Here is a 57671-nt window from a genome sequence, read left to right as displayed (position 1 = left end):
CGGCGCCTTCGATTTTCGGCGTATATAAATCATCTTTAATCGGCTTGATGTCATCAACTAAAGAAGCAACCTTTTGGGTATTGGTGACTACGATCTCCTTCGCTTTTTCTTCACCTAAGAAAGAAAAAGCTTCAAGCATTTCGTCTGTCGTTCTAAAATGCACTTTCGGCAGTTCATGCCTATTCAGCGGATTTGCCCCGCCTTGTGAGGATATTAAAATCTTTCTGTAGATTTTATCCTCATCATTCAAATAATGAACATTTCCCGTAGCAACAACCGGTTTATTAAGCTTTTCCCCCAGCTTCGTGATATTCGCAATAATTTCTTTCAGCGCTTTTTCATCACGGACCAGTTCAAGCTCCAGCAAGTGACGATACACTTCAGGCGGCTGAACCTCAAGGTAATCATAGAATGACGCGATATCTTCCACCTCTTCAGGCGATTTTTGCATCATTCCCTCAAAAACCTCTCCCCTGTCACAGGCAGAACCGATCAGCAGCCCTTCCCTGTATTTCTCAAGCTGAGATCTCGGAATACGCGGCACTCTGTAAAAATAATGAATATGAGAAAGTGACACAAGCTTAAATAAATTTTTAAGTCCCGTGCTGTTCACGGCAAGTAATGTTGCATGATACGGTCTTGATCTTTGATAAGCATTGGACTGACCCATATTTTCATTCAACTCATCATGGTACTGAATGCCTTTTTCAGCTGCGTCTTTCAGCATTTTCAGAAGCAAATAAGCGGTTGCCTCAGTATCATAGATCGCACGGTGATGCTGTGTGAGTTCGATATCAAACTTTTTACAAAGTGTGTTCAACCGGTGGTTCTTAAATTCCGGATAGAGAAAACGTCCAAGTTCAAGCGTATCAATGACTGGGTTTTTAGCTTTATCGACTTCAAGAAGCTTTTTATAGGCTACATTTAAGAATCCCATATCAAAGCTTGCATTATGAGCGACAAGGATATCATCGCCAATCCATTCTCTGAAATCTCTTATTACATCTACGACATCCGGAGCGTCTTGTAGCATATCATCAGTGATCCCTGTCAGCTCTATGATTGTGGCGGAAAGCGGACGATGCGGGTTCGCAAACGCCTCAAATTTATCAATAATTTCTCCGCCTTTTACTTTTACTGCAGCCAGCTCAATAATGGTATCGTATACAGCAGACAATCCTGTCGTCTCAACGTCAAAAACAACATATGTTTCTTCTTCGAGCAGACGATGTGCGGCATTATAAGCAATTGGCACGCCATCATCCACGAGATTCGCTTCCATCCCGTAAATCATTTTAATTCCATGCTTTTTGGCCGCAGAATACGCATCAGGGAAGGATTGAACGACAGCATGGTCGGTCAAAGCGATGGCCTCATGCCCCCATTTTTTCGCTTGTTCGACAAGCTTTCCGATACCCGTAACAGCATCCATTTGGCTCATTGGGGAATGAAGATGCAATTCCACTCTTTTTTCTCCTTCAGGTGCTGAATCTTCACGGGTTTTTGCTTTTATTTCGTTTACGTCATTTGCGATCATGACAAGGTCTCTGACAAATGTATCATTTTGAATGCTTCCGCGTGCTTTTACCCACATTCCTTTTTTCAGAGACTTCATCAGTGCCGCATCTTCTTTTTCACGTGCAAACATTTTGATCAAAATACTATTTGTATAGTCTGTAATTTTGAAGATACACAGCGTGCGCCCGCTCTTCAGCTCGCGCGTCTCCACATCAAACACATAACCTTGGACCGTAATTCTCCGTTCTTCGTCCATGATGCTGTCAAGTGTCCGGATTTCCTCGTTATCTTTAATTTGATAACCGATAACAAGAGGACCAGATGGTGCTTGGTCTTCATCACTTTCTTTATCTTTCTTCTCCATTTCAATCAAGGCCTGCATCGCCCGCTCTTGGTCTTCCGCAAGCTTTTGTTCCCGAAACTTTTGAACTTCCTGCTCGGATACAAATATTTCAGCATCAAGCTGAAGATCCGGAAAGCCAAATTGACGGTAGCCTGCTTGAATCATAGAACTGTATTTGTTTTTTAGCGCAGCCGCTTCTGTATCCGTTTTGGTTTTGACAATCAGTTTATTGCCCTTCAGCTTCGGTTTTTGCTGGTTTAAAAGACTGATAATCGGCGGCGAAATGCCCTGCAGTTCTTCAATGCAGCGTGACCAGTAGTCTTGAACGATACTTTCACTGACCTCGGCATCCTGAACTTCAATTGAAGATGTCACTTTTGCTATGTGGGCAAACGATTGCGTCAGCCTCGTTGTTAATGTGTCATATATTTGAAAAGGCAGCAAAGATTTAAATTGAAAATGAAAATGCCAAGACTTAGAAGCTTTGTGAATTGTCAGCTTTTTAATCTCGCCATGTTCAAAGTATGTCATGAAGGTATCATCTGTCATATTAATCTGCTGCAGAAGAATTTGAAACTGCCTTCTGTTTACTGATAACTGTTCCATTAAGACAGTATCCCTCCCTAAAAACATCATAAGTGAAGGTACCTCAGGCAATGAGGTACCTTCTATTATTTCTATTTTAACATGTTTTTTGATAAATCGTTATGGTGATTACTGCTTGCTGATAAACGCAGATAATTCGTCTACTGAAATCTCAGTTGACTCACCAGTTTGACGAATTTTCACTTCGACGATTCCTTCGTCAGCTCGTTTTCCGACAGTGATGCGGATTGGAAGGCCGATTAAATCTGAATCAGCGAATTTTACGCCGGCACGCTCAGCACGGTCATCATAGAGCACTTCATAGCCTTCCGCTTTTAAATCGGCATACAGCTTTTCAGCAAGCTCTCTTTGCCCATCGTTTTTCATGTTCAAAGCAAGAATATGAAGATCGTACGGCGCAACGCTTTTTGGCCATATTAAGCCTTTTTCGTCGTGATGCTGTTCAGCAATAGCAGAAAGCGTTCTTGACACACCGATTCCGTAACAGCCCATCAGCATTGGCTGCGCGCGTCCGTTTTCATCTAAATATGTCGCATTCATCGCTTCTGAATAGCGTGTTCCGAGCTTAAAGACTTGTCCGACTTCGATTCCCTCAGCAAAACGGATCGTTCCCTTGCCGTCTGGTGAAGGATCACCTTCTTTAATAAAACGAAGATCAGCAAATTCTTTAATTTGCGCGTCACGATTCACATTGACATTTTTATAATGATGATCTCCTTCATTTGCCCCGGCAACAGCATTAACCATTGCTTTCACAGCTTGATCGGCATATACTTCCACATCCTGATGAATACCGACAGGGCCTACAAAGCCTGGCTCTGTTCCGAGCTGCTGAATGACCTCTTCATGTGTAGCAAGCTCTACAACTTCTGCATGAAGCAAGTTTTTCACTTTAATATCGTTAACTTCATGATCCCCTCTTACAAGCACTAAGACAAAACGGTCATCAGCTTTAAACAATACTGACTTAATGCACGCTTCAGCCGAAACCTGTAAGAACGCAGTCAGTTCTTCGATTGTTTTCACGTTAGGCGTATGAACCTTCTCTAGAGCTTTAGGCTCTTCATCTGAAGGAACTTCCTGGTGAAGAACTTCAGCCATCTCGATATTAGCCGCGTACTGTGATTCATCAGAATACGCAATCGTATCCTCTCCGATCGCAGAAAGTGCCATAAATTCGTGCGTATCCTTTCCTCCCATTGCGCCTGAATCAGCGATAACAGGTCTTACATTAATGCCGCAGCGGGCAAAAATATTAGAATAGGCCTCGTACATTTTTTGATACGTTTCATCCAGGCTCTCTGCAGATGCATGGAAAGAGTACGCATCCTTCATAATAAATTCGCGGCCTCTTAACAAACCGAAGCGAGGACGTTTTTCATCTCTGAACTTAGACTGAATTTGATAAAGAGTCAGAGGGAGACGCTTATAAGATTTAACCTCATCGCGAACAAGCGAAGTGATAACCTCTTCATGCGTTGCCCCTAAAGCAAATTCACGGCCATGACGGTCTTTTAGTCTCATCAGTTCGGGACCATACGTATACCATCTGCCTGATTCCTGCCATGTCTCTGCCTGCTGCAATGCGGGCATGAGCATTTCTACGGCATCAATTTTCTCCATTTCCTCTCGAACAATCTGCTGAATGTTTTGAATCACCTTATACGCAAGAGGCATATAGCTGTATACCCCGCTCGTATTCTGTCTGATAAATCCTGCTCTCAGAAGAAGCTGATGACTTTTTGCTTCGGCATCAGCTGGAACTTCACGGAGCGTAGGAATAAGCGTCAAGCTTTGTCTCATTTCTTCGCACCTCTGATTGATTTACTTTTCGTTTACAAAAACAGCCGCTGGATATCGTTCCATGTGACAACCAGCATAAGAAGCATTAAGAAAGCTACGCCGATAAACACAACAAATGCTTCTTTTTCCCTGTTAATCGGTTTGCCCCGAATCGCTTCAATAAATAGAAACAACAGTCTTCCTCCGTCAAGTGCCGGAATCGGAAGCAGGTTGACAATCCCAAGGTTAATGCTTAAAAACGCCGCAAACTGAAATAAGTTCACTATCCCTGTTTTCGCCACTTGGTCTGTCATGTCATATATGCCGACAGGACCTGACAGCATATCGAGTTTAAATTGGCCTGTTACTAATTTGCTCAGATTGGTTAAAATGGCTTTGGTGACATCAACTGTTGATGTCGCGCCGTAAGCAACCGCTGAGAGTACGCCTTTTTCAGTCGGCGCATAGGAACCGAAACGTCCGATTGTTTTTTTGTTCTCATCTTTAACAGCTTCCGGAGTCACCGAAATATGAAGCGTTTTGTTATCTCTTTTTACTGCAACGTCCATTTCTTTCTCCGGGTTTTCTTTTACAGCGGAGACAATGTCAGTCCAAGATCTCATTTTCTCTCCGTTAATGCTTTGGATATAATCCCCTTCTTTTAGCCCTGCTTCAGCCGCCCGTCCATTGTCTGTCAGCTGCCCGAGCATAGGTTCATTTGACGGTACGCCTTGAATCAGCCCAAGCATCACTAAAATGACGTAAGCTAAAATAAAGTTCATAATCGGCCCTGCAGCAATTGCTTTAATCCGCTGCCACACAGGTTTGGAACCAAATTGGCGATTATACGGCGCAATCTGCACTTCTTCTCCGTCTACAATAAAAAAGGATGTTTCGCTGACAGTAAAGCTGGAAAGTTCGTCCTCTTTCCCCTGTTCATAACCGGTGATCTTCATGTCATGCTCTAGATCCGCTGTTTCCACTTCAATGACTAATGCATCCGGATATTTTTCCTTTTGATTGATGATGACTTTCTCAACTTGATCTTCCTTATTAAACAGAAGCCCGACCGTGTATCCGGGTTTCACCTCAATCATTTCCGGATCTTCGCCGGCCATACGAACAAATCCGCCGACCGGAAGCAGCCTGATCGTATAAACTGTTTCATTTTTTTTGAAAGAAAAAATCTTTGGACCGAAGCCGATCGCAAATTCACGGCAGAGAATTCCCGCTCTTTGGGCTAGCAATAAATGGCCCAGTTCATGGAAGAAAACGAGCGTTCCGAAAATAATGATAAACGCTATAACTGTATTCACGAACATACCACCTTATGTGAGTATTGAATTGACGTATCCCCGGGTATCTTTGTCCACTTCTTGAATGTCCGCCAGGCTCGGTTTTTTCAGTAATTGATGGCGGGTTAGTGCCTTTTCGATACAGTCTTCAATAGCCAAAAACGGTATCTTGCCAGCTAAAAAGGCAGCGACAGCTACTTCGTTTGCCGCATTTAGCACTGTCGGCATTGTTCCTCCTATTTTACCTGATTCAAAAGCAAATTGTAAGCATCGGAACCTGTCAAAATCAGCTTTCTCAAAATGAAGGCTGCCGATTTCCCATAATTCAAGCCTTTTCGCATCTGGTAATGGCAATCGGTCAGGATAAGTGAGCGCATATTGAATGGGGACTCTCATATCCGGAGTTCCGAGCTGTGCGATCACACTTTTATCATGGAACTCAACCATTGAATGGATGATGCTCTCCTTATGTAAAACCACATCAATTTGTTCATAAGGTATATCGAAAAGCCAGTGTGCCTCGATCACCTCTAATCCCTTATTCATCATTGTAGCCGAATCAATTGTAATTTTTGCACCCATTGACCAGTTTGGATGTTTTAATGCATCTTCAACTGTTACTGATTCGAGCTCCTCCCGCGTCTTGTCCCGAAAACTTCCGCCGGATGCCGTAATGATGAGGCGTTCAATGTTTTTAGCCTGTTCGCCTTGAAGAGCTTGAAAAATGGCTGAATGCTCACTGTCAACAGGCAGCAGCGGAACATCATATTTCTTAGCATGTTCTTTTACTATATGCCCTGCAGTGACAAGAGTTTCCTTATTTGCAAGCGCAATTGTTTTTTTCTGTTCAATTGCCTTTAATGTCGGGATAAGACCGACGCTTCCAAGCAAAGCGTTGACAACAATGTCAACCTCCTCCATCACTGCTGCTTCTATCAGTCCTTCTTCTCCCAGCCCGATTTGGCATTCAAAAGAAAAAGACATTTGTTTTAATTTATGATATGTATCCAGATCACCGACAGAGACAAACTTCGGCTGAAAGACCTCAATCATTGGAACGGCCTTATCAATATTTCTGCCAAACGACATAGATACCAGCTGAAATTGGTCTTGATGTGCACGCAGTACATCAAGAGTCTGTTCGCCGATTGATCCTGTTGCTCCTAAAAGACAAATATTTTTCAAAGTTGCCACTACTCCTATTCTTATTGCTGCATGATCAGTCTCATATTCATATTAGACTTTTTTATGAAAAAAGGGCAAGCAGAAAGTACAAGAAAGGCATGACAAACAAGAAACTGTCAAAACGGTCTAATATACCGCCATGCCCGGGAAGAATATTCCCAGAATCCTTTACATCGTAATGTCTTTTCAAGGCGGATTCCACTAAATCTCCCAGTTGTCCAAAAACAGACAAAAACAGCGTGATCAACAGCAGATAGATATACGGGATCGGAAGTTGTGCAACAAGCTGAAAAATCGTCGCCAATACAAGTGCGATGACAATTCCGCCTGCAAACCCTTCCACTGTTTTATTCGGACTGATTTCAGGCCACAGTTTCCGCTTCCCAAGCGATTTACCGACAAAATAGGCACCGGAATCGGTGGACCAAATGACAACACACGCATAAAAAATGTATGTTAATCCGTATTGGTCAAGATTTCTGATTTCGATAAAATAATGAAAACACATTCCGATGTAAATTGCTGCAAGCGTAATAAACCCGACTTCATCAAAAGTAAAGGTGTTCTTGACCAACACTGTGTAAGTCAGCAATAGCAGTACCGCAAATAAAGCTATTTCCATTTTGGAAATCCCGTCCGCTTCAAAAAACGAATACTGGCTTGGCAATAAGAACATCCACAATAATAAAAGACCGATCAAACCAGGCAGTGAAACCAGCTTCAGCTTTTTCATCCGTAAAAGTTCAAAAAGCGCCACACTGCTCATAGCATAAATTAATATGGTGAACGGCAATTTCCCGACAATAACCAAAAATAAAAATACAATTGCTGCCAGAACACCTGTCAAAATTCTTTGTTTCATGTCCACCATCCTCTAAATTCCGCCAAACCTCCGGCCTCTCTGCTGAAACTCTCCTAACGCCTGCAAGAAGTGATCTTCTTTAAAGTCAGGCCACAAGACGTCAGTAAAGACAAATTCACTGTAGGCAACCTGCCATAGCATAAAATTACTCAGCCTTATCTCGCCGCTCGTTCGAATTAAAAGTTCAGGATCCTGCAAAGATTCAGTCATCAAATAAGTAGAAAAAAGCGATTCATCAATGTCTTCAATATTCAAAGAGCCTTCCTTCACTTTTTCCGCGAGTGATTTTGCAGCACTGACAATTTCAGTACGGCCTCCATAGTTAAGAGCAAAATTAAGGATCATTCCGTCGTTTTGCGCCGTGTCCTGTACAGCTTTTTCAATCGCACGTAATGTGTGCGCCGGCAAAGCCGTTTCATCCCCAATGATCCGAACCTGTACATTTTCCTCAACAAGCTCTGGAAGATACGTATTCAAAAATTCTTCCGGAAGCTTCATTAAAAAATCGACCTCCATTTTCGGTCTTTTCCAGTTTTCTGTTGAAAATGCATACAATGTCAGTACTTTGACACCTAATTCGTTTGCGAGCTTCGTGGTCCTTTTTACCACCTTCATCCCTTCATGGTGGCCTGCAATTCTGGGAAGAGAGCGTTTTTTAGCCCAACGGCCATTTCCATCCATGATAATGGCGATGTGTTCGGGAATTTCTCCCTTAAGTATGTCTTCTTTTGTATAACGTTCTAAGTTGGAAGCCGCAGTTTGCTGATTCTTCCAATTTTTGAGTATGTTGAGCATGAGATTCCTCCGTCACCCAAAAAGGTTACATTCCCTGCTGATAATCAATGTAATCAACAGTATTAACAAAAAAACCCCCTGTAAACATGAGAGGGTCTTTTCACTATTATCTATTGTACATAGTTTTTCATTAAACTTCCATGATTTCTTTTTCTTTGTCTTTTGTGACACTGTCAATTTTTGACACATATTCATCTGTCAGTTTTTGAACGTCTTCAGTGGAAGCACGCAGTTCATCCTCAGTAATGTCTCCGTTTTTCTCAAGTTTTTTGAGATCATCGTTAGCATCACGGCGAACGTTACGAACAGCTACTTTTGCTTCTTCAGCATATTTTTTTACAACTTTCACTAATTCTTTCCGTCTCTCTTCTGTTAGTGCCGGAATTGCAATTCGAATCATATTGCCGTCACTTGTTGGTGTAAGACCTAAATCAGCTTTTAAAATCGCTTTTTCGATATCGCCGATTGCTGTTTTATCGTATGGCGTGATAACGAGCATACGAGCTTCAGGCACGTTAATAGAAGACAACTGATTTAAAGGTGTCTGCGCTCCGTAATATTCAACCGTTACTTTATCTAATAATGATGGATTTGCACGGCCTGCGCGTACAGTAGCCAATTCGCGCTGATAAGCAGCAATTGCTTTTTCCATTTTTTCTTTTGTTTGAGTTAATACTTCTTTTGACACGTTATTTCCCCCTCACAATCGTTCCGATTGATTCACCGATAACGGCACGTTTGATATTTCCTTCTTCCATAATAGAAAAGACGATAAGCGGAATGTCATTGTCCATGCATAAAGAGGAAGCTGTTGAATCCATGACTTCCAGGCCGTCTTTAAGAACGTCAAGATAAGAAAGTGATTCATACTTAACAGCTGATTCATCTTTTCTAGGATCAGCATTATACACACCGTCAACGTTATTTTTAGCCATTAAAATAACGTCTGCCTCAATTTCAGCAGCCCGCAGTGCAGCTGTCGTATCAGTTGAGAAATATGGGTTTCCTGTGCCCGCAGCGAAAATAACGACACGTTTTTTCTCTAAGTGGCGTATCGCTTTTCTTCTTATGTACGGTTCAGCAACTTGTCTCATTTCAATGGATGTTTGCACTCTGGACTGGATTCCGAGTGTTTCCAAGCTGTCTTGAAGAGCAAGCGAATTCATTACTGTCGCCAGCATTCCCATATAGTCAGCAGTCGCGCGGTCCATGCCCAGGTCACTTCCTGTTTTTCCGCGCCATAAGTTGCCGCCGCCTACAACAACAGCCACTTCGACTTCAAGCTCAGCGATTTCCTTCACTTGCTTTGCAATGGATTGAATGACAGTCGGGTTAATTCCATTTCCCTGTTCTCCTGCCAATGCTTCCCCGCTAAGCTTTAATACGATACGTTTGTATTTTGGTTTTTCCATGATAACCTCCAAGTGTAAACATTGCCGTTTTCTATTATGCAAGAGAAAAAAAGGTTTGTAAATATAGTTTTAAAAATAGGGAACACAAAATGTGTCCCCTATACTGCCTGAAAAGACGCGACTTAGCCGCGAAATCTTTTCACCATTATTTTTTCACTTGGTTCATTACTTCTTCAGCAAAGTTTTCTTGACGTTTTTCGATGCCTTCTCCAACTTCATAGCGGACAAAAGTTTGAACAGTAGCGTTTTTCGCTGCAATAACTTGTTTCACTTTTTCATCTGGGTTTTTAACGAACGCTTGGTCTAATAGACAAATTTCTTCGAAGAATTTGTTCAGACGGCCTTCAACCATTTTCGCTACGATGTTTTCAGGTTTGCCTTCTTGGAGGGCTTGCTGAGTTAAGATTTGACGCTCATGATTTGTTTCTTCTTCAGATACTTGATCACGAGAAATGTAACGAGGGTTAACTGCAGCAACGTGCATTGCGATATCTTTCGCAGTTTCTTCATCAGTTGTACCGTTGAGAACAGTTAATACACCGATGCGGCCGCCCATGTGAAGGTACGCACCGAATGCAGAGCTGTCGTCTTTTGTAAGAACTGTAAAGCGGCGAAGAGTGATTTTCTCACCGATTTTAGCAACTGCGCTTGTGATGTACTCTTCAACAGTTGAGCCATTTTCCATTTTTTGGCCCATTGCTTCTTCAACATCAGCTGGCGTGTTTGCAAGAAGGTGGTCAGCTAAAGTGTTAAGAAGCTCTTTAAAACCTTCGTTTTTCGCAACGAAATCAGTTTCAGAGTTTACTTCTAGGATAACGCCTTTGTTGCCGTCAGTTTTAATAAGAGTAGAACCTTCTGCTGCGATACGGTCAGCTTTTTTCGCTGCTTTTGCAATTCCTTTTTCTCTTAAAAGGTCAATTGCTTTGTCCATATCTCCGTCAGTTTCAGTTAACGCTTTTTTACAATCCATCATGCCCGCGCCAGTTTTTTCACGCAGTTCTTTTACTTGCTGTGCAGTAATTGCCATTTGTATTCCTCCTTATATGTTTAAACAAGAGTATGTATATTACACATTTTTCTTGAAAAAAGGTGATAAAAGGCAGTCCCTCTTATCACCTTTTGAATAGGTTACGCAGTTGTTGTTTCTGTTTCTGGTGCAGTTTCTTCAGCAACTTCCGCTTCTTCTTCGCCTTGCTTCGCTTCTAAGATTGCATCTGCCATTTTAGAAGTTAGAAGTTTAACAGCGCGGATAGCGTCATCGTTCGCTGGGATAACAACATCGATTTCATCTGGATCACAGTTAGTATCTACGATACCGATGATAGGGATGTTTAATTTGCGAGCTTCCGCAACAGCGATGCGCTCTTTGCGAGGATCGATGATGAATAATGCATCAGGAAGATCCTTCATATCTTTAATTCCGCCTAGGAATTTTTCAAGACGCTCTAATTCTTTTTTCAATTGAACGACTTCTTTTTTAGGAAGTACATCAAACGTACCGTTTTCTTGCATTTTTTCAATGTCTTTAAGACGTTTAATACGTTTTTGGATTGTTTCAAAGTTTGTTAATGTACCGCCCAACCAGCGTTGGTTGACATAGTACATGCCAGAGCGTTGAGCTTCTTCTTTAACAGAATCTTGAGCTTGTTTTTTTGTTCCGACGAAAAGGATTTTTCCGCCTTCAGCAGCAAGATTTTTAGTGAAGTTGTAAGCTTCCTCTACTTTTTTGACTGTTTTTTGAAGGTCAATGATGTAGATTCCGTTACGCTCCGTGAAAATGTAACGCTTCATTTTTGGGTTCCAGCGGCGTGTTTGGTGACCGAAGTGAACACCAGCTTCAAGCAATTGCTTCATAGAAATGACTGACATGTTATTTCCTCCTAATATAATGGTTTTTTTCCTCCGCTTAGGTCATTTTTGTGCAGAACTGCCGCCTGCAGCACCCTCTGCATAAATCGTTAAGCGTGTGTATTTAACACCAAGACATAATATAACACAGCTTTATCCGACAATCAAGAATCCTTTACACCTTTGGAGCGAAATTTTAAAAATAGCTCGATTTCTGTCTTTCCGCTCTTCATTTTCTGGGCAATTTGACTTGCCGAATATCCCTGTTCATATAATTCTATGACCTGGTCTTCAAATGATTGGACCTCACTGTTTACGATCTCTTCCCGACGGTCAACCTCTGTAATCAGACCTTCAATATGTTCAGGAAGATTCTCTGCCTCTTGAACTGGATCCCGCTCTTGATATGTTTCAGAGGGCTGAAGGCCTGGCTTTTGGGATTCTTCATCTGATTGACTTGCAGATGAAGCTTTATTTTCTATCAGTTTCTCATTTTCTTCTTTTAATTCAAGCAGAAATGCCGCCAAGGTGTTTTCCGTCTCTTCAAGTATCTGTTTTTGCTGTTTTTCTGTTTCTTTCACTGCAGCGAGCCTCGTATACAGGATAATGACAGCGTACAGAAGAACGCCGTGGAGCGTAAAGCTTAAAAGCCATAATAGTGTTGACATGTTTTTCACTCGCTAACCATGAAATTCATTATTGTATCACTTTTTCCAGCAGATTCTTTAATTTAAATAATGCCTTTGAATGGATCTGAGATATGCGGGACGTAGAAAGATTTAATACTTGTCCGATTTCTGTCAGTGTCAACTCCTCTTTGTAGAACAAACTCACAACCAGCTGTTCTTTTTCAGAGAGTTCGTGAATTTTTTCCGCAAGCTGTGCAATCAGTTCATCCTTCATAATCTTTTCTTCAGGCGGAACATTTTTGTCATCTCTGATCATGACTTGAATGTTTTCCCCATCGTCTTGATCATGGAGCTTTTCATCAATTGACAGCAGATTTGCAAAAAAACCTTCATTCATTGTTGACACGACATCCTGTACCGTCATTCCGAGTTCCTCTGCAATTTCCGCGGGCGATACATTCCGAAGATACCGCTGTTCAAGCTTTTCAATTGCTGCTTCAACCTTTTTTGTTTTTTCGCGCGAGGTTCTGGGCAGCCAATCTTCTTTACGAAGCCCGTCTATGATTGCGCCGCGAATTCTAAACGAGGCGTAGGTATCAAATTTTAAGTCCCGGCTGGGATCAAATTTTTCAAGGGCATCATATAAACCAAGCATACCAAGGCTCATAAGATCGTCTTTATGCACTGATTTCGGCAGTCCGACAGAAATTCTGCCTACATGATATGTGACAAGCGGCATGTAACGGCGCATTAAGTCGTCACCGGCTTTAGGATCTTTCCACTCTTTCCAGCGCGTCCAAAGCACCTGATCTTCATAATTCAAGGATTGCATTGTTATCCCCCTAATACCTTAATTAAATCGTTTTTTCACCTTGTTTAACAGTTCGAATATGCAGCATGCAGGACTTCGGTTCAAATTCTATCGTCCGGCCGCTTGAGCCGCCCGTATCTTCACTAATAATAGGAATATTAAATAAAGACAGCTGTTCTTTTATCGCTAATACATTTCTCGGTCCGATCTTCATCAAATCATTTGTCGATTTAAATTTAAACATCTCTGATCCGCCGGCCAGCTTTGCTTTTAATGCAAATTTCCGGCATCCCGCTTCTATCAGCATATCAATCGTGGTCTTTACGGCGGTGTCAGCGTACTTAGCCCGGTTGAGCTCGGCAGTTTTCGATAACGTCGAATCCGGAAGCATGACATGAACAAGACCCGCCGTTTGCTTTTCTTTATCATAAAGCACCAGCCCCACACATGAGCCCAAACCAGAGGTCCGGATGGTATCCGGGAAGCGGGCGATCTTCACGTCAGCAATCCCAACCTTTATAACAACAGCCTCAGTTGTACTCATAATGATGCACCTAAGGCGACAAAGAGCTTTTCAAATGAATCATAGTCCGGCAGCATAAACATATGCGCTTTCAGCTCCTGCTGATGGCTTTGGTCAAAAATTGACGTGTCGACAACAATGGCGTGTTCTCCAACCTGACTGAGCTCCATCAGCCCTTCGCTGATCACAGCTCCGAACATGTCCAATGAGACTTCAGGAACACTTGGATAGAGCTGGAGTTTCGTCAAATCCGCCAAAGCTGTTAAATATGACCCCGCTAAAATATTGCCCAGTTCATGCAAAGCGGATGAGCTCATGTGGTCTTCACCTAAGTCCTCTATGTCAAAATCGGGGTTTCCAATCAGCTCTCTGATAAACTGCTCCGCCTGAAAAAAAGGCATTATAAAGAACATTGAACCCGTTAAATCGCCTTCCATTCTTAAAAAGATGCTGGCAACCGGGACATCGGCGCCGCCGAAAAAATCAACAAGCTCATCAAAAGACAGCAGCTTTGCAAATGGGACTTCCATATCTATCTTTCTATTTAACAGCTGGGCCATTGCAGAGGCGGAGTGGCCGGCGCCTATATTGCCGACTTCCCGCAAAATGTCCATCTGCTCTTCTTTGATTCCATTAAAAATACTCATGTCATAACCCCTTTAAGATTAAGCTTGATCGGGCACAGCGGACTGAGATGATTCTTTATCCAAAACCGCGTTCGCATCAATAATATTTAAGAGTCTGTTCTCTTGTTTCACAATCTGTTCGATCGACACATCCGTATCTTTCTGAACGCCTTCTGGAGCAGATTCTATTTCACTTTCGTGTACGGTAATCACATCATTCGCTTCATCCACAATCCAGCCGACTTCAATATCACGATAAGCAATAATGATAATTCGTGTTTCATCGGTAATTTCATACTCTGGCAAATTCAGGCGTTTTCTTAAATCAATAACCGGAGTCACCACCCCGCGTAAATTGATTACCCCACAAATATATGGTTCAACGCCAGGTACCCTCGTTGGCTTTTGCCATTTTTCAATTGATTTCACCTGAGTGACGGAAATGGCATATTCTTTGCCATTTACCATAAAGACTATCATTTTTTCGCCTGTTTTAATTTCTGCAGTCATGTGAGACACCTCCTCGAATGGTTAAATAATCAGTGCATTACAATCAATAATGAGCGCTACTTCTCCGTCTCCTAAAATAGTAGCTCCGGAAATTGCAAAGACGTTTGTTAAATAATCTCCGAGTGATTTCAGCACAACTTCCTGCTGGCCAATAAAGGAGTCCACCACAAATGCAGTAGGTTTATCGCCTTTTTTCACGACAATGATATGGAGCTGTTCCGCATCTTTTCTTGTATCTTCTATTTTAAACTCTTCTTTTAAATAAACGACAGGGACAATATGCCCTCTAAAGTCAATCACTTCACGGTCATGCGTTTGCAAAATGTCTTTTCTGTCAATAACTGCTGTTTCAATGATTGAAGAAATCGGAATGGCAAATGTCTCTTCTTCCAACTTAATCAGCAGAACTGAAATAATAGACAAGGTAAGCGGCAGCTGGATGCTGAATAGAGAGCCTTGACCCTCGGCTGATTTTACACTGACTGAACCGCCAAGAGACTCCAGTTTGTTTTTTACAACGTCAAGTCCGACACCGCGGCCGGAAATATCAGAAATTTGGTCAGCAGTTGAGAACCCCGGAGCAAAAATCAATTCGTAAATTTGGTTGTCTTCTAAGGTTTCAGCTTCTTTTTCCGTTATGACCCCGCGCTCAAGCGCTTTTTCCAGAATTTTTTTGCGATTAAGGCCTGCGCCGTCATCCTCTACTTCGATAAAGACATGGTTGCCGCTGTGATAAGCTTTAAGCACAACTTTTCCTGATTCCGGTTTTCCCTTTTGCAAACGTGTTTCCGGCGCCTCGATACCATGGTCAATACTGTTTCTGATCAAGTGAACGAGTGGATCTCCGATTTCATCAATTACTGTACGATCCAGTTCAGTTTCCGCACCGATGATCGAGAGTTCAATTTTTTTATTCAGCTCTTTCTGAAGCTGGCGAATCATTCTCGGGAATCTGTTAAAAACGGTTTCAACCGGGACCATTCTCATATTCAGAATAATCGATTGCAAATCTCCGGAAATTCTCGTCATTCGTTCAACCGTTTCAGTCAGTTCATTGTGCTCAAGCTCTTTCGCAATCTGCTCGAGACGCCCGCGGTCAATGACAAGCTCTTCAAATAAGTTCATTAAAGAATCAAGCCTCTCAATGTTGACACGAATTGTTTTAGATCCGCTGGCTGAATGCTTCGCCTGTTCATCGTTTTTAGCAGGCTGTTTTTGTTTCTCCTGCTTCGCAGGTACAGCTGCTGCTGGTGAATCCTCTTGCTTAGATTCTTCAGGCTTTTCAGCTGATGTTAAAGGAGCCCCATGAATGACTTCAACATGCTCAATTTCCGACACACCATTGATTAATTGTTCAATGTCTTCCGCTGATTGATGTGTTAAGAAACAAACTTGAAAGTCAGTTCCAAAATCTTCTGTTTCAAGCACTTCAGCACTTGGAATTGTTTTGGCTACTTCTCCGACTTCATTTAGTTTTTCAAACACCATATAGACACGAACTGCTTTTAACATACAGTTTTCGTTCAGAGAAATCTTGATTTCATATCGTTTGAAGCCTTGCTCCTCCGCTTCTTGTATAACTGTGCGTTCAAATTCATCATATTCCCAATCAGATGCTGAACTCTGTGCTTCTGCAGGTTCCGCGGAGGCAGCGGATTCAGCGTGCGCACCATTCACATCAAGCTTGGCACTCACTTCTGAGATATCTCTTTTACCATCCCCGCCATCAATAATAGACTGAACCATTGCTTCCAGGTGATCCAGAGCTTCAAACAAAATATCCAGCCAGTCTGAGGTGACTTCCATGTCTCCGTTTCGGATTGCATCCAGCACGTTTTCAAGCAGATGGGTAAGATGTGCTAAATCCGTGTAGCCCATCGTTGCGCTCATTCCTTTTAATGTATGGGCAGCCCTGAATATATCATGTACGAGCTGAAGATCAGTCGGGTCTTTCTCTAAAAGAAGAAGCTTTTCATTACATGTTTGTAAATGTTCTTTACTCTCATCAATAAAGACATCTAAATACTGATTCATATCCATTTGAATCACACCCTCTCTTTTTTCACACAGCTTGTGATGGATGCTGCGATATCTTCCACATGTTTAATCTCATGAATGAGACCCGCTTTAACAGCAGCTTTTGGCATCCCGTATACGACACAAGATTCTTCAGACTCCGCAATGGCTTTCACATTGCCGGCTGTTAGCATGTCCTTTAGCCCAGCAGTGCCGTCACTGCCCATTCCGGTCATGATAACCGCTACTTTTTCATAATCTGTCAGTTTCCCGACAGAACGGAATAAATAATCAGCAGATGGTTTATGACGGCTTGGTGTGTCATGGTTATCAAGCACAATCTGGAGTCCTTCGCTGTTTTTAATAACGGATATGTTTTTTCCGCCCGGTGCTATGTAAACACAGCCGTTAAGAGCTGCTTCACCATCTTTTGCTTCTTTTACCTGAATGTCAGATAAATGATTCAGCCGATCAGCCAAAGAAGCAGTAAACCCTTCAGGCATGTGCTGTACGACAACCACTGGTGCGTTCAAATCCTTAGGGAGCTTCGGTATCACCTTTTGTAACGCTCGTGGACCGCCTGTTGATGTGCCGATACACACAATTTGTCTGCCCGTGCCAGGTTTCGGTTTGCTTAATTCAGGCTTAACGACAGCACGCACAATAGGTTCGGGCCGAACTGTCTGGGAAACAGGACGTTTCCGCTTGCCGGAAAGTCCTGCCGCGACGACACGCTCAACTAATTGTTCTTTAATTTTGTATAAATCCAGAGATATTGAGCCTGATGGCTTTGTGATAAAATCAAAGGCACCGATCTCCAAACAATTAATTGTGCATTCTTTACCTTTCTCGGTCTGGCTCGACACCATAATGACCGGCAAGTTATAAATCTCAATAATTTTGCGGAGCGTATCTGTCCCATTCATGACCGGCATTTCAACATCAAGAGTAATAACATCCGGTTTTAATAATTCAATCTTCTTAAGCGCTTCTTCTCCGTTTCTCGCAGTTCCGATTACTTCTATCTGCTTTTCTTCGGTCAGAAAATCACTTATCATTTTTCTCATAAAAGCTGAATCATCAACTACAAGCACACGAATCAAATTAAGCCCTCCTCATTAAAAAAGAAGATAATTTCTCAATAAATGTCTGTTTGTCTTCTTTGTGTCTCGTTTCTTCTCTTTCAAACAAGGCGTCCGCTAAAATACGGACTGACCGGCTGGCTTTTGCCTGAGGGCTTTTTATGAAAAAAGGAACCTGTTCGACAACCGCTTTGCTCACGATCACATCGTCAGAAACGGAACCGGCAAACTGAACCTGAACATCCAAAAACATATGAATTGTACGGGAGAGGCGGGCAAAAGCGTCAAGCCCTTCCTTTTGGTCACGGCACCGATTGACAGCCACCTTCATTGAAAGCTTATTTTCTGTCAAAACCAAGTGCTTGACAGCGCTGTATGCGTCCATAATGGCCGTCGGCTCGGGAGTTGTTATAATCAAAATATCTTCTGCTGATAAAATAAAAGGCAGTTGATCTTTTGATAAGCCTGCTCCCATGTCAAACAGCACATAATCGAACTGGCTTAATGCATGAGAAAGTTCATTGGCAAAAAACGTCCATTTTCTCTGATCGAGCTGAAACATCACATCAAGACCGGTTCCCCCTGATATATACCGCAAACCCTTTGGGCCAACGGATAATGACTGCAGCAAAGGCTTACGATCGGTTAAAACATCGATTATCGTGGCAGACGATGAATTTCCTATTAATATATCAATGTTCCCCATCCCGATATCAAGGTCGATGAGCAGCACCTTCTTACCTTTATCCTGCAGCGCAAGTGCCATATTTAAGGTAATATTGGATTTTCCGACACCGCCCTTGCCGCTGATGACAGCAAGTGTCTTCGCTTTTTGTGAATAAACCATCGGCAGAACGCGCTCACGTTTTTCCATTTTCGCCCGTAAAGTTGCTGCTTGGTCATATCTGTTCATCTGCACAGCATCCTCACAAAACCAAGTGGAGATACAGTCTGTATATCCTCAGGCACATTCTGTCCGTTTGTCATAAACCCGACACCTATTTTTGATTCTGCCAGTATATTAAATACAGAACCTAAGGAAGTCGTTTCATCTATTTTCGTAAAAATATACTGATTGACAGGGACGGATGAAAACCGTTTGACAATATGCTTCATATCTTCATATTTTGCAGTCGCGGATAAAACAAGAAATGACTGAATGCTGCTCTCAAAAGGAATCGTTTCTTTCAATTCATCAATGTATTGCGGGTCCTTGAAGTTTCTTCCGGCTGTATCAACAAACACATGATCATACTCAGAAAATAACTCCTTCGCCTGCTGAAATTCTTCTTTTGTATAGCAAACTTCCAGAGGAGCCTGCAGCAGTTCAGCGTATGTTTTCAACTGTTCAACAGCTGCAATACGATACGTATCTGTTGTAATAAAAGCGATTTTTTTATGTTTTTCAAGCATAGATATGGCTGCGAGTTTAGCAAGTGTAGTTGTTTTACCAGCTCCTGTTGAACCAAAGAGAACGATATATTTTGAATGAATTGGCTCCTGCCACTTGTCTGCTGCGGGCAGCATATCGCATAGTATTTCCTGAAGTTTGCCGACAACATTTTCTTCAGTCAAGCCGCCTGCTTCAACAGAGAAGCGAAGCAATTTTTTCAGAGTGTTCGTTTTCGTAGACTCTTTGATCCCTGTTTCTTGCAAAAGCTTTTCTGCTTTTCGCAGCGGCTCAGGAAGTACAGATTGATATGCTGAAAAATCACCTAGCTCCTGTTGCGCCGGAATTTGAGGGGGATATGTTCTCTCCTCTATTTTCGGACTGCTGACCGGAGTTTTTAATGTTTGTTTCGGTTCAGCTGCCTTCTGAGGCGTTTTTTTCTCAAGAAAGTCCTGATCCAATACGGCGATTACTTCAACAGCAGGCTTGTTGACGAGGCCAAACCATTTTCGCTTTTTAATTTTTTTCGAATTTAATATGACCGCTTCATTACCTAACTCTTTTCTGATGAGAAGTGCCGCTTCTTGCATTGAAGCAGCAGTAAATTTTTTTATTTTCATTAAATATCCACCACTCCAATGCTTTGTACCTCAACATTCGCCTCAAGTTCGTTATAAGAGAGTACCGGAAGATCAGGGAAGTACCGTTCCAGAAGCTGCTTCACATACATTCTGACAGGCGGCGAGCAAAGAAGAATCGCGGTTTCCTGACGTAATGAGAGCTGTTCAGCTTCTTTGGCGACAGAGCGTACTATACTTTCTGAAATATCTGGTTCAAGTGATAAATAGTTCCCGTGTTCCGTCTGCTGCACACCGTCTGCTATTGCTTTTTCTACACGGCCCGAACAAGTAACAACCTTCAATACTTCATTTTCTTTGGCAAACTGGGCTGTAATTTGTTTAGCAAGCGCTTGTCTTGTATACTCTGTCAAGAGATCAGAATCTGTTGTTAATTTCCCATAGTCAGCAAGTGTTTCAAAAATCGTTACTAAGTTTCGAATTGAAACTTTTTCTTTTAAAAGCTTAGCAAGCACTTTCTGAATATCACCGACAGACAATGGATTCGGCGTAACCTCTTCAACCAGGACTGGATACGATTCTTTCAAGTGATCGATCAGCTGTTTTGTCTCCTGCCTTCCGATCAATTCGTGGGCATGCTGCTTAATTTTCTCCGTAATATGCGTTGAAACGACTGATGCAGGATCAACTACTGTATAACCAAGCATATCGGCTTCATCCTTTACCGCTTCGCTAATCCATTTAGCCGGCAGCCCGAATGAAGGCTCCACTGTTTCAATCCCTTCAATGAGATCGTCCTCAGGAGTAGGCGACATCGCTAAATAATGATCAAGCAACAGCTCGCCTTTTGCTACTTCGTTTCCTTTAATTTTCAATCGGTATTCATTAGGCTGCAACGCTATATTATCTCTGATTCGCACGACAGGAATGACAAGCCCGAGTTCCAAAGCCAACTGACGGCGTATCATAACAATTCGGTCTAATAAATCACCGCCTTGATTGGCATCAGCAAGCGGTATCAGGCCATATCCAAACTCAAATTCTATCGGATCTATATGCAGAAGCTGAACAACACTTTCAGGGCTTTTAAGCTCGTCCACCTCAGCCTCTTCCTCAAGAATCTCATCCACTTCTTCTTTTTCCTTACCTGATTTAGATAGTGTATATGCGCCAAAAGCAAGCAATCCCGCAAGCGGCCCCGTCAGAAGGATGCCGATCGGAGTGAAAATACCTAAAAGCATGATCGTAGCTGCTGCGACGTATAAAAGCTTTGGATACGCAAACAACTGGCCTGTAATGTCATGCCCTAAGTTTCCTTCAGAGGCAGCTCTTGTGACCACAATACCCGTAGCCGTAGAAATTAACAGTGCCGGGATTTGCGAAACAATTCCATCCCCTACAGTCAGCATCGTAAAGTGTGAAGCAGCCTCTTGAATGGACATGCCCTGCTGAAGCATTCCGATCACGATTCCGAAAATAATATTGATCATCACAATGATGATTCCGGCAATGGCGTCACCTTTTACAAATTTACTGGCACCGTCCATTGCTCCATAAAAGTCTGCTTCTCTTGCCACTTTTTCGCGGCGATGCTTCGCTTCCTGTTCGGTAATCATCCCTGCGTTTAAATCAGCATCAATACTCATCTGCTTCCCCGGCATTGCGTCCAGCGTAAACCTTGCTGCAACCTCGGAAACACGTTCAGCACCTTTTGTAATGACGATAAACTGAATAATAATAAGGATGATAAATACAACGAGTCCAACTAATACATTTCCGCCGACAACGAAATTTCCGAAAGTCTCGACGACTTTCCCTCCTTCACCGTGTGAAAGAATTGAACGGGTAGTTGAGACATTCAAGCCCAAACGAAATAGGGTTAAAAGCAGCAGCAGTGACGGAAAAATCGAAAACTGAAGCGCTTCTTGCATATTCATTGTGGTGAGAAGCACGATCAACGCAAGAGAAATATTAATTATGATCAAAATACTTAACAGCCATGGAGGAAATGGAATCACCAGCATCGCCACAATGAGGACAACACTTATTAAAACGGATAAATCTCTTGTTGACATGCTGTTTTTTCTCTCCTTTTAATTCGAAAAATTCAATATACTTTTTGTTTTGTTTTATATACGTAAGCCAGAATTTCTGCTAAAACTTTAAAAAATTCTTCCGGCACTGCCTGGTCAATTTCCACCTGATCATATAACGCACGGGCAAGCGGTCTGTTTTCTACCATCATGACATCATGCTCTTTAGCAATTTTCCTGATTTTTAACGCCAGGTGGTCGACACCTTTTGCAACAATATAAGGAGCGTCCATTTTTTCTTCATCATATTTCAAAGCAATCGCATAGTGAGTCGGGTTTGTGATAATGACATCTGCTTTTGGAACTTCCTGCATCATCCGCCTCATAGCCATTTCCCGCTGTCTTTGTTTAATTTTAGACTTAATAATCGGGTCACCTTCAGATTTTTTGTACTCGTCTTTTATATCTTGTTTTGACATTTTGATATTTTTCTCATAATCAAATCTCTGATATAAATAGTCAAGACCAGCAAGAATCAACAATGCACCTGCACCGCTTAGTCCCATCCACAAAGTGAGTTTTGAAACGAAAGATAGTGCCTCTTCGGGTGTCAGGAGAGGAAGCCGGAGAATTTCTCCATAATGCAGCCAAAGCACAGCAAAAGCCGCAAAACCGACGACTACGATTTTCAAAATTGATTTAATCAGCTCTACAATCGCCCTCATACTGTATATTCGTTTAAAGCCTTTGATCGGATCCAGTTTTTCAAGCTTAGGCTGTATCACTTCAGCAGAAAATAAGAACCCAACCTGCATATAGTTGCTTACGACTCCTGCAACAAGAGCAACAAGCAAAATCGGTGCGAGTATTATGCCCATATCCTTTAATAAGCTGACAAACAATGTATGCACATTTGATTCTGAGAGCTTCATTGTGAGCGATTCGGTATAAAATGTTTCTATGAATGACAGCAGCCTGTCTCTCATATACGGACCAATTGCAATAAGCGAAAGGAATATTACCAGTAAAGAAACGGCGGTATTGACATCCGAGCTTTTGGCTACCTGCCCCTTTTTTCGCGTATCCTTCCGTTTTTTCGGAGTGGCTTTTTCTGTCTTCTCTCCCGCAAAAAACTGCAGGTCAACTCTAAGCTTCATTAAGAAACACCGACCAATGCTAAAAGATTCCGCATCGTTTCAATCGTTAAGCTGAAAACATTCCGGACAACGACGAAGATAACGGACATACATACAATGAGCATGATGAAACTGACAGCGATCTTTAAAGGCAGACCGACCACAAATACATTTAACTGCGGAACAGTTCGAGCAACGATACCTAATGCTAAATCAACTAGAAACAAACTGGCCACAACAGGCGCTGACATTTGAAAAGCGATAATAAACATTGCATTAAAGCTTTTCGCAATAAAATAGGCAAACTTTTCATCGCCGAAATTCGGAAATGCCTGATCAACTGAAATATACTGGAAGCTGTAGTAAATACCATCCAGCAGCAAATGGTGGGCATTGACACTCAGCATAAACAAAAGTGCCATGGTATAGATAAACTGGCCAATCAACGGACTTTGTGCACCGGTTTGCGGATCAATAACGTTTGCTATTGAAAATCCCATTTGAAAATCAATAAACGAGCCGGCAATCTGCACTGCGGCAATCATCATATAAGCAATTAAACCCAGACATAGGCCGACCAAAGCTTCTTTAAACGCCAAAAGCATATAGTGCCCATCTATCTCCAAAGAGGGCGGTTTATCAATGGTGCTGAAACAAATGACCGCAAGAAAAAAAGCAAAACCTATGCGATGAACAGCTGGCACATTTCGATGTCCAAATAGCGGAATCGTTACAAAAAAAGCAGAGATTCTAATAAAAACCAATAAAAAAGTAGGAAATAAGTCAATAATTGAATTCATCTCTACATTACCCTGCAAAACGATTTAAATTAGAAAACAGCTCTGTTGTAAATGAAAGAATCGTCGACAGCATCCACGGACCAAAAAAAATGAGAGCCAGGAGAACCGCCACGATTTTCGGAATAAACGCCAAAGTCTGTTCCTGGATTTGAGTTGTCGCCTGAAATATGCTGACAATTAAACCGACCAGTAAAGCAATAGCCAATAATGGCCCGCTGATCATCAGCGTTACGTATACGGCTTTTTCCGCCATAGAAATTACAAATTCTGAACTCACGTTTAGCACCTACCCTAAAAGCTCTGAAGCAAAGATTTCACAATTAAATACCAGCCGTCTACCAAAACAAAAAGTAATATTTTAAAGGGCAGAGAAATCATAACTGGAGGCAGCATCATCATTCCCATTGACATCAAGACGCTCGCCACTACCATATCTATAATTAAAAAAGGGATAAAAATCATAAAACCTATTTGAAATGCTGTTTTAAGCTCCGATATGGCAAAAGCCGGAACCATTGTTGTTAACGGAATATCCTTTAATGATTCAGGTTTATCCATTTTCGCGTAATTCATAAACAGCGCCAGATCCTTCTGCCTTGTGTGTTTACTCATAAATTCTTTAATCGGTTCCTCAGCTTTCGTATACGCTTCATCCAAGCTGATTTTGTTGTCCATTAATGGGGTCAGCGCTTCTTTATTAATTTCTGAAAAAGTAGGAGCCATAATAAAAAATGTTAAAAACAGCGCAAGCCCGATTAGAACCTGGTTTGGGGGCATAGATTGCGTCGCAAGTGAAGTTCTGACAAATGACAGAACAATGACGATGCGAGTAAAACAAGTCATAAGAATCAATATTCCAGGCGCCACTGAAAATACAGTTAACAATAATAGTAATTTAACAGTCGAACTTACGTTTTCCGGATCGCTTGAACTGAAAATATTTATAAACTCATTCATGATGACGTGGGCCTTTCTTCTTTCCTTCAGAACGGTTTTGTTTTAACTCTTCAAGTTGCTCTTTTAATGCTTTTGAAAATGAAGGCAGTTTTTGCTGCGGCTGATGTTCAGAACTCTTAAGCGGCTTCACAAACTTTTGCCACTCTATTTTGCTTGACATTGCCTCTTCATGCTGACTGAGAATGACTTCAATCTCTTTTTCATCCTCAATTTCTTTCAGCAGCTGGATCGTCTCTCCTACACCGACGACGAGCACACTTTTCCCGACCTTGATCAATTGTATGGATCTGTTCTGGCCGACCGATGTGCCGCCAATATTTTCAACATATTGAAAAGGCTTTAGGAGCCGATTTCTTTTGTTCATGAGCTTAACCAGCCCGTAAATCAGCGCGATAACAAACAGTAAAGCGAAAATCATCTTTACAAAATCAAAAGCTGAGACAGAAGGAGCAGCCGCTCCCTCCGTCTCATCAGCAGTTTTTGTTGTTTTTTCTTTCTTTTGCTCTGATTGATCTGCAGTTTTTTCATCTTTCTTTTGAAACCATTCGTTTACAGTTGAATTATCAGAGTCTGCCGCGGCAGCAGCAATCGGATGTACACTGAATAAAACGAAAAAACAAATAAAAACAATAAAATATTGACTCTTTTTCAACAGTCGTACACCCTTTAACTTAATGTTTTGTTGATTGCTTCAAGCACACGGTCAGCCTGGAAAGGTTTCACAATGAAATCCTTAGCGCCGGCCTGAATGGCATCAATAACCATTGATTGCTGTCCCATAGCAGAACACATGATGATTCTTGCCTGCGCATCAATTTGTTTAATTTCTTTTAATGCTGTAATACCATCCATTTCTGGCATCGTGATATCCATAGTAACAAGGTCAGGTGAATGCTCTTTATATTTCTCTACCGCTTGTGCTCCATTTTCAGCTTCCGCCACAACTTCAAAACCATTTTTAACTAAAATATCTTTAATCATCATTCGCATAAATGCTGCGTCATCTACAATTAAAATTCTATGTGCCATAATCTATCTCTCTCCTTGTGTTTCGTTATTTTAAATTATTAATGCGCTCTGCCTGGCTTAAAATGTCAGTGACTCTCACTCCAAAGTTTTCTTCAATGACAACGACCTCGCCTTTGGCAACGATACGCTGATTAACTAAAATATCTACAGGCTCACCGGCTAATTTATCAAGCTCGATAATACTTCCGGCAGAAAGCTCTAAAATCTCTTTTACGCTTCTCTTCGTTCTGCCAAGCTCAACAGTAATCGAAAGCGGGATATCCAAAAGCATATCCAGATTATGAATAGGGGCTTGTACAGCTTCGTTTGGATCAAACGCGGAAAATTCCACCGGTGAAACCTGAACTGGCGCTGCTTTTTTTGCTGTTCCCTGCCTTTTTGGCGGCTGCTGCTGTTGCTTCGGTTCAATACGCGGCTCTGGCGTCACAGGCTCTTTCGGCTGTTCGTATGTAACTTCAGGCTGCACCGTTTCTTCTTCCTCTGCACTTTCTGAGTTCATAAGGCTTGAAATTAAATCTTTCGCAAATGTCAATGGGTAAAGTTGCATAATGCTGGAGTCTATTAATTCTCCCACCTTTAAGTTGAAAGAAACTTTCACCAGCATTTCATCATCAGGAATACGGTCTGTACCCTTTTCTTCAGTAACATCCAGCAATTCAACCCGAGGAGGTGAAATATCAATTTTTTTACTGAATACAGTAGACATTGATGTGGCAGCCGATCCCATCATTTGGTTCATTGCTTCTTGAACCGCACTTAAATGGATTTCACCCAGTGAAGGGTCCGCACCTTTTCCGTCTCCCCCGATCATTAAGTCCGCAATGATCGCCGCGTCACTTTGTTCCACGACTAACAGGTTGCTTCCGCTGAAGCCCTCCGTATAATTCACTTCAATCGCTACATACGGTTCAGGAAACGCATCGCTGATTTTACTTCTTGGAATGACCGTTACGCTTGGAGTCGTAATATCGACCTTTTGATTTAAAAGCGTTGACAGTGCTGTCGCAGAACTGCCGAATGAAATATTACCGATTTCACCGATCGCATCACGCTCCATTTCCGATAAGTCATCTACTTCCGGAATCTCTGGCTCATCAAGCGTGCTGCCAGTACCGTTAAGAAGCGCGTCAATCTCATCTTGAGATAATCTATTATTCTCCATCTTGTTCACCTCTTATGTCGTGATCTAAAATTTGCACTGCCTGTTTTCGATTCACCCGGCCGGCTTGTCCTAAAAATTTCGGCTTATCTCCGACCAATACAGTAAGAGGATCCGTGACTGATTTGTCCAAAGTTATGCAGTCTCCGACTTCTAAACTTAAAAACTCTTCTATCGTCAGTTCAGATGTGCCGAGCTCGGCCACGACAGGTATTTGTGCTGTCATGATACGTTTTTCAAGCGACTTTGTTTCCTCAGGCTTTGGCTCATTTCGGTCTGATTGCATCCAATAGTGGACTGAAAGCTTCGGTATGAGCGGCTCGAGTACAATATGCGGGATACAGAGATTAATGACACCGCTGATTTCACCAATTTGAGTATTGAGCGAGATCACCACGACTGTTTCATTAGGAGATACCATCTGAACAAATTGCGGATTCACTTCAAACTCAGTCATTTCCGGTTCAATATCAGCAATTGACTGCCAAGCTTCTTTATAATTACCCAGTGCATTTTCAAATAAATTAGAAATGATTTTTGTTTCAATTTCTGTCAAACTGTCAACCTTGTTATGACTGATTCCAATCCCGCCCATGACTCGATCCATCATCGTATAAGCTATCGTGGGGTTGACCTCCATCATAATTCTTCCTTCCATCGGATGAACATCAAATAGATTCAGAATCGTCATGTTTGGAATCGATCTGATAAATTCCTCATACGGAACCTGATCAACAGAACTGACAGATATGTGAATATAGGTTCTGAGCTGAGCAGAAAAATGAGTGGTAAGAAGTCTTGCAAAATTGTCATGAATTCTCGTTAAACTGCGGATCTGATCCTTAGAAAACCGCAGCGCACGTTTGAAATCATAAACCTTGACTTTCTTCTCTTTTTCTTCTTTTTTCAGCTCTTCAGCGTCCATTTCACCAGTTGATATTGCAGAGAGCAGTGCATCTATTTCATTTTGGGAGAGAACTTCTCCTGACATTTTCCTCACCTCCGTATTCTGTCAAATTATGCTTTATTGCAGATTAAAGGAGGTAATATACACTTTTTCTACTTTTCCTTCTTGGAGGTAGCTATTTATTTTATCTTTTAGTTCCTTCTTAAAGGTTTCTTTTCCCTTGTCTCCCTCAATCTGATCAGCATTCGTATCAGCCAGCAGTGATATAACAGCGTCTTTCACTTGGAAATCACGTTTCTCAAGTTCTTCTTTTGATTTATCAGAATCAGTTTCAAGTTTAATAGCAAGACGGATAATGTTATCAGACTTTAAATTTGTTGTGATCTCTTCTACATCAACAGAAGACGCAACGATTTCATCAATACTTTTTTTCGCTTCACTTTTTTCGGACTTTCCGCCTAAAACAAAATAAGCCGCCGCCCCGAGAGCACCAATTACGATAAGAATAATTAGTAATATGATCATTAACTTTTTCTTCATTCCGGTTCCTCTATTCCTTGATCCATTGCAAATATTTGTATTTTTCGGTAGAAAGCTGCGATCTTTTCCAGAACAGCTTCTTCATCTTCTTTTACTACAAACTTCTTACCATTTGACAGAGTAATTGTAGTATCCGGAAAACATTCAATCTGTTCAATAAATAGCGCATTCAGTGTAAAGGGCTGCCCGTTCAAACGGGTTACTTTAATCATAAAACAGCGGAGAAGCGATTACTCGCCTCCCCTCCCTCCTTAACGTTTAAGGTTAACCAGTTCTTGAAGGATTTCATCAGATGTTGTAATAATTTTTGAGTTTGATTGGAATCCGCGCTGGGCTACGATCATTTCAGTAAATTCGTCAGTTAAATCGACGTTAGACATTTCGAGAAATCCTGATTTAAGAGCACCAGTTCCGCCGTCACCAGGCTGGTTCGCTGCACTGGCCGTTCCAGAGTTTAAAGATTCACGGTATAGGTTGCTTCCGATTTTATCCAATCCATCACTGTTGGCAAAAGTAACAATCCCGATTTGTCCCCCGTCTTGTGTTTTCCCCTCAGCATCAACAATTGACACCTTTCCATCAGAACCAATGCTAAAGCTTTGAGCATCAGTAGGAATTTTAATTGTTCCGCCATTCATATTTAGTACATGGTAGCCATCACCTGTAACCAGTGTTCCAGTATTATCTAAATAGAAGTTCCCTGCTCTTGTATAAGCTGTCCCGTCACCTGTATCAATTCGGAAGTAACCGTCGCCGTCAATTGCTAAATCAAGTGTTCTTCCTGTGCTTTGTGTCGCGCTTGTTGAATGAATTGTATCAATTGTGCCAGATGATGAACCTAAACCGATTTGCTTAGAGTTTGTTCCGCCGATTGTTGCACCAGCAGCAGAACCGCCGGCAATGGTTTGGCTTACCATATCTTTAAAGGTCACACGGCTCTTTTTGAATCCTACTGTATTTACGTTGGCAATGTTGTTACCGATTACGTCAAGCTTTGTTTGAAAGTTCTTCATACCGCTGATTCCAGAATAAAGTGAACGTAACATAATATATTCCCCCAGATGTTTTTATTTAGATGATTGTCCCACAGACATGACATTCGCAGGACTGATCTCGGTCCCATCATCAAGAACGAGATAATAATTTCCTTTAAAATGTTTAACAGAGCTTACTGTGCCTGTTTTATCTGTTGCACTTTTACCATCAGTCCAAGATACTTCTTTTCCCATCCAATCAACATACGTTGTAAACGGATCTTGGTTTTCAACGAATTGAGTCATTGTCGTATTCAGATTCATCATTTGCTCCAAGCTTGAAAAAGTCGCCATCTGGCTGATAAATTCTTTATCGTCAATCGGGTTAAGCGGATCTTGGTTTTGAACTTGAGTCATTAATATTTTTAAAAACTCGTCTTTCCCCAAGCTGCTGTTGTTCGTCGACACAGTGTTCGTTTTTTCAGGCAGTTTATATTCTGAACTTATAGAAGTCATTCTTCTTCCTCCATTTCAACCATCGACACTTCATCGAGCAGATCGCCAAAATCATTTGATTGCTTTTTCTGTCTTTGCTGTCTCTGCCCCTCTTGCTGCTGTTTCTGTTCATCAGCAAGCTGGCCGTATATCGGCTGATCCCCGCTTTGGACCGGAAGAGTAAAACGGTCAATTTGGACGGCCATATTCGGCAATGATTGCTTCAGCTGAGGAAGATGCTGTTCAAGCAATTCTTTTGCTGATTGGCTAGATGCTATGATTTTACTCTGAAACATTCCATTTTCATTTGTCAGCTTGATTGTGACAAATCCTAAATGTTCAGGGTTCAGCCGAATAGTGAAACTTCCCGTCGATCTGCCGAAAGGCGTATATTTCATCTGCTTCCACGCATTAATCACTTGATCAGCCACCGTTTTTGTTTCGGCATTTGGTATATCAGATGACATCTGCTGCAGATCAAGTGTTTGAACTCCTCCTATGCCCCGATACCCCGAAAACAGCATTTGGAGTCCTGATTTACTATCTACAGGCTGAATACTTCCAGAAACATCCGATGCATTTTTGCTGGATGAACTCTGCGAGAGCGGTGTGAGAACACTCTTCCCAAAGTCTTGTGATGATTCGGATGATTTCGATAACAAGAAGGCTTTCAGCTGGCTTTCAGCTAAACTCCATTCTTTGGTCCCTTTTTGAGGAAGCATAGACATTTGATCCATTAAGCTTTGAAAACTTTTCAGCTCTGACGCTGTCATCGAGTAAAGTTTTGAACTTGACTCAGCTTTAGTGAATATTTGCTGTTTAAGATCCTGAATTAGTTGTTGAGATACACCCTTCTTTTCTAATGCAGAAAGGAATTGATCTCCATTTTGGTAAATGGCATGAGCTTCATTGCCATTCCCGCGATCAGTCAGCTTATTCCCTTCTACGAGCTGGCTAATGAACATCTGGATATAGATAAGCTCTTTAGCAGGCTCGGATACTTCATTTTCCTGATTTGATTGCTCTGTATCAGACTTCAGTGCTCCATTAATGTCAGAAGCAGAAGCATTGGCACTCAGAGCCGTTTTAGCTTCTGAAAAGATTTTCTCCGTTTCTGTGAGCAATTGATCCGTCCCGCCTGACATTTTTGATTCAACTGCTTGCAAAAGATTTTGCAACATTTGCAGAGCATTCGCATCCAATTGCTTCCCTGTCAGTTTGCTTAATGTTTGCAAAAGATCCGCATTTTGTTTGTCTTGATCTTCAGGACTTGCATTTAGCCAGTCACCGATCTTTTTAAGCGCATCTGCTAAAAGCTGATCTTCGGAATTAGGAGTACCCTTTCCTTGTTCTGAAAGTTCCTTCAATCCAGCCTCAGACATAAGCCAGTTTTGAAAAACTCCTTGGCTACTTTTCATGTTTTTAGCGGCAGAACCCGTTGTGGTTTGCAGCAAAGGTCCGGCTAATTCAAGCAGCTTCACCTTTCATTCCCCCTATTCTTGGCTGGCAGCAATTTTTTCTGTATAGGTTGCTGCTTGCTCAGGAGTCATTTTCGCCAATATGTCAGCAAGCTGCTTTTTGCTTAGGCCATTCAATATTTTCAGTGCTTCTTGCTCCTTTAATTGGGCAATAATTTTAGCAGCCTTTCCGCTGTCCATGCTTTTGTACACACTGATCACTTTGTCATTTTCAGAAGAAGCTTTCGAGTCTGCTGATCCTTCAGTATGATCTTCTGATGACTTTTTTTGATCCTCAGCCGTCTTTTCAAGTGAACGGATCTTTTGATTGAGCCTATCGATTTCTGATTTACTTGTTTCTAAATCTTTATTCAATATACTGATTTCACTTTTTTGATCCTTAATGGTCTTTTCCAGAGCTGCCGTATTACTGCTATCCTTACTTGATGCTGCGCCTTTTTTATTTTCGGTTTCAGGGACCAATTCTTTAAGAACCGGCGTTTTTGCCGCAGCATCCTGTATCGGCTTTATGACATTGATACCAGCAGCCCAAAGAACAATCCCCCCTGCGATTAATAGAAACATCAGCGGGAGGATAATGATAAGCAAAACCGAACGGAACTTACCTGATTCTTTCTTTTTGCCGGACATTACATTCGCTCCTAATGGCCTTGAATCATAAACTGCTTAATCGAAATATCGTCCATTTCTTTCATTTCTGCAGCTTTATCTTCAAGAGCAAACATTTTAAACTGTTTTTCACGCATTTTTTCAAACTTTTTCACTTCAATGTTTTTCTCTGTCAAAATTTCTTGTTTTTGATTCATTTGATTTCTTTTTATAATGACAAGCTTTTGATAGTGATAGATCGTATTATCAAGATTCGAGACAAATTGTTGGTAGTGCCTCATTTCTTGTACACTCATGCCGCTTTTTAATTTCTTTTCCTTATTTTGTTCCAGCAATTCCTTTTTGCTCATATTCTCATATAATTTTTCAGCAACGTTTTCAAATTCAGAAACTGATTGCTGATACTCGGATAAGGATTGGTCTTTTTCATTTTCTTTTAGTTCCAGCAGCTTTTGGAATCTAAATTGATAAGCCACGTTTATTCCTCATTTCCTGTCAAACTAGTTAATGCAGCAATGCTTTCTTCCAATAAAGCCGGTTCGTCTGTTCCCTGCTTTAAAAATTGAATAAGCTGCGGATAAAATTGTATCGCTTCATCAATTTCTCTGGATGATCCTCTTTTGTAAGCTCCGATATTAATGAGATCTTCCGAATTTTGATATGTCGATAAAAGCTCACGGAATTTATTTGCCGCATCCAGATGCTGTTTTGTTGAAATGTTTGACATCACCCTGCTGATGCTTTTTAGTACGTTAACTGCAGGAAACTGGCCTTTATTGGCAAGCGCCCTGTCCAACACAATATGTCCGTCTAAAATTCCGCGTACAGTATCGGCAATCGGCTCATTCATGTCATCCCCGTCTACCAACACTGTATAAAATGCCGTAATGGTTCCATGCTCGTTTGCACCTGTTCGTTCTAGTAAACGAGGTAAAATAGCGAACACTGAAGGTGTATAGCCTTTTGTCGTCGGAGGCTCTCCTGCAGCCAGTCCAATCTCTCGCTGCGCCATTGCCACCCTTGTAACAGAATCCATCATAAACATGACATTTTGGCCTTTATCTCGGAAATACTCGGCAATTGCAGTCGCTGTATATGCCGCTTTCAATCTCATTAATGCTGGCTGGTCTGAGGTGGCAACGACTACAATCGATCGTTTCAGCCCCTCTTTCCCCAGATCTTTTTCAATAAACTCCCGAACCTCTCGTCCGCGTTCTCCGACAAGTGCAATGACGTTTAAGTCAGCCTCTGTCTGCTTGGCGATCATCCCCATTAAGGTGCTTTTTCCGACACCGCTTCCTGCAAAAATTCCAATCCGCTGGCCTTTACCGACTGTCAGCAAGCTGTCAATTGATCTGACTCCAACACCCATCTTTTCACGGATAGGCGGCCGTTTCATCGGGTTGGGCGGTGATTGCTCCGTTGATACAGGCGAAAGCCCTTTAGGCAGAAGTTTTCCGTCAAGCGGTTCTCCAAAAGCATCGATGACTTGTCCAATCAGTCCGGTTCCAACTTTAACCCGAAGTGATTCCCCAGTAGCTTCTACAATGCTGCCAGGTGCAATGCTCGCAGCCTCTAAATAAGGCATAAGCAAAATATTTTCTTCCTGGAAGCCGACTACCTCAGCTTTAATGACTTTCCCAGATTGTCCTTTTGCATAAATCAGGCACACGTCGCCAATTGAGCTTGCTGGCCCTTTTGATTCAATCATCAGGCCGATGACCCGCTTGACTTTTCCGTACCGTTTATACGAGTCTGTCATTTCTATACAATCTATCAGACTCTGTGTCTTCATTCAGCTGCACCTGCTTCCAGCGCTGTCAGAAGTTTATCTTTCAATTGCATCAATTGTGTGTCAACACTCGCATCTACCCTGCCAAAAGGAGTTTCAATATAACAGGTTCCTTTTTGAGCTTTTTCATCAGCATATATGCCAAGCCGACATTCTTTATAAAGAAGCTGCTGGATTTCATCTTTTTGCTGAAAGATTGTCTCATAGTAATATGGATCAACATAAATTGATATATCGTCATATTCCTTCACTTCGTTTATAACCTGTTGTACAAGCAGGAGGAAAGCCTCTTTATCATCAGACTTTTGCTGCCAAACTTTTTTTGCTAGGGCAACGGCAAGCTCAACGATTTCTTCATTAGCGTCTTCAAGCTTGTCCTCAACAGCTTTTCTGGACATTTCAGTTATACTGTTTGCTTGGCCGATCAGTTCTGCATACTGTTTCATTGCCTCAGCTTTGCCCAGCGCTACTCCTTGTTCAAAGCCCTCGGCTTTTGCTTCTTCAATAAGCTTCTGTTTTTCAGCCGCCCAATCGTTTTTCTCCTGTTCAATTTGACGGCGAATATTTTCTATATGACTGTTTGCCTGCTCAGAAATCCGATCAGCTTCCTCTTTCACTCGGGCCATAAGCGCCTCCGGGTTCTCTTCAGCCTGCAAAAGGTGAGAATGATCAATACGCACCTCTTGTATAGAAAGTTTTCTTTTTTCCTTTTGTGGAGAAATAGATGATTCTTGTTTAATGATATTAGACAATAATATCATCCCCTCCGCCTCTTGCTATTACAATTTCACCGGCTTCTTCAAGCTTTCTGACGATGCTTACAATTCTCGATTGAGCTTCTTCTACATCTTTCAAGCGTACAGGGCCCATAAATTCCATTTCTTCTTTGAAGGTTTCAACCATACGCTGTGACATATTGTTGAATACAATTTCTTTGACTTCCTCGCTTGCAACCTTTAATGAAAGGAGCAAATCGTCGTTCTCAACATCGCGAATGACTCTCTGAATGGCACGGTTATCAAGTGTGACAATATCTTCGAAGACAAACATCCGCTTTTTAATTTCTTCAGCAAGATCGGGATCCTGAATTTCCAATGAATCCAAGATCGTCTTCTCTGTCCCTCTGTCTACCCCGTTTAACACTTCCACAACAGCTTCAATTCCGCCTGTTTGTGTATAATCCTGAGTAAATGCAGAAGATAATTTTTGTTCCAGAATCCGTTCTACCTCATTAATTATTTCTGGAGATGTTCTATCCATAACCGCGATTCTTCTCGCAACCTCAGCCTGTACTTCAGGATTCAGCTCGGATAAAATCTGCCCAGCCTGCACTGGATCTAAATAAGACAAGATTAACGCCATCGTCTGCGGATGCTCTTGCTGGATAAAATTCAAAATTTGTTCAGGCTCCGCTTTTCTGGCAAAATCAAATGGTTTAACCTGCAAAGAAGAAGTCAGCCTGTTTAGAATGTTCTCCGCCTTATCCTCTCCAAGCGCCTTTTCCAGAACTTGTCTTGCATAGCTTAAACCGCCTTGAGAAATATAATCTTGCGCAATGGCTATATTATGAAATTCTTCTATGATTTCATCCTTTTTTTGATGATCGACGCTTCGAACACCTGATATTTCCAGAGTAAGCCTTTCAATTTCTTCATCGGTTAAGTGCTTATAGACAGAAGCTGACACATCTAACCCCAAGGAAATCATGAGAATGGCTGCTTTTTGTTTTCCTGTAAGCTTATCTTGATCACGTCTCGCCATTTCTAATTCCTCCTAATCCTCGGCCAGCCAGCTTCTCAGCAGTTTTGCAAAATCTTCCGGCTTGTCTTTCGCCATCTTTTCAAGCTGTTTTCGTCTGACTGATTCCGCTGTTTCATTTTCCTCTTCGTTGATATCAGGCAAATTGATTGGTTCTTGAGGAACCTCATACTCATATTCCTCAAATTCATCCTCTTGCGCCCGTTTCTTTCTGATAAGCATAATGATCAGAACAATGATCGCTGCGATTAAAACACCGCCTACAATATATGCCCACAGCGGGATACCTGAGGATTCTTCCGTATTTGTATCCAAATTGACTTTTCCGTCGAATGGCTGAACGGAAACAACAATCTTATTATTGATATCAGCATCAGATAAATTCTGATTTTGCGTTTCATCTTTATCCAAAGATGTTCTGACTACAGTTGAAAGGATTTTTTGTATATCATCCTGTCTTTCAGTTGATAGCGACGCAGTGTTTTTGGCATCAGGCGGCTCTACCATTACTTGAATCCCTAAATCTCTGACCTTATAAGGACTTTCAGCGATTTCTTTATGAATTCGGTTAACCTCGTAATTGATTTTGTTGCTGTTTTTTTCGTAGTTCCCGCTTTCGGTATTTTCACCGTCAGCCTTATAATTTGTAACATCTTCCTCGCCGGTTCCGGCAGTTCCGCCGTTGGCTGCACCGTCGCCCTGATATGTTTCAGATACCTTTTCAGCGCTGACTGCAATACCTTCCATGTTTTCTTTATCCACAGGCTCGACAATGTCTTCTGTCCGATTTTCTTTTGTGAAATCAATGTCTGCTGTAACGGAGACAACGACTTTATCTTGGCCCATCATCGTACCCAGCAATGACTGTACATGTTTTTGAATGTCTTTTTCAACTTGAGACTTAATTCCTTGCTGAGAAGAATAACTATCCGCGTAGGACCCTGCATCGCTGTCTGATTTGTCGTAGTATGTAGAATTTTGGTCCATGATGACGATGTTATCTTCTTTTAGGTTTGGCACGCTTTTAGATACCAGATGATATAATCCGTTGATTTGGCTTTGATCAAGTGTATAACCCGGTTGAATCTGCAAAACGATTGATGCAGATGCTGCAGATTGCTCCTCACCGACAAACACAGCGTCTTTCGGGAGATTAATCATTACTTTTGAATTTTTAATACCGTCCATTTCATTGATCAAGTTTGACAGTTCTGTCTGTGTAGCTTTCACTTTCACCATATCAAACTCATTGTCTGTCAAACCAAAGCCGGCATTCTGTCCAAAAAACGAATAATCAATTGATCCCGTTTTAGGAAGTCCTTCTGCAGCCATCTGCACTTTCAAAGAATCAACCTGATCCTCCGGAACACTAATCACTGTACCGCCATTCGAAAGTTCGTTTGGCACTTTTTTTGCATCCAATTCTTCTTTGATTTGTCCTGCTTCTTCGGCAGACAAATCTTTGTACAGCGGCGCCATTTTAGAATTCGAAGCAAAAACACTAATAATAATTCCAATAATAATAATTGCCGCTAAAGCACTAACCATTAAAATCTTTTGTAATTTAGATCTATTTTTCCAAAACTCACTCGTTTTGTTTTTCATTTGCATTAGAGTACGATTCATGTTAACCCCCGGTCATTCCACTCTTTCTCTAAATCGTCAGACCCCCTACATTTGCATTCTCATAATCTCCTGATAAGCTTCCACAGCTTTATTGCGGAACTCTGTTGCTGCAGTTAGAGAGATGCTGGCTTTTTGAGCAGCGATCATGACCTCATCAAGATTTACATCTTTTCCTGCAGCCAAGGCATTAGTCATGTTGTCAGAAGCTACTTGGGACTCATTTAACGAACTAATAGAGTTTTTTAAAAGCTCCGAAAAGCTTGTTTGATTTGAAGAATCTGTTTTTTGGCTATTGTTTACTTGATTTGTTGCATTTTGAGTGTTTTGAGTATTTTGAACCTGAAAAGGAGAAATTGCATTAATCACATTCATTCACCTACTTTCCGATTTCTAACGCCTTCATCAGCATTCCCTTTGTGGCATTCATCGCCGTGACATTCGCCTCGTATGATCTGGTGTTGCTGACAAGATCAACCATTTCCTTTAATGGATCAACATTAGGCTTTTGTACATATCCTTCAGCGTTTGCATCAGGGTCTGTCGGATCATAGACAAGATTAAAATCTGAATCATCCTCCGTAATTTTTGAAACCTTCACACCGTTTCCAGCATTCCCGCTTCCGCTCATTTGAGAATTGAGAATAGAAGAGAACGATTCACCTTTTGACTGAAGGGAAACCATTTTTCTTCTGTAAGGCACCCACTCTCCATTCACCTGCTTAGCTCTTGTCGTATCCATATTTGCTAAGTTAGATGATACAACGTCCATTCTGACTCGCTGAGCTGTTAAAGCCGATGCTGAAACATTTAAGCTATGAAAAGCTGTCATCATTTTCCTCCTGTTAATACGGTCTTCAGCGAATTAAATTTACCGTTCATTCTTTCAACCAAAGCTTGATAGTTGATTTGATTTTGCGCCAATTCTGTCATCTCTTTGTCAACATCAACATTGTTTCCGTTTTGCTGATACGATGTATCTCCGCTCGCAACAATTGAATAATTCGAATCAGTATCAGAAAAATCAACATGACGATAGTCTGTTTTTATCGCTTCAAGACGCGAGGATTCTTGATCTAATAAATTTTGGAAAGAGACTTTTTTTGCCTTATAGTTCGGTGTATCTATATTGGCGATATTATTAGTTATGACTTTTTGCTTAATATCCGCTCTACTCAAGGCATTTTCAAGATTTTGTATCGTTCCAGAAAATAAGCTCAAATCCACTTACCTCCATTTCAGTTTTTTTCACCCTCAATATCCTTGTCGAGAATTGTAAAACTATATGCTTATTGTAAGAAATAACAGGCATAAAGTCTATGAAGTTCGTGTAAAAAAATGTCCTCACAATTATCTATTTTGCAACTAGGTATAAAGTCCTAGATTGTTAGAACTACATTTCTCGCCTTGATATAAGCCTGAAAATAGCAGAATTTCTGTTTTTTCTCCTTTCTTTTCGGCATTTTTGAAACTTTTTGAAGAAAAATGCAAAATTTATTAAAATTATTACATAGAAAGACTTTCAACCCAGGAAATAAAGCTTATTGATTTCCTTTATTTGAAATAAAAAAAGAACCCTCAAAAAGGGTTCTTTTTGTGATTAATGAGATTTTAGATTTTCTAATTCAATTAGGAATTTGTTGTTTAGTACCTTGATATAAGTACCTTTCATTCCTAATGATCTAGACTCGATAACACCGGCGCTCTCCAGCTTTCTGAGTGCGTTCACAATAACAGAACGGGTAATGCCGACACGGTCAGCAATTTTACTTGCAACAAGAAGACCTTCATTTCCGTCAAGCTCCTCAAAAATGTGCTCAATTGCTTCAAGCTCACTGTAAGAAAGCGAGCTGATAGCCATTTGTACGACAGCTTTGCTTCTTGCTTCCTCTTCAATTTCTTCTGCTTTTTCTCTTAGGATTTCCATTCCGACAACTGTTGCGCCGTATTCAGCTAGAATTAAGTCATCGTCATTGAATTGATCTTGTAAACGCGAAAGAATAAGTGTTCCTAATCTTTCCCCGCCTCCGATGATCGGCACAATTGTTGTTAAACCAGCTTGAAACAGGTCTCTGTTCTCAACAGGGAAAGCAGTATATTCACTATTAATATCCAAGTTAGAAGATGTTTCAGGGACATTAAACAGATTTTTCGTATATTCTTCAGGGAATTGACGATCCTCAAGCATTTTTTTCATACGATCATTTTCAATTTGCTGGTTAATAGAATACCCAAGGAGTTTCCCTCTGCGGCTTACAACGAAAATATTGGAATCAATTACATCCCGCAGCGTCTCCGCCATTTCCTTGAAGTTTACCGGTTTCCCTGCCGCAGCTTGCAGCATGGAGTTAATAATTCTTGTTTTTTGTAATAAAGCCATGATAAATAATCCTCCTAAACATTCCTCATATTAAATTTTTCACAATATAAATTGACTTAAATCTTTGTTTTTGGCTATCGTTCCGAGCTTTTCTTCGACATACTGTGGTGTAATCGTTATTTTCTCCATCGTTACATCTGGAGCTTCAAACGACAAATCTTCTAATAGGCGTTCAAGTATTGTATGAAGGCGTCTCGCACCGATATTATCTGTGTCCTGGTTCACATGATAAGCAACTTCAGCAATCTTATGAATAGCTTCGTCAGAAAATTCAAGAGATATACCTTCTGTCTGCAATAATGCCTGATATTGTTTCAGCAGCGCATTATCCGGCTCAACCAAAATTCTCACGAAGTCGTCTACCGTGAGTTTGTTCAGTTCTACACGAATCGGGAAACGCCCCTGCAGCTCAGGAATCAAATCAGACGGTTTGGCCATATGAAACGCTCCTGCTGCAATAAATAATACATGGTCTGTTTTTACAGAACCATATTTTGTGACAACGGTAGAACCTTCAACAATCGGAAGGATATCCCGCTGAACGCCTTCTCTTGAAACATCGGCAGAAGAAGATGCACCGCCGTTCTTTGCGATTTTATCAATCTCATCGATAAAGATAATCCCGCTCTCTTCTGCTCTCTGAACAGCTTCCTGGCCGACTTCATCCATATCGATGAGTTTGCTTGCTTCTTCATTCGTCAGGACTTTTCTGGCTTCTCTGACTGTCATTTTGCGCCGCTTCTTTTTCTTTGGCATTAATCCGCTCAGCGCATCCTGCATGTTCATACCCATCTGCTCCATACCCGAGCCCTGCAGCATGTCAAACATAGAAGGCTGCTGCTCTTCGACTTCTACTGTTACATAGTAGTCTTCGAGCTCTCCTAAAGCCAGCTGATGCGCCATTCGTTTTCTTTTTTCTTCGATGTTTGCTTCTTCCTGGCTCTCCGCCTCATCTTCACCATTCGGCTGGCTGCCTCCAAAAAACATTTCAAACGGATTTTTAACGCCAGATTGTTTTTTCTTCCCAGGAACTAACAGACGAACAATGCGTTTGTTTGCATTTTCTTCTGCCTGTTCCTTTACTTCATTCATTTTCTCTTCTTTTATAAGCCGAACAGAAGTCTCCACAAGATCTCTGACCATTGATTCAACATCTCTGCCTACATAGCCGACTTCGGTAAATTTAGTAGCTTCAATTTTGATAAATGGCGCACCTGAAAGCTTAGCGATTCGTCTGGCAATTTCAGTTTTCCCGACGCCGGTAGGACCCATCATTAAAATGTTTTTCGGAACGACCTCGTCCTTCAGCTTTTCATCCAGAAGACTTCTTCTATAGCGGTTTCTTAATGCCACGGCGACAGCTTTTTTCGCATTTTGCTGACCGACAATATATTGATCTAACCGATCTACAATCTGTCTAGGAGTTAACGGTTTTTTTTCCATGCGCCTCAAGTCCTTTCTATTCAAGCTCTTCCAGTATGATTTGATCGTTCGTGTAAACACAAATTTCGCCTGCTGTTTCTAACGCGGCTCTGGCAATCTCACTTGCAGACATGCTTTCACCGGCATGCTTTTTCAGTGCTCTTCCCGCTGCCAAAGCGTAATTGCCTCCTGATCCAATCGCGAGAATGCCGTCATCTGGTTCGATCACCTCGCCTGTTCCCGATACGAGAAGCAAAGTATCCTGATTCATAACAATCAGCATGGCTTCGAGCTTTCTTAGCACTTTATCACTGCGCCATTCCTTCGCAAGCTCAACAGCCGCCCGTTTTAAGTTGCCGTTATATTCTTCAAGCTTAGCTTCAAACTTTTCGAATAAAGTGAAAGCGTCTGCAACAGATCCCGCAAAACCAGCAAGAACTTTGCCGTTAAACAGTTTTCTCACTTTCCGTGCCGTGTGTTTCATGACAACAGCCTGACCAAATGTTACTTGGCCGTCTCCGGACATAGCGCTTCGTCCTTTATGCTGTACGGCAAATATTGTGGTCGCATGAAAAGATGACATAAAGGGCCTCCTTTAATTTTTCTTAAATGCTCTTGGATGGTGAGACATATATGTGTTTCTCAACATTTCCTTCGAAACGTGCGTGTATATCTGTGTAGAAGACAGATTGGAATGCCCGAGCAGTTCTTGAACGCTTCTCAAATCCGCTCCTTCATTTAACAGATGCGTGGCGAACGTATGTCGAAGCATATGCGGATGGATATGTAAAGTGCTTGACGCTTTTTGAACAAGCCCGCTTAAAATATGTCTGATGCCACGGGCTGTAAGCGGTCCGCCTCTTTGATTTACGAATAATAGATCATGAGGTTCTTTTGCCTTCATCAGCAAGCACTGTCTTCCGCTATTCATGTATACCTTCAACGCTTCGCGGGCATAAGACCCAAAGGGGATATAGCGCTGCTTCTTGCCTTTACCGTGAACAAGCACAGTGTCCATAAATAAATCAACGTCGTTAATAGTTATGGAACAGCATTCACTGACCCTCATTCCAGTGGCATAGAGCAGCTCTAACAGCGCTTGATCCCTCATTCCGGCCGGCTGGCTTATATCTGAAACTTCAAACAGCTCCTCAAGCTCTTTTTGATATAGAAACTTCGGTATCCGTTTCTCCTGTTTTGGCAGATGAACAAGCTGAAACGGATTTTCTTCAATAAGCTTTTCCCGCATCAGAAACTTATAAAAGCTTCTTAATGCAGATATCTTTTTGCTTATTGTTCTTCTCGATAAACCTTTTTCATAGGCTTCTGTCAAAAAAATCCTAGTATCTTGATATGCAGCTTCTTCAAATCCATTTATACCTTGAACGCGCAGGAAAGTCTCGAATTCTTCAATTGAATCCACATAATTCACAATAGTATATTGTGAATAATTTTTTTCAATTTGTAAATATTCAACGAATAACTTTACGAAATTCTTAACATTCTCCATGCCTAATACCTCCCCAGGAAGGGCTTTTAAATGGTATCACAAATCGCGCTCAGGTTGCAATCAATACCTATATTGTTTTCGAAATTGTTTGAATTGTTTCAATCGCACGGTTCGCGTATTGTTCATTTCGTTCTTTTTTATTTTTAACTTTAACTGGCAATTCTTTTAAAAGCCCAAAGTTTGCATTCATCGGCTGGAAGTTCTTCTGGTTTGTTGTTGTAATATAATGTGCCATACTGCCAATTGCTGTTTCCTGAGGGAAGATCACAAGCTCTTCTCCCAATACAAGCTTCGCCGCATTAATGCCTGCTACAAGTCCTGAGGCAGCTGATTCCACATATCCTTCTACTCCCGTCATTTGGCCTGCAAAGAACAGATCACTGCGGTTTTTAAATTGATAAGTCGGCTTTAACAGGCTTGGAGAGTTAATAAATGTGTTTCTATGCATCACGCCATATCTGACGATTTCTACATTTTCAAGTCCTGGAATCAACTTGAGAACTTCCTTTTGGTCTCCCCATTTTAAATGAGTCTGGAATCCTACAATATTATAAAGTGTTCCCGCAGCATCATCCTGTCTGAGCTGAACGACGGCATAAGGGCGTTTTCCTGTAACAGGATGCTCTAGACCAACCGGTTTCATCGGACCGAAAAGCATTGTTTTCTTACCCCGTTTTGCCATGACTTCAATCGGCATGCAGCCTTCAAAGAAAATCTCTTTTTCAAATTCTTTTAACGGCACTGTTTCTGCTGATGTTAATGCTTCATGAAAACGGTCAAACTCTTCTTCTGTCATCGGGCAGTTCAAATATGCTGCTTCACCTTTATCATAACGGGATTTCAGGTACACTTTATCCATATCAAGGCTGTCTTTTTCTACAATTGGCGCCGCTGCGTCATAAAAATATAAATAGTCCTCTCCAGTCAGCTCCTTCAGCTGGGCAGACAGCGATTCAGATGTTAACGGACCCGTTGCGATGATAGTAGGGCCTTCAGGAATTTCAGTCACTTCTTCATTAATAACGGTTACGTTTGGATGATTTTTCACCCGATTTGTCACACTTGCGGCAAATTCATGACGGTCTACTGCAAGAGCGCCCCCGGCAGGCACCGAACATTCGTCAGCCGCAGCGATAATGGCTGAATCAAGCGCACGCATTTCTTCCTTTAATACACCGACAGCGTTAGCAAGTGTATTAGAGCGAAGAGAGTTGCTGCAGACAAGCTCAGCAAATTTATCTGTATGATGCGCAGGCGTTTGTTTAACTGGCCGCATTTCATACAATTTGACTTGAATCCCACGTTTGGCAAGCTGCCATGCTGCTTCACTTCCTGCGAGTCCGGCTCCGATTACATTCACTGTTTGTTGGTTCATCTTTCACATCTCCTAGTTTATTATTCAAGGCCTTCTTTTAACACACAAAGAAGGTGAGCAAGACCCTGCTCACCGCTACTTCTGTGGTTCTTCCTTATAATCGCATTCCACGCATTGGACTTGTATACCTTTTTTGAGTTTTTTCTCGACGAGCATTTTTCCGCATTTCGGGCATTTTCGTTCAATTGGTTTGTCCCATGATACGAATTCACAGTCCGGATAACGGTCACAGCCGTAAAACACCCGTTTCTTTTTCGATTTTCGCTCAACAATGTTTCCTTCTCCGCAGCTCGGGCACTTCACACCGATTTGTTTCACAATCGGTTTCGTGTTCCGGCAGTCAGGGAAGTTGGAGCAAGCTAAGAATTTACCGTACCGTCCCATTTTATATACCATTGGAGAACTGCACAATTCACAATCCTCTCCAGCATACTCTGGTTCAATCTCAACTTCCTTCATTTCCGATTCGGCTTTTTTGACGCGTTTTTCAAAATCGGTGTAGAAATTATCGATAATCTTGACCCATTCGGTATTTCCTTCTTCAACATGATCAAGATCTCTCTCCATTTTAGCTGTAAACTCAACGTTAATGATCTCAGGGAAAAACTCCATGATCAAGTCAAGAACGATCTGACCTAATTCAGTCGGAACGAAACGTTTATTATCCAATGCCACGTAGCCGCGCCGCTGAATAGTATCAAGTGTCGGAGCATATGTGGATGGACGGCCGATACCGCGTTCTTCAAGGGTTTTAACAAGCCGGGCCTCAGTATATCGCGGAGGCGGCTGGGTAAAATGCTGCTCAGGTTCTATATCTTTTGATAATACCGTGTCGCCTTCTTGTAAGTCAGGCAGCATCCGGTCTTTTTCTTCCATTTGATCGTCTTTTCCTTCAACATACACCTTCATAAACCCGGAAAACTTGACTTTACTTCCATTTGCACGAAATGTCAAACCGTTGTTTGTCAGGTCGACACTCATTGTATCGAGAACAGCCGGTGCCATTTGGCTGGCAACAAAACGCTCCCAAATTAATTTATACAGTCTCATTTGGTCTCTGCCGAGGACTGCTTTTAATTCACTTGGTTTTCTAAGAACTGATGTCGGCCGAATTGCTTCGTGGGCATCCTGGGCATTTTCATTCTTTTTCGCAGGCTTCCGTTTTCCGCCTAGGAACTCTTTTCCATATGTCTGATCAATAAATGCAGCTGCTTCATCAACAGCCGTATTTGAAATACGGGTTGAATCCGTTCTCATATACGTGATCAGACCAACCGTTCCTTCTCTTCCTAAATCAATTCCTTCATATAATTGCTGTGCAATCATCATCGTTTTCTTCGCTCTGAAATTGAGCTTGCGAGCCGCTTCCTGCTGCAGGGTAGAAGTGGTAAAAGGCAAAGCAGGATTACGTTTGCGTTCCTTTTTGGTTACTTTTTCAACTGTATATTGATTCCCTTTGAGCTGAGAAAGAATCTCTTTTACATCAGCTTCACTATTTAAAGGAAGTTTTTTGCCGTTTTTCCCGAAAAAGCTCGCTTCAAAGGTTTCTTGACCTTTTAAGAACGTACCGTCAATTGTCCAATATTCCTCAGGCTTAAAGTCGTTAATCTCTTTTTCACGGTCAATAATCAAACGGAGGGCAACGGATTGCACGCGTCCTGCGCTAAGCCCTTTTTTGACTTTTTTCCATAAGATTGGACTGATTTTATATCCGACAAGCCTGTCTAAAATACGTCTCGCTTGCTGTGCATCCACTAAATCCATATTGATCATGCGGGGATGCTTAAACGATTCCTTAATAGCGTCTTTTGTAATTTCGTTAAACACCACACGGCAGTCTGAGTTGAGATCTAAATCAAGACTGTGTGCCAAATGCCATGCAATCGCTTCCCCTTCTCTGTCGGGGTCAGCTGCGAGATACACTTTTTTGGCTTTTTTCGCAGCCGTTTTCAGCTCTTTTAATACCGGGCCTTTACCTCGAATGGTAATATATTTCGGTTCAAAATTCTGTTCTATGTCAACTCCCATTTGACTTTTTGGAAGATCCCGGACATGTCCCATTGATGCTTTTACTTTATATTTTTTACCTAAGTAACGTTCAATCGTTTTCGCCTTAGCGGGCGATTCCACGATGACTAGATAATCAGACATTTTCATCCCCCTCAAGAGGTGTTCTCTCTCTTTTCAAGATATTTCAATTTTATTTTTGCAGCTGTCTTTATTTGGCTTTCAACATTTCATTCTTTATCATGAACGTCATTAATTAAATAGAAAACAATATGCAACTTTAAATCCTCACTATTATTAAATATTACAATACCGTTTGTCAAACGATAATTCAAAAGGGTTCCGTATATTGAACGTTTCTCTCAGGAAGTTCCTCGAAAATATCCTCTGCTGACCATATGGCTTTAGCCCCCTGCTGGATCAGTTTTATAGGACCTCCGGCGTAAGGGTCAAACAATGAACCGGGTACGGCAAATACCTCTCTCCCTTGTTCCAATGCTTGATAGGCAGTAATCAGCGAACCGCTTTTTTCTTTGCCCTGAACGACAATAACGCCTTCACTTAGTCCGCTGATAATACGGTTTCTCATAGGGAAATGCCATTTTTGGGGTTTAGTTTCAGGTGGGTGCTCTGACAGCAGGATATGGTGTTTAGCCATGTGATCTGCTAACTGAAGGTTTTCTCGGGGATAAATGTGTTGAAATCCGCCTGCAATGACGCCAATTGTCCGCCCCTTCGCCTTAATACTTGCAGCATGGGACATTCCGTCTATCCCAGACGCCAGTCCGCTGACAATCACCCAACCTTTACGACAGATCTCTTTTGTAAGATGATTGACAACTTGTTTCCCATAAGCTGTTGGATTTCTTGTGCCTACAATTCCAATTTTTCTCCCTTTCGAAAGAAGAGTCATATCACCTTTTGCAAACAGTACGGCAGGGGGATCATAAATGCTTTTAAGCCAGAAAGGATATTGCTTTGAAGAAATAGGGATGGTGTTAATGCCTTGCTCACGATAAGCAGCAAGTACACGCGGGAGCTTTGGATAAAATTGTTCTATTTCGTTTTTTAATGCAGCTGCTTTTATTTGATCACGAGTAACCGTTTGTAACACGGGTGATGTCAGCGACATAGACGGATCGGCTTTCCACCATTTTAATAGAAGGGATGGGGATAATAATTGATTGATTCTGCAAATCGTTAGGCAGACAGCGGCCTGATCCAATAGATTGACCTCCTTTTGTTAGAAAAAGCAGGAACAGCCTTGACGGCTGTCCCTTTTTTATTAATGCGTTTTACAAGTTTCGAACAAGTTCTTCTCTTTCAGCACCTTGATTAAGGTTTCACCCATGACAGAAGGTGTCTCTGCAACTTCGATTCCGCATGCATTAAGGGTTTTGATTTTTTCATCAGCTGTCCCTTTCCCGCCGGAAATAATGGCGCCTGCATGCCCCATGCGCTTCCCAGGAGGTGCTGTTTTACCGCCAATAAAACCGACTACCGGTTTTGTCATGTTGGCTTTTACCCACTCTGCCGCTTCCTCTTCGGCCGTACCGCCGATTTCGCCAATCATGATGACTGCGTGTGTGTCAGGATCTTCGTTAAACGCTTTTAAAACGTCAATAAAGTTTGTTCCATTTACAGGGTCGCCGCCGATTCCAACAGCTGTAGATTGCCCTACACCCGCTTCTGAGAGCTGGTGCACCGCTTCGTATGTTAATGTTCCTGAACGTGATACAACGCCTACATGACCCTTTTTATGGATGTATCCGGGCATAATGCCGATTTTACATTCTTCAGGCGTAATGACACCAGGACAGTTCGGCCCTATCAGTCTCGTTTTCTTGCCTTCCATGAAGCGTTTGACCTTCACCATATCCAAAACCGGGATATGTTCTGTGATACAAATCACGAGATCAAGCTCCGCATCTACCGCTTCCATAATCGCATCAGCTGCAAACGGTGCGGGCACATATATAACAGACGCGTTAGCGCCGGTTGTTTGAACTGCTTCAGCCACTGTATTAAATACAGGAACACCTTCCGCTTCTGTTCCGCCTTTTCCAGGTGTTACACCGCCAACGATATTTGTGCCGTATTCAAGCATCTGCTTCGTATGAAATAAAGCGGTAGAACCTGTAATCCCTTGCACAATAACTCTTGTATCTTTATTAATGAAAACACTCATTATTTGGTCCCCTGCCTTTCATTCTTTCTTAAACTAAGGATACGATTTTCTGCGCGCCGTCAGCCATTGATTCCGCAGATGTAATGTTTAATCCTGATTCACTAAGGATTTTCTTCCCTAGATCCACGTTTGTGCCTTCAAGACGGACGACAAGCGGCAATGTCAAACCAACTTGTCTAGTCGCTTCAACAACCCCTTCTGCGATGACATCACATTTCATAATGCCGCCGAAAATGTTGACAAAAATCCCTTTAACGTTTTGATCAGAAAGAATGATTTTAAATGCTTCCGTGACTTTTTCAGCGGTTGCACCGCCGCCCACATCAAGGAAGTTGGCCGGTTCTCCTCCATAATGCTTGATAATATCCATCGTGGACATTGCAAGCCCCGCGCCGTTTACCATACAGCCGATATTTCCATCAAGGGAAATGTAGCTTAGATCATATTTGGACGCTTCAATTTCTTTCGGATCTTCTTCATCCAAATCTCTGTATTCCATAATGTCCTTTTGTCGGTACAACGCATTGCTGTCAAAATTCAATTTTGCATCAAGCGCCATCACATTTCCGTCGCCGGTAACAACAAGCGGATTGATTTCGGCGATTGAGCAGTCTTTCTCAACAAACGCTTTATATAGTCCAAGCATAAATTTAGCAGCTTTTCCCACGAGCTCTTTTGGAATATTAATAGCGAATGCAATTTCTCTGGCTTGATAGCCTTGAAGGCCAACAGCCGGATCAATGACAGCTTTTTTGATTTTTTCTGGTGTTTTCTCCGCAACCTCTTCAATTTCCGTTCCGCCTTCTTCAGAAGCCATTAAAACGATTCTTGAAGTGGCGCGGTCAAGCACTAGACCGATGTAATATTCTTTTTTAATATCGCAGCCTTCTTCAATAAGTAAGCGTTTTATTACTTGGCCGTCCGGACCCGTCTGATGTGTAACTAGGGTCTTCCCTAATAGTTCTTCGGCATACGCTTTTACTTCGTCTAATGATTTTGCTATTTTTACCCCACCAGCTTTGCCTCGACCGCCAGCATGAATTTGAGCCTTTACGACATAAACCGAGCTGGATAAGCTCTTTGCACTCTCAACTGCTTCTTCTGCTGTAAAAGCCACTTTACCTTCAGGAACAGATACCCCATATTTTCTGAGGACTTCTTTTCCCTGGTACTCATGGATATTCATTTCCCATCCTCCTAACTTATGTAACAAAACTAAAATAGACTGCGCTTTCATTCTATAATAATACTGGAAGAATTGTCTACAGTTCGATGCAAAATCTTTTAATCCTTCTAAACATTCAAACTTTTACTTTATTAAAAACATAAATTTCAAAGGAGGATGGGGAATATTTTAGCTATTTTTTGTTTTTTACGCTTTCGTCCAATTTGTAAATGAATGAAAAAATCTCGGCTACCGTTTCATAAAGAGCTTCAGGAATTTGATCATCTACCGTCAAATGGCGCATTAATTCGACAAGGGTCCGATCTTCTTGAATCGGGACCCCTGCTTTTTTCGCTTCTTTGATAATGTTGTCAGCTACATGGCCCTTCCCTGTGGCAATCACTCTCGGCGCCTTGTCTTTTTGTTCGTCATAATGGAGAGCAACAGCTTTTCTAATCGGTGTCTGCTCTTTCATATTTTCACATCCACTTCCTGATCACTGATACTTGTTATATATTGATCGATTGAAGCCTTTTCTTCGGTGTGAACCCTTTTTTTAGCGTTTACCCCTGAAAGGCTGTACCCCATTTCCTTTAGCCCCTGTTTAAGCGCGGGCACCATCGGATCGATCGCAGCCTGCAGCTCGAAATCAGTCTCTATTGTAATGGTCATGACTTTTTGTTGTACCAAGCAATCAACGACGGTTTCTTTTAGTGTATCAAGCTGCAGCAAAAACAAAAGGCGGCAATGGGAAGGATCAAGCTTTCCATCCGCTTCTTTCTTTCCTTTAAACAGAACAGTCATGTCCTGAACCCCTGACTTCGAAAACATCGGAAATGACATTACAATTTGGCTGTATGATGGATGGTCCTGCTGCATGAAAAGCTGGCCATTTAATTTATGAAAAAGCTGATCGGCTTCTTGTTTGACTGGTTCGGCTACCTCATGCGATGCTCTTAAGGCAGAAAGAGCCAGCTTGATGGATTGCATTTCGCCAGATGTGACTGCGCTTCCTTGTTCAAACGCTTTAATGAACCCAACCTCGTCCCTTGCGCCGATTGCCGTTTTCACTTTGGATAAGAAAGAAAGAACATCTGCCTTATCCGCCAAATGGGGTGCTGTCTGCTGAACAGCCTTTAAAAAGACTTCGGCTTCCTGGTCTGTGACTTGTGCCGCTTGTAAAACAGCTGAAGCTGCAAGTGACTTACTATCACCCGATGAAGCAGCCGCTTTAATCCAATTTGCTGCTTCTTTCACAATTTGGAGACTGTTTTTTTCAGCAGATTCCGTCAGCTTCACGAGCAGCTGGCGGGCTTCTTTAATTGGAATGTCTGCTGCTGTTTTAACAGGCTCTTCTTGTATGCTTCCCTGTTCTGCTGTGTGATTTGCAATCGGCAGGCTGGCTTTTCCGGGGGAGCCAGCTGGTGTGCTAAGCTCCCTGCTTCCAGCTGTATTCGTCGGAGAAGGTGCTTTCGTATTGTCGGTTAAAGAAATAAGCTTATCAATCAGCCGTTCTGCATGGACATCGATTTCACTATTTAAAAGCACCGTAACTGCTTCCTTTAGCTTTGACATCATTTGGCTCTGCTGAGGGTTTTGGTCGATTGCCTGTAGCAGCTGGGATACGTGCTGATGCAACGGAACAGGCGATTTCACAGCGTGAACACCATTCAAAATCTCGGAGTGAATGGGAAGATCACGCTTTAAAGCGAAGAGAACCGTTTCAACTGCTTTTTTTGTGTCTTGCGAAGGCAGCGTGTCCATCCAGCGGACAGCTGTTTTGATATCATTTTCTGTTACGGGTGTTTTGCTTTTCAGCATCGCTCCTGTCATCATGAGAGCTGCGTTTGACGTCTTCACTGACAAGGCATTTAAAAGCTTGCCAGCTGCATCCTGAATGGTTTTAGGATTTTGATCAAAGCTTTGAACGACCTGAAGACGGCCTGTTTGCTCTGCCGTTTTTTTTTCGTAGGAAAACCAATAGTATGCCTGAGGACGAAGCTGAGTTTCAAGTTTTCCCTGAACAGTTTGATTGCCGACTTGGATCAGGGCATGCTGATCTCCTAGTAAACGAAGCACTTTTCCTAAGAGGAGACGCTTCTCCCCGTTTAGCGCTTCGTTTACTTTTGATGTTTCCTGCGGGACGGCTGTACGCCCGAAAAGGTGCTGCAGCGCCTTTTGCACATCATTTCGTATGTTCATTTTAAAAAGGTGCCTCCTTGTCCATGGTGATTTATCTGAAAGATTGAACAGGAGCGAAAGTTTTGCGGTGCAATTCAGTTGGGCCGTATGCAGCGAGAGCTTCCAAATGTTCTTTTGTCCCATAGCCTTTATTTTTTTCAAAGCCGTACATGGGATACGTTTCGGCATAAGCGCTCATCATTCGGTCCCTCGTCACTTTTGCGATACACGCACCTGCCGCAATAGACACGCTTTTGGCATCGCCTTTTATAATTGACGCCTGAGCCGTGTCGAGCGGAAGTGTCATTGCGTCAACAAGCAAATAATCAGGTGTATCCGACAAATCCTGTATCGCTCTCACCATTGCCATTTTTGAAGCTTCATATATATTGATCTCATCAATCACAGTAGCTTCTACAATTCCTATCCCGACCGCCAGTGCTTCCTTCATAATAAGCTCGTAATATTCCTCGCGTTTTTTCTCTGAAAGCTTTTTGGAGTCTGTCAGCCCAAGTATTTCACATTCCTCTGGAAGGATGACTGCGCTGGCGACAACTGGTCCTGCCAATGGCCCCCGGCCGACCTCGTCAACACCTGCAATCAAGCGAAATCCTTTGTTTCTTGCCAGCCTTTCATAGGAAGTCATATTCACCCATTGTTCTTTCAGCGCTTTTTCTTTCGCTTGCTTTTTAAGCCATTGCTCTACAAGCGTTTGAACGCTTTTTCTCGGGTCGTTTTCGCATTGGGCAATAAATGGGTCTTGTGCATCCTTCACTTCCTGCAAACGGTCTTTAATGTCCTTTACGGTTAATGTATTCACTTTCTCTTCTCCCTTACTATATGTATCGGTTCAGCCAAGAAAAAATAAAGACCCGCATTTCTGCGCGCCTTTACATCGTCGGCTGTTCAAATGACAGCCTGCCGAACTTTTCAGTGCGAATATCGCGAATGATGACTTCAGTCGTCTTATCGTAGTTAATGAGCCCACCGCTCATGAGACAGCCCCGCTTTTCACCTATTGCATCAAACAGCTCAGCAATGTCCTCTGGGATCTCCTCAAGGCCATAACGCTCTTTAAGCCGTTCTGGGTAATGTTCTTCGAGAAAACGAAGACCAAACACGGCCACGTCCTGCAAATTCATAATCGAGTCTTTAATAGCCCCAGTGACTGCAAGTCTCAAACCGACAAGCTCATCCTCAAATTTAGGCCACAAAATCCCCGGTGTATCTAATAGCTCTAATTCTTTCCCAACTTTGACCCACTGTTGAGAAGTCGTAATGCCAGGTCTGTCTCCCGTTTTTGCTATGTTTTTCTTTGCAAGCCGGTTGATGAGCGTTGATTTTCCGACGTTTGGAATGCCGATAATCAAAGCGCGAATCGCTCTCGGCTTCACACCTTTCGCACGCATCCGGTCAAATTTTTCTTGGAGGATCTCTTTTGATGCAGGCACAATTTGATTTAACCCTTGTCCATTTACAGAATTAATAGACAGAGAGCGGATCCCCTGCTTCTCAAAGTGCTCTTTCCACTGCTGTGTAACTGCCGCATCTGCTTTGTCAGCCTTGTTTAACAGCATAATTCGCGGCTTGTTTTTTAGAATATCTTCAATCATTGGGTTTCTTGATGACATTGGAATTCTGGCATCTACCAATTCATATACGATATCGATTAATTTTAATTTTTCGGTTACTTCCCTTCTTGCTTTTGCCATATGGCCCGGGAACCATTGAATTGTCATGTGACACGAACACCGCCTTTATCTTCAGTATGCATGATTCATTGTTGTCCTTTATGTATTTTACGATGCCTGTCCGGCATTTTCAAATTCTGTATAAAAAAAGAGCTTGTTACAGGTAACAAGCTCTTTTCGTTCGTTATCATTATCGTCTGATCTCTTTAATACGAGCCGCTTTTCCGCGAAGTTCACGCAGGTAGTAAAGTTTAGCACGGCGTACTTTACCGTAACGTACAACTTCGATTTTCGCGATTTTTGGTGTGTGTACTGGGAAAGTACGTTCAACGCCAACACCGTAAGAAATCTTACGAACTGTGAACGTTTCGCTGATTCCACCACCACGACGCTTAATCACAACACCTTCAAAGATCTGGATACGCTCACGGTTACCCTCAACAACTTTAACGTGTACACGTAAAGTGTCACCAGGACGGAACGCAGGAAGATCAGTACGAAGCTGTTCTTTTGTGATATCTTCAATTAGTTTTTGCATCGTTTTCAACTCCTTCCAACAGATGCTCTTAGCCACAAAAACCGGCACAGCGGAACATCGTTTTCAAGCTTGCAGCGGATAAGCCCGCTTAAGCCACAAGTAGTATCTTATCACAATTTCATAGCCTATGCAATAAAATCTATTCTTTTTCCCATTCAGAAATCCACTTTCTTTGCTGCTCTGTAAGCGGGTAGTCTTTCAACAGATCCGGACGTCTTAGGTAGGTCCTTCTGATCGATTCTTTATTCCGCCATTCTTCAATTTTTGCATGGTTTCCTGACAAGAGTGTTTCAGGCACTTTTAAACCTTTGTAATCTGCCGGTCTTGTATAATGCGGGTGCTCTAAAAGTCCGGTGCTGAAGGAATCCTCAATATGGGAAGCCTCTTTACCCAGTACACCCGGAAGCAGTCTGACCACACTGTCTGCGATCATCATTGCAGGGAGCTCGCCGCCCGTCAGAACAAAGTCGCCAATTGATATTTCATCCGTTACCAAGTGCTCGCGAATGCGTTCATCATAGCCTTCATAATGGCCGCAAATGAACAGCAAATGCTCTTCCTTTGCTAATTGCTCGGCTTTTTTTTGGGTAAAACGCTCACCTTGCGGGCATACGAGGATAATACGCGGAGCAGCGGCTGCCTTTGATGTCAGGTCCTCGACCGCGTCAAAAACAGGCTGGGGCTTGAGAACCATGCCTGCCCCGCCGCCATAAGGATAATCATCAACAGTATTGTGCTTGTTATCAGAGTACTCCCGGAAATTTACGACTTGAAACTGCACCGCCTCTTTTTCCTGGGCTTTTTGAAGAATCGATGAGCCGAGCACGCCTTCAAACATTTCGGGAAACAGCGTCAAAAAGTCGATTTTCATTCGTCTATTAACCCTTCCATGAGTTCAATCTCAATTTTCTTTTCCTTGACATCGATATGTTTGACCACTGATTCAATGTAAGGAATGAGTGCGTCTTTTTTTCCTTTTCTTCCGATGACCCAAACGTCATTGGCTCCAGGCGTCAAAATTTCTTTGACCTTTCCGATGAGTTCGCCTTCTTCAGTAAATACTTCACACCCAATAATTTCGTGGAAATAAAATTCACCCTCATTCAGCTCTCCTAATTCTTCTTCAGGAACTTTAATGATTGCGTTTTTCAGCTCTTCTACTTCATTTAGGTTTTGTCTTTCTTTAAACTGCAGGAGATGAAATTGCTTATGCAGTCTATGTGTGTTTACCGTTACCTCCACTGGTTCGTTACGGCCGTCCATAAACAAATACAGCGTGTTTCCCGGCTTGTATCGTTCTTCGGCAAAATCTGTTTTTGAAATCACCCGCACTTCGCCTTTGATTCCGTGGGTATTTACGATTTTGCCTACATTAAACCATCGCTTTGTCATTATGATCACCTCTGGCGAATTTCAATTACTTTTCCGTCTTTTATGACGATGGTGTTCGCTGCTGTTTTCTCATGCCAGTCATCCCCGGCTTCAATCGTCAGCAGCGCATCGACTTCCTTTTCTTTCAACTCACTGCCAAGCGGCAATGTATGTACTTGAGCAATTTGAAAATCAATGATTTTTATATCATCTTTTCGCTTTTCTATTGCCTTTTTAAATTGTTCAATCATATCAGGGTTTTGCTGTTCTTTCTCATGTTTTCTAAGCTGAAAATAGAGCTGGCTGCATTCTCGTTCAAGCATTTGTTTCTTTTCGGCAAAAGAAGCTAAAAGCTTTTCTTTACTGCGCTCGGTTAAGACTTGCATAACGGCTACACGGTGAATAATTTGCATCGCACCAAGCTCCCCGCTTTTAAAACTTTTACTCGCCCAGGCTTTTCTATTTTGCCTAAGCTTCTATCAGTTTACCCTTTTTTTGCGTGTAAAAAAAGGGGAGGTGCCGGCCCTCTCCCTTTTAGTCAAATATTTCAAATTGAACTTTCTTAGAAGACTGTGCGCCAGCTGCAAATACAGCTGTTCGAATCGCTTTTGCAGTCCGGCCTTGCTTTCCGATAACTTTACCGGTATCTGACTTATGGACAGATAAGCGCAGCGCAATCTTTTGATCGGTTTCTTCTCTTATGACGCGAATGTCATCTGGATGATCAACAAGCGGCGTCACAATGTGGACAATCAAATCTTCCAAGTGTTGATCAGTCATTACTTGCCTTGTTTAGCGTTGTGGAATTTTTCCATGATTCCTTGGCTAGAGAACAAGTTGCGAACTGTATCAGATGGTTTCGCTCCAGTTTGAAGCCATTTAAGAGCAAGCTCTTCGTCAATTTTTACTTCCGCTGGTTTTGCAACCGGGTTGTAAGTTCCGACTGTTTCGATGAAACGGCCGTCACGTGGTGAACGAGAATCTGCTACAACAATACGATAGAAAGGAGATTTTTTTGCTCCCATACGTTTTAAACGAATTTTTACTGCCATTTTACTAGCACCTCCGAAAATATTTCAACAAGATAGTATATTAACAATGATAAAAGTGTTTGTAAAGTGTTTTTTCTTAACAATGGTTTTATCATGTATAACCGATTACATAAAAGGTAGCTTAAACCCTTTTTTCTTGCCTTTTGACATGTTTGTCATCTGCTTCATCATTTTTTTCATTTCATCAAACTGCTTAAGCAGACGGTTGACTTCCTGTACGGATGTCCCGCTTCCTTTCGCAATCCGCTTCCGCCGGCTGGCATTGATGATATCCGGCTGTTCTTTTTCAAGAACAGTCATTGATTTAATGATTGCTTCCACATGATTCAGCTGTTTTTCATCAACTTGGATGTTTTTCAGGCCTTTCATTTTACCTGCACCCGGCATCATTTGCAGAAGCTCATCAAGCGGCCCCATGTTTCTGACTTGCCCGAGCTGCTCCAGAAAATCGTCCAATGTGAAGCTCATCGTTCTCATTTTTTGTTCCAGCTCTTTGGCTTTGTCTTCATCAACGCTGGCCTGTGCTTTTTCAATCAATGTCAGCACGTCGCCCATGCCGAGAATCCTTGATGCCATGCGTTCAGGGTGGAACGGCTCTAACGCATCAAGCTTTTCGCCCAAACCTGCGAACTTAATTGGCGTGTTTGTGACAGCGCGAATAGAAAGCGCAGCCCCGCCGCGTGTGTCTCCATCCAGCTTAGTTAACACAACACCGGTTAAACCGAGCTGTTCATTAAAGCTTTTGGCAACATTCACAGCGTCCTGACCGGTCATTGAATCGACAACCAGGAAAATTTCTTCCGGATTCGCGATTTCTTTGACGTTGGTCAGTTCATCCATCAGTTCATGGTCGATATGCAAGCGGCCTGCCGTATCCAAAATGACATAGTCATAATGTTCTTCCTTGGCTTTCTCAATAGCCTGTTTAGCTATTTCTACAGGACTGACCTGATCGCCAAGAGAAAAAACAGGCATATCAAGCTGTTTGCCGAGTGTTTCCAGCTGCTTAATTGCGGCTGGGCGGTAAATATCGGCAGCAACCAGCATCGGTTTGCGATTATGCTTTTTGCGCAGCAGATTCGCAAGCTTACCGCTTGTTGTCGTTTTACCGGCACCTTGGAGACCGACCATCATAATAACAGTCGGCGGCCTTTTTGCGACGGCGATTTTGCTCTCTTCGCCGCCCATCAGCTCAGTCAGTTCCTCTTTAACAACTTTAATGACCTGCTGGCCGGGCGTCAGACTTTTCATGACGTCTTGGCCTACAGCGCGTTCACTTACTTTTTTGACAAAATCCTTGACTACTTTAAAGTTAACGTCAGCCTCAAGCAGCGCAAGACGAACCTCACGCATCATATCTTTTACATCTTGTTCGCTGACTTTCCCTTTTCCGCGGATTTTAGAAATCGTCTGCTGCAGTCGGTCGGCTAATCCTTCAAATGCCATAGTTTGCCGCCTCCTAATCTAATTTCTCAAGCGCTTCAATCAGAGCTGTAATTTCTTCCTCTTCTTTTGAACCGGAAGCAAGCTCCTTCAGCTTATTAAACATCTCTTTACGCTCCTGAAACTTTTTCAAAAGGAGCAGCTTTTCTTCATATTGTTCAAGCATCGCTTCTGTTCGTTTGATGTTATCATAAACAGCTTGTCTTGAAACCTCATATTCTTCGGCTATTTCGCCTAGGGAGAAATC

The 57671-nt window shown here is 42.1% G+C and carries 63 protein-coding genes (2 of these 63 cut by a window edge); all 63 read right to left on the bottom strand.

Features of this window, described 5'->3' with window-relative positions:
• Positions 1–2467, bottom strand: the 5' portion of a protein-coding gene (locus MHI44_RS20460) for a PolC-type DNA polymerase III (RefSeq protein ID WP_029726487.1). It extends 1847 nt beyond the left edge of the window; 2467 of the gene's 4314 nt are visible here — the first part of the coding sequence; its start codon is at positions 2465–2467; the stop codon falls past the left edge of the window.
• 108 nt (positions 2468–2575) lie between these two features.
• Positions 2576–4270: a proline--tRNA ligase gene (gene proS, locus MHI44_RS20455; protein WP_003231918.1), complete on the bottom strand. Its 1695-nt coding sequence runs from the start codon at positions 4268–4270 to the stop codon at positions 2576–2578.
• Positions 4271–4302: 32 nt separating this feature from the next.
• Positions 4303–5571: an RIP metalloprotease RseP gene (rseP, locus tag MHI44_RS20450; protein WP_010886508.1), complete on the bottom strand. Its 1269-nt coding sequence runs from the start codon at positions 5569–5571 to the stop codon at positions 4303–4305.
• 6 nt (positions 5572–5577) lie between these two features.
• Positions 5578–6729 carry a 1-deoxy-D-xylulose-5-phosphate reductoisomerase gene (gene dxr, locus MHI44_RS20445; protein ID WP_003245155.1) on the bottom strand — a complete coding sequence of 384 codons (1152 nt, stop codon included), beginning with the start codon at positions 6727–6729 and terminating at the stop codon, positions 5578–5580.
• A 61-nt stretch (positions 6730–6790) separates the two neighbouring features.
• The gene (gene cdsA / locus MHI44_RS20440) at positions 6791–7600 is read right to left on the bottom strand and encodes a phosphatidate cytidylyltransferase (protein ID WP_015252087.1); all 810 of its coding nucleotides are present in this window, start codon (positions 7598–7600) and stop codon (positions 6791–6793) included.
• Between the two features lie 3 nt (positions 7601–7603).
• Entirely contained in the window at positions 7604–8386 is a 783-nt protein-coding gene (locus MHI44_RS20435) for an isoprenyl transferase (RefSeq protein WP_003231925.1), read from the bottom strand.
• Between the two features lie 130 nt (positions 8387–8516).
• Positions 8517–9074: a ribosome recycling factor gene (gene frr / locus MHI44_RS20430; protein WP_003231927.1), complete on the bottom strand. Its 558-nt coding sequence runs from the start codon at positions 9072–9074 to the stop codon at positions 8517–8519.
• 1 nt (position 9075) lies between these two features.
• Positions 9076–9798, bottom strand: coding sequence for a UMP kinase (gene pyrH, locus MHI44_RS20425; protein ID WP_003220923.1), 723 nt, complete (start codon positions 9796–9798; stop codon positions 9076–9078).
• 145 nt (positions 9799–9943) lie between these two features.
• On the bottom strand, positions 9944–10825 hold the full coding sequence (tsf, locus tag MHI44_RS20420) for a translation elongation factor Ts (RefSeq protein WP_003231929.1): 882 nt from the start codon (positions 10823–10825) through the stop codon (positions 9944–9946).
• 101 nt (positions 10826–10926) lie between these two features.
• The gene (rpsB, locus tag MHI44_RS20415) at positions 10927–11667 is read right to left on the bottom strand and encodes a 30S ribosomal protein S2 (RefSeq protein WP_003220918.1); all 741 of its coding nucleotides are present in this window, start codon (positions 11665–11667) and stop codon (positions 10927–10929) included.
• Positions 11668–11810: 143 nt separating this feature from the next.
• Positions 11811–12314, bottom strand: coding sequence for a swarming motility protein SwrB (swrB, locus tag MHI44_RS20410; protein WP_014476819.1), 504 nt, complete (start codon positions 12312–12314; stop codon positions 11811–11813).
• Between the two features lie 28 nt (positions 12315–12342).
• On the bottom strand, positions 12343–13107 hold the full coding sequence (gene sigD, locus MHI44_RS20405) for an RNA polymerase sigma-28 factor SigD (protein ID WP_003220911.1): 765 nt from the start codon (positions 13105–13107) through the stop codon (positions 12343–12345).
• A 22-nt stretch (positions 13108–13129) separates the two neighbouring features.
• Positions 13130–13630, bottom strand: a complete 501-nt coding sequence (gene cheD, locus MHI44_RS20400) for a chemoreceptor glutamine deamidase CheD (protein WP_014476818.1) — start codon at positions 13628–13630, stop codon at positions 13130–13132.
• A complete protein-coding gene (gene cheC, locus MHI44_RS20395; RefSeq protein WP_003231935.1) occupies positions 13627–14256 on the bottom strand; it encodes a CheY-P phosphatase CheC in 630 nt (209 codons plus the stop codon). The genes cheD and cheC overlap by 4 nt, the downstream gene beginning before the upstream one ends.
• Before the next feature lie 18 nt (positions 14257–14274).
• Positions 14275–14745 (bottom strand): chemotaxis protein CheW, encoded by a 471-nt coding sequence (gene cheW, locus MHI44_RS20390; protein ID WP_003231938.1) that lies wholly within the window; start codon positions 14743–14745, stop codon positions 14275–14277.
• Between the two features lie 21 nt (positions 14746–14766).
• Entirely contained in the window at positions 14767–16785 is a 2019-nt protein-coding gene (cheA, locus tag MHI44_RS20385; protein WP_339203592.1) for a chemotaxis protein CheA, read from the bottom strand.
• A 5-nt stretch (positions 16786–16790) separates the two neighbouring features.
• Positions 16791–17864 (bottom strand): protein-glutamate O-methylesterase CheB, encoded by a 1074-nt coding sequence (gene cheB, locus MHI44_RS20380; RefSeq protein ID WP_014476816.1) that lies wholly within the window; start codon positions 17862–17864, stop codon positions 16791–16793.
• A 1-nt stretch (position 17865) separates the two neighbouring features.
• Positions 17866–18762 carry a flagellum location/number ATPase FlhG gene (flhG, locus tag MHI44_RS20375; protein ID WP_010886507.1) on the bottom strand — a complete coding sequence of 299 codons (897 nt, stop codon included), beginning with the start codon at positions 18760–18762 and terminating at the stop codon, positions 17866–17868.
• Positions 18753–19853, bottom strand: a complete 1101-nt coding sequence (gene flhF, locus MHI44_RS20370) for a flagellar biosynthesis protein FlhF (protein WP_017694879.1) — start codon at positions 19851–19853, stop codon at positions 18753–18755. Before flhF ends, flhG begins: the two co-directional genes overlap by 10 nt.
• The gene (gene flhA, locus MHI44_RS20365; RefSeq protein ID WP_003231947.1) at positions 19853–21886 is read right to left on the bottom strand and encodes a flagellar biosynthesis protein FlhA; all 2034 of its coding nucleotides are present in this window, start codon (positions 21884–21886) and stop codon (positions 19853–19855) included. Before flhA ends, flhF begins: the two co-directional genes overlap by 1 nt.
• A 32-nt stretch (positions 21887–21918) precedes the next feature.
• A complete protein-coding gene (gene flhB / locus MHI44_RS20360) occupies positions 21919–23001 on the bottom strand; it encodes a flagellar biosynthesis protein FlhB (protein WP_014479790.1) in 1083 nt (360 codons plus the stop codon).
• Positions 23001–23780 carry a flagellar biosynthetic protein FliR gene (gene fliR / locus MHI44_RS20355; RefSeq protein WP_339202570.1) on the bottom strand — a complete coding sequence of 260 codons (780 nt, stop codon included), beginning with the start codon at positions 23778–23780 and terminating at the stop codon, positions 23001–23003. Before fliR ends, flhB begins: the two co-directional genes overlap by 1 nt.
• Before the next feature lie 7 nt (positions 23781–23787).
• Positions 23788–24057, bottom strand: a complete 270-nt coding sequence (fliQ, locus tag MHI44_RS20350; RefSeq protein WP_003220888.1) for a flagellar biosynthesis protein FliQ — start codon at positions 24055–24057, stop codon at positions 23788–23790.
• Positions 24058–24071: 14 nt separating this feature from the next.
• Positions 24072–24737 (bottom strand): flagellar type III secretion system pore protein FliP, encoded by a 666-nt coding sequence (gene fliP, locus MHI44_RS20345; protein WP_003245692.1) that lies wholly within the window; start codon positions 24735–24737, stop codon positions 24072–24074.
• Positions 24730–25389, bottom strand: coding sequence for a flagella biosynthesis regulatory protein FliZ (fliZ, locus tag MHI44_RS20340; RefSeq protein WP_014479789.1), 660 nt, complete (start codon positions 25387–25389; stop codon positions 24730–24732). The genes fliP and fliZ overlap by 8 nt, the downstream gene beginning before the upstream one ends.
• Positions 25390–25403: 14 nt before the next feature.
• The gene (gene cheY, locus MHI44_RS20335) at positions 25404–25766 is read right to left on the bottom strand and encodes a chemotaxis protein CheY (RefSeq protein ID WP_014476812.1); all 363 of its coding nucleotides are present in this window, start codon (positions 25764–25766) and stop codon (positions 25404–25406) included.
• A 25-nt stretch (positions 25767–25791) separates the two neighbouring features.
• Positions 25792–26928, bottom strand: a complete 1137-nt coding sequence (fliY, locus tag MHI44_RS20330; RefSeq protein WP_003231962.1) for a flagellar motor switch phosphatase FliY — start codon at positions 26926–26928, stop codon at positions 25792–25794.
• Entirely contained in the window at positions 26918–27916 is a 999-nt protein-coding gene (fliM, locus tag MHI44_RS20325; protein ID WP_003220879.1) for a flagellar motor switch protein FliM, read from the bottom strand. The genes fliY and fliM overlap by 11 nt, the downstream gene beginning before the upstream one ends.
• A 33-nt stretch (positions 27917–27949) precedes the next feature.
• Positions 27950–28372, bottom strand: a complete 423-nt coding sequence (gene fliL / locus MHI44_RS20320; protein WP_003231964.1) for a flagellar basal body-associated protein FliL — start codon at positions 28370–28372, stop codon at positions 27950–27952.
• Entirely contained in the window at positions 28369–28584 is a 216-nt protein-coding gene (gene swrD, locus MHI44_RS20315) for a swarming motility protein SwrD (protein ID WP_003231966.1), read from the bottom strand. The genes fliL and swrD overlap by 4 nt, the downstream gene beginning before the upstream one ends.
• 39 nt (positions 28585–28623) lie before the next feature.
• Positions 28624–29418 carry a flagellar basal body rod protein FlgG gene (gene flgG / locus MHI44_RS20310; protein ID WP_003231968.1) on the bottom strand — a complete coding sequence of 265 codons (795 nt, stop codon included), beginning with the start codon at positions 29416–29418 and terminating at the stop codon, positions 28624–28626.
• A gap of 21 nt (positions 29419–29439) precedes the next feature.
• Positions 29440–29862, bottom strand: a complete 423-nt coding sequence (flgD, locus tag MHI44_RS20305; protein WP_003231970.1) for a flagellar hook assembly protein FlgD — start codon at positions 29860–29862, stop codon at positions 29440–29442.
• Entirely contained in the window at positions 29859–31322 is a 1464-nt protein-coding gene (locus MHI44_RS20300; RefSeq protein WP_015715887.1) for a flagellar hook-length control protein FliK, read from the bottom strand. The genes flgD and MHI44_RS20300 overlap by 4 nt, the downstream gene beginning before the upstream one ends.
• 12 nt (positions 31323–31334) lie before the next feature.
• Positions 31335–31949, bottom strand: a complete 615-nt coding sequence (locus tag MHI44_RS20295; protein WP_014479784.1) for a MotE family protein — start codon at positions 31947–31949, stop codon at positions 31335–31337.
• Between the two features lie 11 nt (positions 31950–31960).
• Positions 31961–32404, bottom strand: coding sequence for a flagellar export protein FliJ (gene fliJ, locus MHI44_RS20290; protein ID WP_021479292.1), 444 nt, complete (start codon positions 32402–32404; stop codon positions 31961–31963).
• Between the two features lie 2 nt (positions 32405–32406).
• Positions 32407–33723 (bottom strand): flagellar protein export ATPase FliI, encoded by a 1317-nt coding sequence (gene fliI, locus MHI44_RS20285; RefSeq protein WP_015715886.1) that lies wholly within the window; start codon positions 33721–33723, stop codon positions 32407–32409.
• Positions 33720–34472 carry a flagellar assembly protein FliH gene (gene fliH, locus MHI44_RS20280; RefSeq protein WP_003244804.1) on the bottom strand — a complete coding sequence of 251 codons (753 nt, stop codon included), beginning with the start codon at positions 34470–34472 and terminating at the stop codon, positions 33720–33722. The genes fliI and fliH overlap by 4 nt, the downstream gene beginning before the upstream one ends.
• On the bottom strand, positions 34465–35481 hold the full coding sequence (gene fliG, locus MHI44_RS20275) for a flagellar motor switch protein FliG (RefSeq protein ID WP_003231981.1): 1017 nt from the start codon (positions 35479–35481) through the stop codon (positions 34465–34467). The genes fliH and fliG overlap by 8 nt, the downstream gene beginning before the upstream one ends.
• Positions 35482–35493: 12 nt before the next feature.
• Positions 35494–37104 (bottom strand): flagellar basal-body MS-ring/collar protein FliF, encoded by a 1611-nt coding sequence (gene fliF, locus MHI44_RS20270; RefSeq protein WP_010886506.1) that lies wholly within the window; start codon positions 37102–37104, stop codon positions 35494–35496.
• 45 nt (positions 37105–37149) lie between these two features.
• Positions 37150–37470, bottom strand: a complete 321-nt coding sequence (gene fliE, locus MHI44_RS20265; protein WP_003238544.1) for a flagellar hook-basal body complex protein FliE — start codon at positions 37468–37470, stop codon at positions 37150–37152.
• Between the two features lie 10 nt (positions 37471–37480).
• On the bottom strand, positions 37481–37933 hold the full coding sequence (flgC, locus tag MHI44_RS20260) for a flagellar basal body rod protein FlgC (protein WP_339203590.1): 453 nt from the start codon (positions 37931–37933) through the stop codon (positions 37481–37483).
• On the bottom strand, positions 37933–38322 hold the full coding sequence (flgB, locus tag MHI44_RS20255; RefSeq protein WP_003245656.1) for a flagellar basal body rod protein FlgB: 390 nt from the start codon (positions 38320–38322) through the stop codon (positions 37933–37935). The genes flgC and flgB overlap by 1 nt, the downstream gene beginning before the upstream one ends.
• 379 nt (positions 38323–38701) lie before the next feature.
• Positions 38702–39481, bottom strand: coding sequence for a GTP-sensing pleiotropic transcriptional regulator CodY (codY, locus tag MHI44_RS20250; RefSeq protein ID WP_003220850.1), 780 nt, complete (start codon positions 39479–39481; stop codon positions 38702–38704).
• Positions 39482–39520: 39 nt separating this feature from the next.
• A complete protein-coding gene (gene hslU, locus MHI44_RS20245; protein WP_003245556.1) occupies positions 39521–40924 on the bottom strand; it encodes an HslU--HslV peptidase ATPase subunit in 1404 nt (467 codons plus the stop codon).
• A 16-nt stretch (positions 40925–40940) separates the two neighbouring features.
• A complete protein-coding gene (gene clpQ, locus MHI44_RS20240; RefSeq protein ID WP_003238555.1) occupies positions 40941–41486 on the bottom strand; it encodes an ATP-dependent protease subunit ClpQ in 546 nt (181 codons plus the stop codon).
• Positions 41487–41498: 12 nt separating this feature from the next.
• Positions 41499–42413 (bottom strand): tyrosine recombinase XerC, encoded by a 915-nt coding sequence (gene xerC / locus MHI44_RS20235; protein ID WP_003231988.1) that lies wholly within the window; start codon positions 42411–42413, stop codon positions 41499–41501.
• A gap of 67 nt (positions 42414–42480) precedes the next feature.
• Positions 42481–43788, bottom strand: coding sequence for an FADH(2)-oxidizing methylenetetrahydrofolate--tRNA-(uracil(54)-C(5))-methyltransferase TrmFO (gene trmFO, locus MHI44_RS20230; RefSeq protein WP_122894536.1), 1308 nt, complete (start codon positions 43786–43788; stop codon positions 42481–42483).
• A 75-nt stretch (positions 43789–43863) separates the two neighbouring features.
• On the bottom strand, positions 43864–45939 hold the full coding sequence (gene topA / locus MHI44_RS20225; protein ID WP_003245599.1) for a type I DNA topoisomerase: 2076 nt from the start codon (positions 45937–45939) through the stop codon (positions 43864–43866).
• A gap of 187 nt (positions 45940–46126) precedes the next feature.
• Complete coding sequence (gene dprA / locus MHI44_RS20220; protein ID WP_003245871.1) at positions 46127–47020, bottom strand: DNA-processing protein DprA; 894 nt, start codon at positions 47018–47020, stop codon at positions 46127–46129.
• Between the two features lie 60 nt (positions 47021–47080).
• A complete protein-coding gene (sucD, locus tag MHI44_RS20215) occupies positions 47081–47983 on the bottom strand; it encodes a succinate--CoA ligase subunit alpha (RefSeq protein WP_003238566.1) in 903 nt (300 codons plus the stop codon).
• A gap of 28 nt (positions 47984–48011) precedes the next feature.
• Entirely contained in the window at positions 48012–49169 is a 1158-nt protein-coding gene (sucC, locus tag MHI44_RS20210; protein ID WP_003244732.1) for an ADP-forming succinate--CoA ligase subunit beta, read from the bottom strand.
• A gap of 172 nt (positions 49170–49341) precedes the next feature.
• Positions 49342–49623, bottom strand: coding sequence for a FlhB-like flagellar biosynthesis protein (locus MHI44_RS20205; protein ID WP_003232001.1), 282 nt, complete (start codon positions 49621–49623; stop codon positions 49342–49344).
• Positions 49620–51350: a hypothetical protein gene (locus MHI44_RS20200; RefSeq protein WP_339202569.1), complete on the bottom strand. Its 1731-nt coding sequence runs from the start codon at positions 51348–51350 to the stop codon at positions 49620–49622. Before MHI44_RS20200 ends, MHI44_RS20205 begins: the two co-directional genes overlap by 4 nt.
• Positions 51351–51381: 31 nt before the next feature.
• Entirely contained in the window at positions 51382–52149 is a 768-nt protein-coding gene (gene rnhB, locus MHI44_RS20195) for a ribonuclease HII (RefSeq protein WP_029317794.1), read from the bottom strand.
• A gap of 70 nt (positions 52150–52219) precedes the next feature.
• Positions 52220–53068 carry a ribosome biogenesis GTPase YlqF gene (gene ylqF / locus MHI44_RS20190; protein ID WP_339202568.1) on the bottom strand — a complete coding sequence of 283 codons (849 nt, stop codon included), beginning with the start codon at positions 53066–53068 and terminating at the stop codon, positions 52220–52222.
• Between the two features lie 142 nt (positions 53069–53210).
• The gene (rplS, locus tag MHI44_RS20185) at positions 53211–53558 is read right to left on the bottom strand and encodes a 50S ribosomal protein L19 (RefSeq protein ID WP_003220825.1); all 348 of its coding nucleotides are present in this window, start codon (positions 53556–53558) and stop codon (positions 53211–53213) included.
• Positions 53559–53697: 139 nt separating this feature from the next.
• On the bottom strand, positions 53698–54429 hold the full coding sequence (gene trmD / locus MHI44_RS20180) for a tRNA (guanosine(37)-N1)-methyltransferase TrmD (protein WP_080529316.1): 732 nt from the start codon (positions 54427–54429) through the stop codon (positions 53698–53700).
• The gene (gene rimM / locus MHI44_RS20175; protein ID WP_024572420.1) at positions 54426–54950 is read right to left on the bottom strand and encodes a ribosome maturation factor RimM; all 525 of its coding nucleotides are present in this window, start codon (positions 54948–54950) and stop codon (positions 54426–54428) included. The genes trmD and rimM overlap by 4 nt, the downstream gene beginning before the upstream one ends.
• A 5-nt stretch (positions 54951–54955) precedes the next feature.
• On the bottom strand, positions 54956–55342 hold the full coding sequence (locus MHI44_RS20170; protein WP_014476793.1) for a YlqD family protein: 387 nt from the start codon (positions 55340–55342) through the stop codon (positions 54956–54958).
• 121 nt (positions 55343–55463) lie between these two features.
• Positions 55464–55709 carry a KH domain-containing protein gene (locus MHI44_RS20165; protein WP_014476792.1) on the bottom strand — a complete coding sequence of 82 codons (246 nt, stop codon included), beginning with the start codon at positions 55707–55709 and terminating at the stop codon, positions 55464–55466.
• The gene (gene rpsP, locus MHI44_RS20160; RefSeq protein ID WP_003220815.1) at positions 55709–55981 is read right to left on the bottom strand and encodes a 30S ribosomal protein S16; all 273 of its coding nucleotides are present in this window, start codon (positions 55979–55981) and stop codon (positions 55709–55711) included. Before rpsP ends, MHI44_RS20165 begins: the two co-directional genes overlap by 1 nt.
• A 105-nt stretch (positions 55982–56086) precedes the next feature.
• Positions 56087–57427, bottom strand: coding sequence for a signal recognition particle protein (gene ffh / locus MHI44_RS20155; protein ID WP_014113771.1), 1341 nt, complete (start codon positions 57425–57427; stop codon positions 56087–56089).
• Between the two features lie 13 nt (positions 57428–57440).
• Positions 57441–57671, bottom strand: the 3' portion of a protein-coding gene (locus MHI44_RS20150; protein ID WP_003238590.1) for a putative DNA-binding protein. It continues 102 nt past the right edge of the window; 231 of the gene's 333 nt are visible here — the last part of the coding sequence; the start codon falls outside the window, past its right edge; it ends in the stop codon at positions 57441–57443.

The organism is Bacillus sp. FSL K6-1366 (assembly GCF_037976695.1).
Classification (GTDB): domain Bacteria; phylum Bacillota; class Bacilli; order Bacillales; family Bacillaceae; genus Bacillus; species Bacillus subtilis.
The sequence above is the reverse complement of the archived record's forward strand: the minus strand, read 5'-3'. Positions and strand labels throughout refer to the sequence as shown.

Excerpts from the sequence above, each read along its gene's own strand:
- cheY (WP_014476812.1), bottom strand. The coding sequence starts at position 25,766 with ATGGCACATAGAATTTTAATTGTAGATGACGCAGCATTTATGCGAATG.
- MHI44_RS20165 (WP_014476792.1), bottom strand. The coding sequence starts at position 55,709 with ATGACTGATCAACACTTGGAAGATTTGATTGTCCACATTGTGACGCCG.
- fliY (WP_003231962.1), bottom strand. The coding sequence starts at position 26,928 with ATGGAGAATAATAGATTATCTCAAGATGAGATTGACGCGCTTCTTAAC.
- ffh (WP_014113771.1), bottom strand. The coding sequence starts at position 57,427 with ATGGCATTTGAAGGATTAGCCGACCGACTGCAGCAGACGATTTCTAAA.
- sucD (WP_003238566.1), bottom strand. The coding sequence starts at position 47,983 with ATGAGTGTTTTCATTAATAAAGATACAAGAGTTATTGTGCAAGGGATT.
- rpsP (WP_003220815.1), bottom strand. The coding sequence starts at position 55,981 with ATGGCAGTAAAAATTCGTTTAAAACGTATGGGAGCAAAAAAATCTCCT.
- swrB (WP_014476819.1), bottom strand. The coding sequence starts at position 12,314 with ATGTCAACACTATTATGGCTTTTAAGCTTTACGCTCCACGGCGTTCTT.
- cdsA (WP_015252087.1), bottom strand. The coding sequence starts at position 7,600 with ATGGTGGACATGAAACAAAGAATTTTGACAGGTGTTCTGGCAGCAATT.
- sucC (WP_003244732.1), bottom strand. The coding sequence starts at position 49,169 with ATGAATATCCATGAGTACCAGGGAAAAGAAGTCCTCAGAAAATATGGG.
- rplS (WP_003220825.1), bottom strand. The coding sequence starts at position 53,558 with ATGCAAAAACTAATTGAAGATATCACAAAAGAACAGCTTCGTACTGAT.
- fliP (WP_003245692.1), bottom strand. The coding sequence starts at position 24,737 with ATGAATGAGTTTATAAATATTTTCAGTTCAAGCGATCCGGAAAACGTA.
- fliG (WP_003231981.1), bottom strand. The coding sequence starts at position 35,481 with ATGGCGAGACGTGATCAAGATAAGCTTACAGGAAAACAAAAAGCAGCC.
- flgG (WP_003231968.1), bottom strand. The coding sequence starts at position 29,418 with ATGTTACGTTCACTTTATTCTGGAATCAGCGGTATGAAGAACTTTCAA.
- MHI44_RS20295 (WP_014479784.1), bottom strand. The coding sequence starts at position 31,949 with ATGTCCGGCAAAAAGAAAGAATCAGGTAAGTTCCGTTCGGTTTTGCTT.
- trmD (WP_080529316.1), bottom strand. The coding sequence starts at position 54,429 with ATGAAAATCGACTTTTTGACGCTGTTTCCCGAAATGTTTGAAGGCGTG.
- cheD (WP_014476818.1), bottom strand. The coding sequence starts at position 13,630 with ATGAGTACAACTGAGGCTGTTGTTATAAAGGTTGGGATTGCTGACGTG.
- topA (WP_003245599.1), bottom strand. The coding sequence starts at position 45,939 with ATGTCTGATTATCTAGTCATCGTGGAATCGCCCGCTAAGGCGAAAACG.
- flgD (WP_003231970.1), bottom strand. The coding sequence starts at position 29,862 with ATGACTTCTATAAGTTCAGAATATAAACTGCCTGAAAAAACGAACACT.
- flhA (WP_003231947.1), bottom strand. The coding sequence starts at position 21,886 with ATGTCAACAAGAGATTTATCCGTTTTAATAAGTGTTGTCCTCATTGTG.
- rpsB (WP_003220918.1), bottom strand. The coding sequence starts at position 11,667 with ATGTCAGTCATTTCTATGAAGCAATTGCTTGAAGCTGGTGTTCACTTC.
- MHI44_RS20200 (WP_339202569.1), bottom strand. The coding sequence starts at position 51,350 with ATGAACATACGAAATGATGTGCAAAAGGCGCTGCAGCACCTTTTCGGG.
- sigD (WP_003220911.1), bottom strand. The coding sequence starts at position 13,107 with ATGCAATCCTTGAATTATGAAGATCAGGTGCTTTGGACGCGCTGGAAA.
- MHI44_RS20170 (WP_014476793.1), bottom strand. The coding sequence starts at position 55,342 with ATGCAAATTATTCACCGTGTAGCCGTTATGCAAGTCTTAACCGAGCGC.
- proS (WP_003231918.1), bottom strand. The coding sequence starts at position 4,270 with ATGAGACAAAGCTTGACGCTTATTCCTACGCTCCGTGAAGTTCCAGCT.
- flgC (WP_339203590.1), bottom strand. The coding sequence starts at position 37,933 with ATGACAGCTTTTCATAGCTTAAATGTTTCAGCATCGGCTTTAACAGCT.
- ylqF (WP_339202568.1), bottom strand. The coding sequence starts at position 53,068 with ATGACAATTCAATGGTTCCCGGGCCATATGGCAAAAGCAAGAAGGGAA.
- codY (WP_003220850.1), bottom strand. The coding sequence starts at position 39,481 with ATGGCTTTATTACAAAAAACAAGAATTATTAACTCCATGCTGCAAGCT.
- fliL (WP_003231964.1), bottom strand. The coding sequence starts at position 28,372 with ATGAAGAAAAAGTTAATGATCATATTACTAATTATTCTTATCGTAATT.
- trmFO (WP_122894536.1), bottom strand. The coding sequence starts at position 43,788 with ATGAACCAACAAACAGTGAATGTAATCGGAGCCGGACTCGCAGGAAGT.
- rseP (WP_010886508.1), bottom strand. The coding sequence starts at position 5,571 with ATGTTCGTGAATACAGTTATAGCGTTTATCATTATTTTCGGAACGCTC.
- clpQ (WP_003238555.1), bottom strand. The coding sequence starts at position 41,486 with ATGTCATCTTTTCATGCGACCACAATATTTGCCGTACAGCATAAAGGA.
- xerC (WP_003231988.1), bottom strand. The coding sequence starts at position 42,413 with ATGGAGAATGTTAAGAATTTCGTAAAGTTATTCGTTGAATATTTACAA.
- fliF (WP_010886506.1), bottom strand. The coding sequence starts at position 37,104 with ATGAATCGTACTCTAATGCAAATGAAAAACAAAACGAGTGAGTTTTGG.
- pyrH (WP_003220923.1), bottom strand. The coding sequence starts at position 9,798 with ATGGAAAAACCAAAATACAAACGTATCGTATTAAAGCTTAGCGGGGAA.
- tsf (WP_003231929.1), bottom strand. The coding sequence starts at position 10,825 with ATGGCAATTACTGCACAGCAAGTAAAAGAACTGCGTGAAAAAACTGGC.
- flhF (WP_017694879.1), bottom strand. The coding sequence starts at position 19,853 with ATGAAAATAAAAAAATTTACTGCTGCTTCAATGCAAGAAGCGGCACTT.
- flhB (WP_014479790.1), bottom strand. The coding sequence starts at position 23,001 with ATGAAGCTTAGAGTTGACCTGCAGTTTTTTGCGGGAGAGAAGACAGAA.
- MHI44_RS20435 (WP_003231925.1), bottom strand. The coding sequence starts at position 8,386 with ATGCTCAACATACTCAAAAATTGGAAGAATCAGCAAACTGCGGCTTCC.
- MHI44_RS20205 (WP_003232001.1), bottom strand. The coding sequence starts at position 49,623 with ATGAAAGAGCAGACACCGATTAGAAAAGCTGTTGCTCTCCATTATGAC.
- cheA (WP_339203592.1), bottom strand. The coding sequence starts at position 16,785 with ATGGATATGAATCAGTATTTAGATGTCTTTATTGATGAGAGTAAAGAA.
- swrD (WP_003231966.1), bottom strand. The coding sequence starts at position 28,584 with ATGATTAAAGTAACCCGTTTGAACGGGCAGCCCTTTACACTGAATGCG.
- fliR (WP_339202570.1), bottom strand. The coding sequence starts at position 23,780 with ATGAATTCAATTATTGACTTATTTCCTACTTTTTTATTGGTTTTTATT.
- hslU (WP_003245556.1), bottom strand. The coding sequence starts at position 40,924 with ATGGAAAAAAAACCGTTAACTCCTAGACAGATTGTAGATCGGTTAGAT.
- fliM (WP_003220879.1), bottom strand. The coding sequence starts at position 27,916 with ATGTCAGGAGAAGTTCTCTCCCAAAATGAAATAGATGCACTGCTCTCT.
- cheC (WP_003231935.1), bottom strand. The coding sequence starts at position 14,256 with ATGAGTATTTTTAATGGAATCAAAGAAGAGCAGATGGACATTTTGCGG.
- fliI (WP_015715886.1), bottom strand. The coding sequence starts at position 33,723 with ATGAAGACACAGAGTCTGATAGATTGTATAGAAATGACAGACTCGTAT.
- rimM (WP_024572420.1), bottom strand. The coding sequence starts at position 54,950 with ATGACAAAGCGATGGTTTAATGTAGGCAAAATCGTAAATACCCACGGA.
- cheW (WP_003231938.1), bottom strand. The coding sequence starts at position 14,745 with ATGACTGCAGAAATTAAAACAGGCGAAAAAATGATAGTCTTTATGGTA.